The sequence below is a fragment of the Kitasatospora sp. NBC_01300 genome (genome assembly GCF_041435235.1).
Classification (GTDB): Bacteria; Actinomycetota; Actinomycetes; order Streptomycetales; family Streptomycetaceae; genus Kitasatospora.
In genome coordinates this window covers 2378581-2436251 of the sequence record NZ_CP108408.1, presented here as the reverse complement: position 1 = coordinate 2436251, position 57671 = coordinate 2378581, and the positions used below count along the sequence as shown (strand labels likewise).

Here is a 57671-nt window from a genome sequence, read left to right as displayed (position 1 = left end):
TGGTCGTCGGGCTGGTGCTGTGCTCGGTGGTGATAGGGATAGGGAGCCGGCGCTTCCGCACCCTCGTGCCGTTCCTGTACATCGGCGTGATCCTGATGCTGCTCGCCACGCTCAGCCCGCTGGGCTCGACCATCAACGGCGCGCACTCCTGGATCCAGCTGGGCGGCGGCTTCTCCATCCAGCCCGCCGAGTTCGCGAAGCTGGGGATCGTGCTGGCGATGGCGGTCGTGCTGTCCGACCAGGTGGACGCGGGGGAGCGGGAGTACCCCTCGCACCGGGCGGTGTTCCGCGGCCTGGTCTGGGCCTTCCTGCCGATGTGCGTCGTGCTGCTGATGCCGGACGCTGGCTCGGTGATGGTGATGGCCGCGATCGTGCTGGGCATCCTGCTCGGCTCGGGGGCGGCCAACCGCTGGGTGCTCGGGCTGCTGGTGGCGGGCACCGTCGGGTGCGTGGCGATCTGGAAGCTCGGGGTGCTGAGCAAGTACCAGATCGACCGCTTCGCGGCCTTCGCCAACCCGCAGCTGGACCCCTCCGGCGTCGGCTACAACACCGCGCAGGCCCGGATCGCGATCGGCTCGGGCGGGCTGACCGGCAAGGGTCTGTTCCACGGGACGCAGACCACCGGGCAGTTCGTGCCGGAGCAGCAGACCGACTTCGTGTTCACGGTGGCCGGTGAGGAGCTGGGCTTCGTCGGGGCGCTGGCGATCATCCTGCTGGTCGGCGTGGTGCTGTGGCGGGCCTGCCGGATCGCCCGGCAGGCGACCGACCTGTACGGGACGATCGTGGCCGCGGGGATCATCGCCTGGTTCTCCTTCCAGGCCTTCGAGAACATCGGGATGTGCCTGGGCATCATGCCGGTGGCGGGCATCCCGCTGCCGTTCGTCTCCTACGGGGGGTCGTCGATGTTCGCGGTCTGGATCGCGATCGGGCTGCTCCAGGCGGTCCGCAGCCAGCGGCCGATAGCGGCCTGAGCGGACCGTTCGCGCGTCCGTGCGTCCGTCGAGGGCCGGCCCGAGGATCTCTCGGGTCGGCCCTCGGTGGTTCTCAACTAGGTTCTGGGGTGGGTAGTTGTTGCCCGGTTGCGCCTGGCCTGGATCTCGGTCAGAGCAGGCAGTCGACGGCGGTGAGTGCCGCGCGGACCTGGTGGGCCAGCTGCTCCTGGACCGGCACCCAGCGGGCGCCGAAGCGGTGGTGCAGCCGGCCCAGGCTCTCGGTGACGATGTCGCGGGCCCGGCCCCGGGCCGCCTCCACGGTCGGACCGCCGGTGTCCGCCAGCAGCCGCAGCACCGTCGACGCCACCCGCAGCGGGATCCGGGCCGCGACGATCTCGGCGGTGGTCACCCGGGACACCGTGAGCGGCTCGGCGCACCAGCGGGCCAGCCACTCCTCCGCCACCGACGGACAGAACTCCAGGGTGAACCCGGCCGCGCGCACCAGTGCGCCGTGCGCCGCCCGGGTGTGCGCGGGCACGTGGGCCAGCAGCCCGGAGAGCTCCTCGGCGCGCTCGCGCAGCGTCCGGGCCGCGGCGCCGACCGCCCGGTCCGCCGCCGGGTGCGGACGGCCGTCGCCGACCGCGTCCACGGCCCACATCGGCACCTCCAGCACGGCCGTCACCCCGCCGTGCCGGCCGGCGTACGACCAGGTGGACAGCTCCGGCTCGTCCGGCAGCGCCCGTGACCGGCCCGCGCCGTCCGCCGAGGGCATCAGGTAGGTGCCGGGGAAGGGGCTGGCCCAGCCGACCGCGTCGAAGGGGTCGACGTCCAGCGGGATGCCGGCCCGGCGCACCGAGGAGGCGAAGAGCTCGGGCAGCCCGGGCACCGGAGCGGTCAGCTGGATGAAGGCGCCGCCGAAGTCCACCCCGTGCATCGAGCACTGCAGGAACGGGCGCAGCTCGTCGATCAGGCCGGTCAGCGCCAGGCTCTCGGGCATCGGGGGCCGGCCCGCGTCGGCGGCCGGCAGCAGTTCGGGCTGCTCCTCGAACGAGGGGCGGAAGAAGTGCTCGTAGTGCCGGCGGGCGGTGAGCGGCCCGTCCAGCCAGCCTGCGTTGAGCGCGGCGCCGTCCGGGTCCAGGCAGAGCAGCAGGTGCCAGGACAGGCCGGGCCGGGTGGGGCGTGCCAGCAGCACCTCGGCCAGCCGCAGGGCGCCGGCCGTGCCGATCGGCTCGTTGGGGTGCGGGCCGCCGACGACCAGCACCGTGCGCGGGCCCCGGTCGACGGACAGCAGCAGCAGCGGGCGCCCGGCCCGCGAGCGGCCCACCTCGCGCAGCCGGCACCGCTCCGGGTGGCGCAGCGCGAGCCGCCGGGCCGCGGCCTCGGCCTGGGCCGGCGCGGGGTAGCGGGCGGCCCGGCTGCCGAGGGGTCGGGGCGGGCGGACCCGCCGGTCGGTGTCGGTCATGGCTCTCCTAGGGCGTGACCGCGTGGCCGCGCGGCCGCCTGGCTCGTCGGGCCGCCGGGGCGCGCTGGGGCGTCGACGGACGCTGCCTGCGGGGCCGGGGGCGGGGCCCTGCGCGCCGGGGACGGGTCGCCGGGGGGGGAGTCGGCGAGGGTTGAGCGTACGGCTCAACTCCCTTGTCCGGAAGGGGTGCAGAGGTCTCTGGCGGGGCCCTGTCAGTACCGCATGGGTGGTCCGGGCATGTCAACGGCGGACGGCGCCGGGCGGCGGGCGCGCACTGCGCGTGCCGGGGCGGGCCCTACCGGGGCGGCCGCGCCGGAGCGCGGGCGGGTGCCCGGGCCGGGCGTCGGTGAGCCCGGGGGTGAGCCAGCGGGCCTTTCCCCGGATTGGGCTACCCTTGAGGGTCACCCCTCCCCGCCGTCGCCTGCCGATGCGCGCGGCACCGAATCACGTCGTAAGGGTTCCTAGTACATGACTGTCGAATCGGTCTTCCCACGCCTGGAGGCCCTCCTCCCGCACGTCCAGAAGCCGATCCAGTACGTCGGCGGCGAGCTCAACTCGACCGTCAAGGACTGGGACGCCTGCGACGTCCGCTGGGCGCTGATGTACCCCGACGCCTACGAGGTCGGCCTGCCCAACCAGGGCGTCATGATCCTCTACGAGGTGCTCAACGAGCGCGAGGGCGTGCTCGCCGAGCGCACCTACAGCGTCTGGCCGGACCTCGAAGCGCTGATGCGCGAGCACGACGTCCCGCAGTTCACCGTGGACGCGCACCGCCCGGTGAAGGCCTTCGACGTGTTCGGGCTGTCGTTCTCCACCGAGCTCGGCTACACCAACATGCTGACCGCGCTCGACCTGGCCGGCATCCCGCTGGAGGCCAAGGACCGCACCGACGAGGACCCGATCGTCCTGGCCGGCGGCCACGCCGCGTTCAACCCCGAGCCGATCGCGGACTTCATCGACTGCGCGGTGGTCGGCGACGGCGAGCAGGCCGTGCTCGACATCACCGAGCTCGTCCGCGGCTGGAAGGCCGAGGGCCGCCCGGGCGGACGCGACGAGCTGCTGCTGCGCCTCGCCCGTACCGGCGGGGTGTACGTGCCGAAGTTCTACGACGTGGAGTACCTGGCCGACGGCCGGATCGGCCGCGTCGTGCCGAACGCCCCGGGCGTGCCGTGGCGGGTGTCCAAGCACACCGTGATGGACCTCGACGAGTGGCCCTACCCGAAGCAGCCGCTCGTCCCGCTCGCGGAGACCGTGCACGAGCGGATGTCCGTGGAGATCTTCCGCGGCTGCACCCGCGGCTGCCGCTTCTGCCAGGCCGGCATGATCACGCGCCCCGTGCGGGAGCGAAGCATCACCGGCATCGGCGAGATGGTGGAGCGCGGGCTGAAGGCGACCGGTTTCGAGGAGGTGGGCCTGCTCTCGCTGTCCAGCGCCGACCACACCGAGATCGGGGACATCGCCAAGGGCCTGGCCGACCGCTACAGCGACGACAAGATCGGCCTGTCGCTGCCGTCCACCCGCGTCGACGCCTTCAACATCGACCTCGCCAACGAGCTGTCCCGCAACGGCCGCCGCTCGGGCCTCACCTTCGCCCCCGAGGGCGGCAGCGAGCGCATGCGCAAGGTGATCAACAAGATGGTGTCGGAGGAGGACCTGATCCGCACCGTCGCCACCGCCTACGGCAACGGCTGGCGCCAGGTGAAGCTGTACTTCATGTGCGGCCTGCCCACCGAGACCGACGAGGACGTGCTCCAGATCGGCGCGATGGCGAAGAACGTCATCCAGAAGGGCCGCGAGGTCACCGGCCAGAACGACATCCGTTGCACCGTCTCCATCGGCGGGTTCGTGCCCAAGCCGCACACCCCGTTCCAGTGGGCCCCGCAGCTGTCCGCCGAGGCCACCGACGCCCGGCTGGCCAAGCTGCGCGACTCGATCCGCGGCGACCGCAAGTACGGCAAGAACATCGGCTACCGCTACCACGACGGCAAGCCCGGCATCGTCGAGGGCCTGCTGTCCCGCGGCGACCGCCGCATCGGCGCCGTCATCCGCGCCGTCTACGAGGACGGCGGCCGCTTCGACGGCTGGCGCGAGCACTTCTCCTACGACCGCTGGATGGCCTCCGCCGAGAAGGGCCTGGCCGGCACCGGCGTCGACGTCGACTGGTACACCACCCGCGAGCGCACCTACGAGGAGGTGCTGCCCTGGGACCACCTGGACAGCGGCCTCGACAAGGACTGGCTCTGGGAGGACTGGCAGGACGCCCTGGAGGAGGTCGAGGTCGACGACTGCCGTTGGACCCCGTGCTTCGACTGCGGCGTGTGCCCGCAGATGGACCTCAAGATCCAGATCGGTCCCACCGGGAAGAAGCTGCTGCCGCTGGCCGTGGTCAACGGGGCTGCCCCGCAGGGCTAGTTGACGGCGTGGGTGGCGCGGACCGGGCGGGTCCGGGACGCGTGACGTGCTCGAAGTGACGGATGGAGCCCTCCCCGGGAACCGGGGAGGGCTCCGTGCGTCGGGGGGCGGCTGACCAGGGGCGGGACGAGGGGGGTGGCGGGGCGCGTACCCTTTGAGGTGACAGAGTCCGGACAGCGGCGGCAGTCGTCGCGCCGGACGGGGACAACTGACTAAGGACTGAGCGACCCTGGCACGCCGTACGCCCGACGGTCCTCCGCCCGCGCCGACGGTGCAGCGGATCCGTCTCCGCTACACCAAGCGCGGCCGGCTCCGCTTCACCAGCCACCGCGACTTCCAGCGCGCTTTCGAGCGCGCCCTGCGCCGGTCCGCCGTGCCGATGGCCTATTCGGCCGGCTTCACCCCGCACCCGAAGGTGTCCTACGCCAACGCGGCCCCGACCGGGGTGGCGAGCGAGGCGGAGTACCTGGAGATCGGCCTGGCCGCCCTCCGTGACCCGGAGGAACTGCGGGCACAGCTGGACGAGTCGCTGCCGACCGGACTGGACGTGATCGACGCGGTCGAGGTCCGGACGCCGAACTTCGTGGAGCGCCTGGAGGCCTCCGAGTGGCTGCTCCGGCTGGACGGCGTCGAGCCGCAGGAGGCCGCCCGCGCGGTCGCGGTGTTCCTCGCCGCGGAGCGGGTCGAGGTCGAACGCGTGACCAAGAACGGCGTGCGGGTCTTCGACGCGCGCGGTCCGGTGGCGGCGCTCGAGATCGCCGCGCCGCAGGTCGTCGACGGTGCGGACACGGCGGCCGAAGCGGACCGCAATGTTCGGACCGGCCGTCCCTGTGCGATACTGCGCCTGGTAGTACGACACGCCACACCCGCCGTACGACCCGACGACGTATTGTCCGGTCTCCGTGTGACGGCCGACCTGGCGCCGCCGGTCCCCGCAGAGGTGACCAGGCTGGCGCAGGGGCCGCTCGACGAGGAGTCCGGCACGGTGACCGACCCGCTGGCGCTCGACCGCGCCGCGGCTCCGGCCGGCTGACAGCCGCCGGGGTTCGCGGGGCCGCGTCCGCCTGACGGGCGGAGGCCGGGTCCAGTGCCTCACTGGGCCCGACGGTCCTCCAGGTTCCCGCGGCTCCCCAGGGGAGCGAGCGTCGTCGCAGCACAGGCCGTCCACCTGAGGCCCGCCGACCACGAAGGTCGGTGGGCCCGGGAACCCCGTCCGGGAGCCACCCGGGGTTGGGGAACGGCGCAGCTTGGGAAAACCTCAGAAGACTGGTCAGACCAGAAGACTTTCGACACCCCGCCGAGCGGCGGGGCGCCGAGCGAGACTACGAGCCCCTGTGCGGCCTCGCGTCCGCACGGCGGCACCGTGAAAGGGTCCGGCCCGAGCATCGTCGCGATGCCGGCCGGCCACGGGTGCCGTGCCGTGCCCGGATGTGGAGCCCGGGGGCCTGACGGGAGATCCACCCGCATGCTCGATAACACCGATCCGCAGCAGAACGCGGCGACGGAACAGAACGAGACCGCCGCGACCGGCGGCGAAGGCACCTCCGCGGCGCCGCCGCGCCGCCGTCGCCGTGCGGTGTCCCGCCCGGCGGGCACCCCGCAGGGCGCGGCCGCCGAGACGGCCGAGACGGTCGTCCCTGCCGAGGCGCCCGCCGCCGAGGCGCAGGCCGCACCGGCCGCCGAGCCGGTGGCCGAGAAGCCGGTCCGGGCCCGCCGGACCCGCAAGCGCGCCGAGGCTCCGGCCGGGACGCCGGAGACGACCCCGGTCGTGGTCACCGAGCCGGCCGCCGCCGAGGCGCCCGCCGTCGCGAAGACGAAGGCGAGTGCGAAGGCGACCGCGAAGCCGGTCGAGAAGGCCGCTGAGCCGGTGGCCGAGTCGGCCGCTGAGCCGGCCGCCGAGCCGGTGGCCGAGAAGCCGGTCCGGGCCCGCCGCACCCGCAAGCGCGCCGAGGCGCCCGCCGGTGCGCCGGCCGCCGCCGAGACCCCGGCCGAGGAGCCCGCTGCCGCCGCCCCGGTGGCCGAGGCCCCCGCCGCCGAGCCGGTTGCCGAGGAGGCCCCCGCCGCTCCGGCCCGCCGGCCCCGTCGCCGCCGCGTGGTCGAGGCCGCGCCGGTCGTCGAGGCCCCCGTCGAGGAGCCCGCCGCCGCGGAGGAGCCCGTCGAGGAGGAGCCGGTCGAGGAGCCCGTGGCCGTCCAGCCCGCTCCGGCCGCCGAGCCGACCCACCGGGTGCGCCGCCGTGCGGTCCGCCCGTCCACCGCGATCTTCCAGGCTCCGGTGTTCCAGGAGCCCGCCGCCGCCCCGGCCCCCGCCGCGCAGCCGCAGACGCCGCAGCAGCCCGCCGCCGCCGCTCCGGCGCCGGTGGAGGCTCCGGCCGCCGCCGCGCAGCGCGAGGAGGACGAGTTCGAGTACAGCGGCGTCGGCCGCCGCCGCCGGGTGCGCACCTCGGTGCGGGTGCAGCCGCCGAGCCGTTCGAAGGCCGCCGAGCGGAAGGCCGCCGAGAAGGCGGAGCGGGCCGAGCGGGCCGAGAAGGCCAAGGTCATCGAGCGGGCGAAGGCCGCCGAGAAGGCGAAGCCGGTCGAGCGGGCCGTCGAGGTGCCGGTCGAGGCGCCCGTCGTCGAGGCCCCCGTCGCCGGTCCGGAGACCGAGGGCGAGTGGGAGGACGACCGTCCGTCGCGCCGTCGCCGTCGGGGCGGCCGCCGTCGTCGCCGTGGCGAGGCCGAGGAGTTCGAGGCCGAGGCCGTCGAGACCGGGCAGTCCGTCGTCGAGGAGCCGGCCGCGGACGTCGAGGAGGACGTCGAGGACGACGACGACCTGGCCGCCGGCCTGTCCTCGTCCCGTCGCCGTCGCCGTCGCCGCCGCCGCAGCGGTGAGGCCGGTGCCGTCGAGACCGCCGAGACCACCGAGGACGGGGTCCGCACGGTGGTGAAGGTGCGCGAGCCGCGCCGCCGTTCCACCGAGCCGTCCTTCGACCCGGACGAGGTGCAGTCCATCAAGGGCTCGACCCGTCTGGAGGCGAAGAAGCAGCGCCGCCGCGAGGGCCGCGAGCTGGGCCGCCGCCGGGTGCCGATCATCACCGAGGCCGAGTTCCTGGCCCGCCGCGAGTCGGTCGAGCGCGTCATGGTGGTGCGCCAGAACGGCCAGCGGACCCAGATCGGCGTCCTCGAGGACGGCGTGCTGGTCGAGCACTACGTCAACAAGGAGCAGGCCACCTCGTACGTCGGCAACGTCTACCTGGGCAAGGTCCAGAACGTGCTGCCGTCGATGGAGGCCGCCTTCGTCGACATCGGCAAGGGCCGCAACGCCGTGCTGTACGCCGGCGAGGTCAACTTCGGTGCGCTGGGCCACGGCGGCCCGCGCCGGATCGAGTCGGTGCTGAAGTCCGGCCAGTCCGTGCTGGTGCAGGTCTCCAAGGACCCGATCGGCCACAAGGGCGCCCGCCTGACCAGCCAGATCTCGCTGCCCGGCCGCTACCTGGTCTACGTGCCCGAGGGCTCGATGACCGGCATCTCGCGCAAGCTCCCCGAGAACGAGCGCGCCCGCCTGAAGCAGATCCTCAAGAAGATCGTCCCGGACGACGCGGGCGTCATCGTGCGCACCGCCGCCGAGGGCGCCTCCGAGGAGGAGCTGACCCGCGACGTCCAGCGGCTGCAGCAGCAGTGGGAGGACATCCAGAAGAAGGCCGCGACCGGCAACGCCCCCGCGCTGCTGTACGGCGAGCCGGACATGACCGTCCGGGTCGTCCGCGACATCTTCAACGAGGACTTCACCAAGGTCATCGTCTCCGGCGACGAGGCGTGGAGCACCATCCACGACTACGTCTCCAACGTGGCCCCGGACCTCGCCGAGCGGCTCCAGCGGTGGACCTCCGAGGTGGACGTGTTCGCCACCTACCGGATCGACGAGCAGCTGATGAAGGCGCTGGACCGCAAGGTCTGGCTGCCCAGCGGCGGTTCGCTGGTGATCGACCGCACCGAGGCGATGGTCGTCATCGACGTCAACACCGGGAAGTTCGTCGGCCAGGGCGGCAACCTGGAGGAGACGGTCACCCGCAACAACATCGAGGCGGCCGAGGAGATCGTGCGCCAGCTGCGGCTGCGCGACCTCGGCGGCATCATCGTGATCGACTTCATCGACATGGTGCTGGAGTCCAACCGGGACCTGGTGCTGCGCCGCCTGCTGGAGTGCCTGGGCCGGGACCGGACCAAGCACCAGGTGGCCGAGGTCACCTCGCTGGGCTTGGTCCAGATGACCCGCAAGCGGGTCGGCCAGGGCCTGCTGGAGTCCTTCTCCGAGCCGTGCGTGCACTGCAACGGCCGCGGCGTGATCGTTCACATGGAGCAGCCGAGCGCCCACGTCCACACCCCGGCCGTGTCGGCCGAGGCGGCCGCGGGCAGCAGCAAGCGCCGTCGCCGGGGCAAGGGCGGGGCTGCCGCCGAGGAGCCGCAGGCCGTCGAGGCCGCGGTGGCCGAGGTGCTCGTCGAGGGCGAGCCGGTGCGCGAGGAGATCGAGGGCCAGCTGGCCCTGGAGGTCCCGGGCGTCGAGGCGGAGGCCGTCGAGGAGGCCCCGGCCGCCCAGCCGGACCTGGTCGAGATCCCCGCCGCCCCGGCGGCTCCGGCCGGCCGCACCCGCCGCCGCGCGGTCCGCAAGGCGACGGCTCCGGCCGGTGCGCCGGGCGAGGCCGAGATCGTGGTGCTCCAGGCGCGGGCCGACGCGGCGCTGGAGGCGGCCCTGGAGGCCGCCAACACGGCCGCCCCGGCCGTGGTGACGCCCGAGGCCGTCGAGGCCGTGGAGGCCGTCGTCGAGGCGCCCGCGGAGGAGGCCCCGGCCGTCGAGACCGCGGAAGCCGTCGTCGAGGCTGCGGCGGAGGTGGCCCCGGCCGCCGAGGCCGAGGCCGAGGAGCCGGCCGCGGAGGAGGCTCCGGCGCCCAAGAAGCGGGCCGCCCGCAAGACCGCCGCGAAGAAGACCGCCGCCAAGAAGACGACCACGGCGGCCAAGAAGACCACCGCCCGCAAGACCGCGACCAAGCGGACGAGCGCGGCGGCCAAGAAGGCGGCGGCCGCCGAAGGTGATACGGCGGCCGAGTAGTGCCCACGCGCCCGGGGCGGGACCCTTCCCGCCCCGGGCCGTACGGGCCGGTTTGCCCCCCGGGCGGCCGGTCCGTATTCTTGACCCTCGGCGTGTCTACGCCACACGCTCCCGAGCACATCACCTTCCCGAAGCGCCGCGTTCGCGCGGCAGCGGGCGGGGAGAGGCCCCTGTGTCCGTACCCAGGCGGCTGGCGTCGGGAGTTCCGACCGAGTAAGGAAAGCAGGTACCGCATGTACGCGATCGTTCGCGCAGGCGGCCGCCAGCACAAGGTCGCCGTCGGCGACGTGCTGGAGATCGACCGTATCGAGGCCAAGCCGGGTGACTCGGTCGAGCTCTCGACCATCCTGATCGTCGACGGCGAAGCCGTCACGTCCGACCCGTGGGTCCTGGCCGGTGTGAAGACCCACGCCGAGGTCGTCGACCAGACCAAGGGCGACAAGATCGTCATCCTGCGCTACAAGAACAAGACCGGCTACCGCCGTCGCCAGGGTCACCGTCAGAAGCACACCGCGGTGCGCATCACCAGCATCGACTCGGTCAGCAAGTAAGGGGATAGCGAGATATGGCACACAAGAAGGGCGCAAGCTCTACCCGCAACGGCCGTGACTCGAACGCCCAGCGCCTCGGCGTGAAGCGCTTCGGCGGCCAGGTCGTCTCCGCCGGCGAGATCCTCGTGCGCCAGCGCGGCACCCACTTCCACCCGGGTGCGGGCGTCGGTCGCGGTGGCGACGACACCCTGTTCGCGCTGACCGCCGGTGCCGTGCAGTTCGGCACCCGCCGCGGCCGCAAGGTCGTCAACATCGTGGCCTCCGAGGCCTGAGTCACACCAGACTCACAGTGAAGGGTGGGCCGGAATGTTCCGGTCCACCCTTCATGCTTTACGCAGGTAGCAGCAGACTTTCGCACACTGGAGGCACACCATGACCACCTTCGTGGACCGCGTCGAACTTCACGTCGCCGCGGGTAACGGGGGCCACGGCTGCGCCTCCGTGCACCGGGAGAAGTTCAAGCCGCTCGGCGGCCCCGACGGCGGCAACGGCGGCGAGGGCGGCAGCGTCATCCTCACCGTCGACGCGCAGATCACCACCCTGCTCGAGTACCACCACTCGCCCAAGCGCAAGGCCACCAACGGCAAGCCCGGCGCGGGCGGCCACCGCACCGGCGCGGACGGCGGCGACCTCGTCCTGCTGGTGCCGGACGGCACCGTGGTGCTGGACCGCAACGGCGAGGTGCTGGCCGACCTGGTCGGGCACGGCACCAGCTTCGTTGCCGCCCAGGGCGGCCGCGGCGGCCTCGGCAACGCCGCGCTGTCCTCGGCCCGCCGCAAGGCGCCCGGCTTCGCGCTGCTCGGCGAGCCCGGCGAGGCCCGCGACATCGTGATGGAGCTCAAGTCCGTCGCCGACGTGGCCCTGGTCGGCTACCCGAGCGCCGGCAAGTCCTCGCTGATCTCGGTGCTCTCGGCGGCCAAGCCGAAGATCGCGGACTACCCGTTCACCACCCTGATCCCCAACCTCGGCGTGGTCACCGCCGGCGACACCGTCTACACCATCGCCGACGTGCCCGGCCTGATCCCCGGCGCGAGCCAGGGCCGCGGCCTGGGCCTGGAGTTCCTGCGGCACGTCGAGCGCTGCTCGGTGCTGGTGCACGTGCTGGACTGCGCCACCCTGGAGCCCGGCCGCGACCCGCTGACCGACCTGGAGACCATCGAGGCCGAGCTGTCCGAGTACGGCGGCCTGGAGGAGCGCCCGCGCCTGGTCGCGCTCAACAAGGTCGACGTGCCGGACGGCCAGGACATCGCCGACCTCACCCGGGAGTCCCTGGAGGAGCGCGGCTACAAGGTGTTCGAGGTCTCCGCCGCCTCCCGCAAGGGCCTGCGCGAGCTGAACTTCGCGCTCGCGCAGATCGTCGCCGAGGCGCGCGCCGCCAAGCCGGTCGAGGAGTCGACCCGGATCGTGCTGCGGCCCAAGGCCGTTGACGACGAGGGCTTCACCATCACCGAGGAGGACGGCGCCTACCGCATCCGCGGCACCAAGCCGGAGCGCTGGGTCCGCCAGACCGACTTCTCCAACGACGAGGCCGTCGGCTACCTCGCCGACCGGCTGGCCCGCCTCGGCGTCGAGGACAAGCTGTGGAAGGTCGGGGCGCACGAGGGCGACACCGTCATCATCGGCCCGGACGAGAACGCCGTCGTCTTCGACTGGGAGCCGACCATGGCCGCCGGCGCCGAGATGCTCGGCCGCCGCGGTGAGGACCACCGCCTGGAGAGCCCGCGCCCGGCGGTCGACCGCCGCCGCGAGAAGCAGAAGGGCCGGGACGCGGCCGAGGCCGAGTTCCTCGCCTTCGAGGCGCTCTCCAGCACCCGCCCGGCCGCCATCGACGAGGGCGACGACGAGGAGTGACCCGGCCGGTCGGGACGCGTCCCGACCGGCCCGGGCGAACGGCCCCCACCACCCTCCGGGGCGGTGGGGGCCGTTCGCGTGTCCGGCTCCGCCGGAACTGACGGGGCGTCAGGTCCGCCGGATCCGGGTCCGGGCCGGGGTCGGGACCGGCGATCCGGCCGTGGCGGCGCCGTGGCCGGGGCGGGTCCAGCCGGTGAAACCCCCTGCGGGCGACCTGCGCGGATCGCGTAGATTTCGGGGGTGACGGCCGGGCCCGGCCCGCCGCACCCGCACCACACCGGAAGGGCGTACAGCGAGATGAGCGAGGACTCACTGCGCGAGGAGGTGCTGACCGCCCGGCGGATCGTCGTCAAGGTCGGCTCCTCCTCCCTCACCACGGCGGCCGGCGGCCTGGACGCCGACCGGGTCGACGCCCTGGTCGACGCGCTCGCCAAGGTGCGCAGCCGCCCGGACGCGCCCGAGGTCGTCCTCGTCTCCTCCGGCGCCATCGCCGCCGGCCTGGCCCCGCTCGGCCTGGACAAGCGGCCCAAGGACCTGGCCCGCCAGCAGGCCGCCGCCAGCGTCGGCCAGGGCCTGCTGGTCGCCCGCTACACCGCCTCCTTCGCCCGGTACGGCATCCGGGTCGGCCAGGTGCTGCTCACCGCCGAGGACGCCAGCCGGCGCGCCCACTACCGCAACGCCTACCGCACCCTCGACCAGCTGCTGGCGATGGGCGCGATGCCGATCGTCAACGAGAACGACACCGTCGCCACCGCCGAAATCAAGTTCGGGGACAACGACCGGCTGGCCGCGCTGGTCGCCCACCTGGTCCGGGCCGACCTGCTCGTGCTGCTCTCCGACGTGGACGGCCTCTACGACGGCGACCCGGCCCGGCCCGGCACCAGCCGGATCGACCAGGTGAGCGGCCCGCACGACCTCGACGGCGTCCAGATCGGCAGCGCGGGCAAGGCCGGCGTCGGCACCGGCGGCATGGTCACCAAGGTCGAGGCGGCCCGGATCGCCACCGGCGCGGGCATCCCGGTGGTGCTCACCGCCGCCAGCCAGGCCGCCGACGCGCTGGCCGGACGGCGCACCGGCACCCTGTTCCTGCGCACCGGCAGCCGCACCTCCGACCGGATGCTCTGGCTGGCCCACGCGAGCAGCCCGCGCGGCGCCCTGCACCTCGACCCGGGCGCCGTCACGGCCGTCGTCTCCGGCGGCGCCTCGCTGCTGCCCGCCGGGGTCACCAAGGTGGACGGGGAGTTCACGGCGGGTGATCCGGTGGACCTTCTTGCCGAAAACGGCCACATCGTGGCTCGCGGACTGGTCAACTTTGATGCGAGGGAGTTGCCCCGCCTGCTCGGCCGGTCCACCCGCGACCTGGCCCAGGAGTTCGGCGCCGCGTACGAGCGTGAGGTCGTCCACCGCGACGACCTGGTCGTTCTGCGCGGCTGACCGGCCGGTGTGCCGGTACCGGCCGACCGGCAGAGCGCGGTGGGCGGGCCGCTCCGCACGGGGAGTGGCCCGGCCGCGGGCGAGGAGCGGTGCAGCCGTACCGGTCGGCCGCGGGCCGGCGGGTCCGGTGCGGGGGACGACACGACATCGCCGAACAGGAGGCCGCCGGTGGAACGCAGAAGCGAGGCGACGCTGACCGCAGGGACGGCGGGCCGGCGGCTGACCAGCATCGACGGCGGACGCGGGGACGGACCCGCCGAGCCGGCCGGTCCGCCGCCGCAGGGGCCCGGCGGGATGCGCAGGCCGCGGTCGCGGCACGCGGACCCGGGGGAGCCGCCCACCGTGCCCGAGCAGGCCCGGCTCTGGCACGTGGTGCTGAGCGTGTCCGGGCAGGTCACCCCGCTGTCCTCGCTGCGGACCTCGCTGGAGCGGCTGGCGCACGACCACTCGTTCTTCCTCACCGCCCGCTACGCCGCCGACCACGCCGAGATCCGGTACTGGGAGCAGGCCCGGGACCTGCACGACGCGGCGGCGATAGCACTGCGGCTGTGGGGCGAGCACAAGGTCACCGCGAACCTGCCGCCGTGGGAGATCGTCGGCCTGGAGGTGGTCGACCGGGCGACGTACCACAAGCGGGTGGCGGAGGGCTTCGGCGATCCGCCGCCGCACCTGGGCGGGGTGCACCCGTACTGAGGGGGACGCACCCCGGGCGCGGCCCCGGGACGAGGCCCGAAGGCGGGTGGGCCGCGGGGGAGGACCGTCCCGTCGGGCCGTCTCACCGGGCGAAATGGCCGCTCGGCGGGCCCCGCGCAGTCGTTACCCTTGGCGCATGACCAGCGACCTCGCCACCGCCGACAGCCCCGTCCTCGCCGTAGCGCGCCGAGCCCGGGAGGCCGCCGCCGCGCTCGCCCCGCTGCCGCGCAGGGCGAAGGACGCCGCGCTGCTGGCGATCGCGGACGCCCTGGTGGCCCGCAGCGCCGAGATCACCGCCGCCAACGCCGAGGACGTGGCCCGGGCCCGCGCGGCCGGCACCGCCGAGTCGGTGATCGACCGGCTGAGCCTCGACCACGAGCGGATCGCCGCGATCGCCTCCGACGTGCGCGACGTCGTCGGCCTGCCCGACCCGGTCGGCGAGGTGCTGCGCGGCTACACCCTGCCCAACGGCCTGGACGTGCGCCAGGTGCGGGTGCCGCTCGGCGTGGTCGGCATCATCTACGAGGCCCGGCCGAACGTCACGGTGGACGCCGCCGCGCTCTGCCTCAAGTCCGGCAACGCCGTGCTGCTGCGCGGCTCGGCCTCCGCCTACCGCTCCAACACCGCGCTGGTCGCCGTCCTGCGGGACGCGGTCGCCGCGGCCGGGCTGCCCGCCGACGCCGTCCAGCTCGTCCCGGGCGAGAGCCGGGACTCCGTCCAGGAGCTGATGCGCGCCCGCGGCCTGGTCGACGTGCTGATCCCGCGCGGCGGGGCCTCGCTGATCCGCACGGTGGTCGAGGGCTCGACCGTGCCCGTGATCGAGACCGGCACTGGCAACTGCCACGTGTACGTGGACGCGCAGACCGACCTGGCGATGGCCGTCGGCATCCTGCTGAACTCCAAGGCGCAGCGGGTCAGCGTCTGCAACGCGGCCGAGACGCTGCTCGTCCACCAGGACGTCGCGGACGTCTTCCTGCCGCTCGCGCTGGCCGCCCTCGCCGAGGCCGGGGTGACCGTGCACGGCGACGACGCGGTGCTCAAGGCCGCCGAGGGCGGCGCCGCCACCGTGGTGCCCGCCACCGACGAGGACTGGGGCGCCGAGTACCTGTCCTACGACCTGGCCGCGGCCGTGGTGCCCTCGCTGGACGCCGCCGTCGAGCACATCCGCCGCTGGTCCTCCGGCCACACCGAGGCGATCGTCACCACCTCGCAGGCCGCCGCCCGGCGCTTCACCCGACTGGTCGACTCGACCACGGTGGCCGTCAACGCCTCCACCCGCTTCACCGACGGCGCCGAGTTCGGCTTCGGCGCGGAGATCGGCATCTCGACCCAGAAGCTGCACGCCCGCGGCCCGATGGGCCTGCCCGAGCTGACCAGCACCAAGTACATCGTCACTGGTGACGGGCACGTGCGCGGCGAGGCGACGCAGACCGTGGGCGGGGACGCGGACGCGCGCTGAGCGCGGCCCGCGCGGCGGGCCGGCCGGGCCCCGGGGCGGTCCGCGGCGGCCCGCGTCACACGTGTGACGGACCAACTGCGATGAGCCACAGACAAATCGGCCGCCCGGTAATACGCTGAAGCCGTGGCTGACGATGTGGGGGGCTCGCCGTACCCCGACGGCGCCGATCACGGTGGTGCGGACGACGAGTTCGCCACCGTGGTCTTCGATGAGGCCTTCGTCCGGTCCGCCGCCGTGCACGAGCCGACGGCCAAGGAGCGGCAGCTCGCCGCCGCCGAGGCCCGGTTCGAGCCGGACACCGCGGGACCGGTCTGGGGCTATGACGTCACCGCCGGGGACGGGCTGCCGCTGGAGCTGCGCCCGCACCCGAGCGGACTCGACGACGACCACCTGTACCCCGATCCCTGGTCGGGCCCCGGCCGGGCGACCGGCCGCCTGGGCCGCCGCCGACGCGGCTACGACCCGGCGCGCGGGCGCGGGCGGTACGTGGCCCAGCAGCGCTGGCACCGGCCGGTGGCCTGGGTGCTCGCCGTGATCATGGGCGTGAGCCTGGTGGCCGTCGCGGTCGCGGCGATCTACCAGGGCGTGGGCGGCTCCTCCGGCGCGCCCCGGCGCCCGGAGTCCGGCAGCAGCAGCCCCGGGACCGATCCGAGGCCCGCGCCGGCCGAGCCGTCGCTCGTGGTCACGGCACCTGCGGGGTGACGTCGTAGGGCGTGGCGCGGGGGTGGTGCGCGCCGGGGCGGGCGGTTGCGGGGCGTTCCCGGGATTCTGCGGGCGCACCCTCGTGGAGGGGCGAGGGCGCGCCTTACCCTGGTGTCATGGGTGACCCGCGAGAGCCTCCTGAGGGTGCGCCCGACGGTGGTTCCGGCAATGAGGACGAGTACCGGTCCGTCGTCTTCGACGAGTCCTTCGTGCGGGCTGCCCGGATCCAGGAGCTGTCGGCCCGGGAGCGGCTGGCCGGGTCCTTCGGCCGGGCCACCCGCCCGCGGGTGCGGTTCGGCCCGCTGGGCAGCGTGCCGCGGCAGGCGCTCGCGCTGCTGCTGCTCGTGCTGCTGGCCTTCGGGGCCGCGGTGTACTTCGGGGTCAGCTCGCCGAACCGGATCTCGGCCCGGCCCGAGGGCAGCCAACTGACCGTCAGCCTGGTCGCGTTGAGCCCGGCCTCGGTGGTCCGGCCGGTCGCCGACCCGGCCAACCCGTTCGCCGCGCTGCCGGTCGGCTACAGCGACGGGGCGATCGGACTGGGCACCCCGACGGGGGCCGCCACCGAGCACTTCAGCCGGGTCGAGGTGACCAAGGCGCTCGACACCGTCCAGCGCTACCTGGTGGCCTCCTCGCTGGCCCCGGCCACCCTCGTCCAGGGCGCGACCGCCGACGTGCGGTCCTTCGTCACCCCCGGGGAGCAGGCCCAGTTCGACGCCAGCGTGACCCAGCCGGTCGACGACCGGCACCACGCGCTGACCGGCTGGCTGGTGCGCTTCGACCCGGCGCAGGTCGCGCTGGCCGCCGACACCGTGAAGGTGACCGGCGCGATGCGGATCGACGAGGCCGACGGCGGCACGCTGCAGATCACCACCGACCACACCTTCGTCTACGCGCTGAAGCCGGCCGGATCCGCGGCCGGTGCGCCGGTCACCCTGGAGACCGTCCGGCGGCAGCTGACCTTCCAGTTCGACCGGGTCGACCTGGCCTCGGCCCAGCTGCGGCTGGTGGACTCGGTGATCCAGGCCGGGCCGGAGCCCTGCACCACCTCGATGGCCGGCTTCCTCCAGCCGGTGCTGGCCACCCCGCAGGGCACCCAGGTCCCGCCGCCGGCGCCGATCGATCCGGGCAACCACGCGCAGCCGGCCTGGCAGGTGTGCGGGGTGCTGGCGCCCTAGCTCCTGTCCGGGGCGCCGGCGGCGAGCGGGAGGCGGACCACCGCGCGGGCGCCCGGGCCGGGCGGGGGCGGGTCGGTGAAGGCGGCGGTGCCGCCGACGCCGCGGGCGATCGAGCGGACCAGGGCGAGGCCCAGCCCGGCGCCGCCGGCGTCGCGGGAACGGGCGTCGTCCAGCCGGACGAACCGGTCGAAGACCCGCTCCCGGTCCCCCGGCGGGATGCCCGGGCCGTCGTCCGTGACGGTCAGCACGGCGTGCCCGTCCTCGACGGTCACCGAGACCGCGACGGCGGTGCGGGCGTGCCGGGCGGCGTTGTCGAGCAGGTTGCGCACCAGCCGGCCCAGCCGCAGCTCGCTGCCCGGGACGGGCGCGGGCTCCAGGGAGACGGCCAGGAAGGCCGGCCCGCCGGCGGACGGGTGGGCGCGTTCGGCGACCTGCTCGCCGACCAGGTCGGCGAGGTCCACCGGCTCGCCGCCGAGCGGCCCGGCGGGCTCCTCGACGGCGGCGAGCAGCAGCAGGTCGTCGGTGAGCAGTTGCAGCCGCTCGGTGTCGGTGAGCGCGTCGCGGACCACCTGCGGCCACTCCACGCCCGCCGGGTGGGCCAGCGGGACCTCCAGCGAGTTGCGCAGCGCGGCCAGCGGGCTGCGCAGCTCGTGCGAGGCGTCCGAGACCAGTCGGCGCTGCTCGTCGATCGCGTGTTCCAGGCGGCCGAGCGTGGTGTTGGTGGTCTCGGCCAGCCGGGCGATGGCGTCCCGCGAGGGCGGCACCGGGACGCGCTCGTGGAAGGCGCCGGCGCCGATCCGGGCCATGCCCCGGCGGATCGACTCCACCGGGCGCAGCGCCAGGCCGGTGACCAGCCAGGCGATCAGGGCGGTGAACAGGGTGGCGCCGGGCAGCACGTAGCGCAGCAGGATGCCGGTCGTCCGGTCCTCGGCCTGGTCGGCGGCGGTGGGGTTGACCAGCAGGTAGACGGTGACGCGCTGCGCCGGCAGGCCCGCGATGCCGGTGTACTTCTCCAGTGCCTCCGAGGACGCCTGGTCGGTGACCCGCTTGAACAGGGTGACGTCCCGGTCGGTGAGGTCGGGGCCGTCCTGCGGCGCGTGCCACAGCCGGGTGTGGACGGGCAGGTGGATCCGGATCCGGTCGGTGCGGCCCGGGGTGGCGTTCTGGGGGTAGGGCGGCATCTTGGCGAAGGGTTCGACCGGCAGGCCGGCGTACTCCTTCAGCAGGGTGCTGGCCTGGACCCAGGAGACGTCCGTGCGGGCGTCGTTCCAGACGCGGCCGGCGTCCCAGGGGCGGACCGGGAACGCCAGCTGTCCGTCCGCCAGGACCAGGACGAAGGACTCCTGCAGGGACTCGACCCAGGTCTGTGAACCGCCGGGTATGTCGTGGGTGACGAGCTGGATGCTGCGCTCGGCCTGCTTCTCGGTGACGGCCGTCCACTGGTCGTGGACCGCGCCGCCGACCCAGAGGGCGGCCACCGAGAAGGCCAGCACCGAGGCGACGGCCGCGCCGAGGGCGGCGCGGATGCGGAGCGAGGAGCGGTGCCAGGGACGCAGCAGCGGGCGGAGGCGGTCAGTGCGCATCGGGCACCAGCCGGTATCCGGCGCCGCGCACCGTCTCGATCCGGCAGCCGATGCCGGGCACGTCCAGTTTCCGCCGCAGGGCGGCGACGTAGACCTCGACGATGTTCACGTCGCCCCGGAAGGCGGAGTCCCAGACGGTGTCCAGGATGCCGCCCTTGGGGACCACTTCGCCGGGTCGGTGGGCCAGGCATTCCAGCACGGCGAACTCCTTGGTGGTGAGCCGGACCTGTCGGTCGGCGGCGGTGCAGCGGCGGGCCGCGGGGTCGATCCGCAGCGCGCCGACCGCGAGCACCGGGGGGCGGGCGGCGGCGCCGCGGCGCAGCAGGGCGCGCAGCCGGGCGGTGAGGACGACGTAGGAGAACGGCTTGCTGAGGAAGTCGTCCGCGCCGCAGTCCAGCGACTCGGCCTCGTCGTACTCGCCGGTCTTCGCGGTGAGCATCAGAATCGGTACGGAATTCCCGGCGGCGCGCAGTTCGCGGCAGACCTTGAAGCCGTTGAGGCCGGGCAGCATCAGATCGAGCACGATCGCCGAATAGGGCTCGGTGAGGGCGAGTTCGAGCCCGTGGACGCCGTCGTGGGCCAGGTCGACCGCGTATCCCTCGGCTGCCAGCCCCTGCCTCAGGGACTGCGCGAGCCGCTCCTCGTCCTCGATGATCAGTAGCCGCATGACGGACATCCTTGGGGGAATTACGTTTTCCCGCAACGGCCTTGACCGGCTTGCCCGGGATATCCGAGCTGAAGTTTTCCTCAGCTTTCCTCAGTTTCCCTTCAGTGGGGAATTCCTAGCGTCCGGCCCATGGATTTCCGACGTGTGCTGCCGTGGTCGGTGGCCGCCCTGCTCGCCCCGCTGTACGCCGCCGTCTCGCTCACCAGGTACGGCCGGTTGGAGAGTGCGGGTTTCGACCTGGGCATCTTCGAGGAGGCGGTGCGCGCCTACGCCCGGTTCGAAGCGCCGGTGGTCGCGCTGAAGGGCACGGGCTTCAACCTCCTGGGCGACCACTTCAGCCCGGTGCTGGCGGTGCTGGCGCCGTTCTACCGGCTCTGGCCGGGGGCGGGCACGCTGCTGGTGGCGCAGGCGGTGCTGGTGGCGTTGTCCGCGGTGCCGGTGACGGCGTACGCGGTGCGGGTGCTGGGGACGGCGGGCGGGGCGGTCGCCGGGGTCGCGTACGGGCTGTCGGCGGGGTTGCAGAGCGCGGTGGCGTTCGACTTCCACGAGGTGGCCTTCGCGGTGCCGCTCGCGGCGGCCGCGGTGGTGGCGCTGGCCCGGGGGCGGTACGGCCCGGCGGTGGCCTGGGCGCTGCCGCTGCTGCTGGTCAAGGAGGACCAGGCGCTGCTGGTCGCGGCGGTCGGCGGCTACGTGTGGTGGCGCGGGCGGCGCCGGCTGGGGGCGGCCACCGTGCTGGCGGCGGTGGCGGCCGGGCTGCTGGTCACCCTGGTGGTGATCCCGGCGCTCAACCCGGGCGGCGAGTACACGTACGCGCACATGGGGGAGTTCGACGGCGGGAACCCGCTGGCCCGGCTGCTGTTCCCGGCGGTCAAGGCGCTGACCGTCCTGCTGCTGCTGGCTCCGACGCTGCTGCTGGCGCTGCGCTCGCCGCTGGTGCTGCTGGCGGGCGTGCTGCTGGCGGCCCGGTTCTGGGTGGACAACCCGGTGTTCTGGCGCACCGGGCAGCACTACGACGCGGTGCTGGTGCCGCTGCTGTTCACGGCGGGGCTGCACGGGGTGGGCCTGCTGCTGCCCCGGCTGCCCCGGCTGTCCCGGCTGCCCCGGCTGGGCCGGGGGCTGCCGGTGGCGGCGGGGATGCTCGCCGTGACGGTGGCGCTGACCGCGACCGGCCCGGTGGCGGGCGTGCTGTCGGGGGACGCCCGGCGGGGCGACGGGCGGGCGGCGCAGGTGCGCCGGGTGCTGGCGGTCGTCCCGGACGGCGCGCGGGTGGCCGCCGCCAACCGCCTGGCGCCGCAGCTGACCGGGCGCTGCACGGTGTCGCTGTTCCCGTACCTGACGCCGCCGGGCGGGGCGGGCGGGGCGGGCGGAGCGGGCGGGCCGGGCGGCTGGGGGCGGCCGGTGGCGGAGTGGGTGGCGGTGCTGGAGGAGCCGGACGTCTTCCCGGTGCCGGTGGCGGAGCAGCGGCGGTTCCTGGCCGGCCTGGTCGACGGCGGCGGGTACCGGCGGGTGGCGGACGGGGCCGGGGTGGCGGTGTACCACTGGCAGCCTGGGCAGGCCGACGGCCGGTGACCCCGGGCGGGGCGCACCGGCCGTCGGCGCGGGTGCGGGGGGTCAGCCGTCGGTGCGCTCGCCCCGGTCGGTGCGGCCGTCCTCGCGGGGGGCGGAACCGCCGCGGGAGCCGCCGGTGAACGTGTCGGCGAAGGTGTCGCGGAGCTTGCCGCCGACGGTCGCGGCGCCGCCGGCCACGTCGCGGATCAGGCCCATCAGCGGGTCCTTGCTCTCCTTCACCGAGGTCGTGTAGTGGTCGGCGGCGGCCTTCCACTGCTCGCCGACCGAGGTGTCCGGGTCGTCCGTGCGGCGCGGGTAGGCGCCGGCCAGGATCGAGCGGTACTCGTCGCTCTCCGCCCACTTCTTCAGCTGGGCGACCCGTACCACCGCGAACGGGTGGCTCTGCGGCAGCAGCTGGAGCAGCTTGAGCACGCCGTCGCGCAGGTCGCCGGCCTTGTCGTACTCCTCGGCCTGCTCCAGGAAGGCGTCGACGTTCAGTTCGGCCAGGTTGTGCCCGCCGGCCAGTTTCATCAGGGCGCGCATGGACGCCTGGACGTCCTGCCCGGCGAGCAGGCCGGCCCGGTCGCTGGACAGCTCCGCCTTGCGGAACCACTCCTTGAGCGCGGTGACGATCGCCATGATCGCCAGGTTGCCGAGCGGCACCCAGGCGACCCGGGTGGCGATGTTGGTGAGGATCATCAGCATCGTCCGGTAGACCGCGTGGCCGGACATCGCGTGGCCGACCTCGTGGCCGATGACCGAGCGCAGCTCCTCCTCGTCGAGCAGCTCGATCAGGCCGCTGGTGATCACGATGATCGGGGTGTCGATGCCGATGCAGTACGCGTTGACCGTCGGGTCCTGGGTGACGTACAGGTCCGGGACCTGCTCCAGGTCGAGCACGTAGGCGGCGTCGCGCACCATGTCGTACAGCTCGGGGAACTGGCGCTCGGAGGTCTTCACGGCGGTGGCCAGGAACATCAGCCGGATCGAGCGCTCGGAGACGAGCCCGGCGAGCTTCCTCAGGACGTCGTCGAAACCGGTGAGCTTGCGCAGGGCGACCAGGGCGGAACGGTCCGCGGGGTGCTCCCAGGCGCGGGTGGAGATGTCGGGGAAGCGCTGGCGGCGCCGGCTCGGGGTCTTCGCGGTCGGGTCGGTCATGGTCTGAGTACCTCCTGGTCGACGGCGGCCCCGGCCCGGCGGCCGGCCCCCGCTGGTCTACGCCTGCAACGACTGTCCTTGCAACGTCCGCGGTTGCGTACTCGTCCCCACGGGCAGCGTACGCGCGGGCCGGGCCACGCCGCAGGGGCCGGTGGGCGCCGCCGGTGTGAGGCCGGTCTACCCTGAATGCCCTGGAGAACCGAGACCGGCCCCGGCCCCGGTACCGAGCAGTTCGAGGAGCCCCGCAGATGTCCACCGACGCGCTTGTCAGCCTGGCCGCACCCATCTCCAACGAGGCCGGCCCGGGCCTGTTCCTGCGGATCATCGTGGTGGCGTCGTTCGTCGGCGTCGGCCTGCTGGTCTGGATCATGGCGCGGGCCTTCCGCGGCAACTGAGCACCGCCGCCCCGGTTCGGGCTCACGCCCGGTCAGCGGCGGTGGGCCGCCGAGCGGTTGCCGGGTAAGCCCCCGTACGATGACAGGTGGGCCTTCACCGGCCCGGAAGAACCCCTGGTCCGTCCACCCGAGCCGAGAAGGTCCCGCCGACCATGAACACTGCCGCCGCACTCCCCGTCCTGAACCTGCTCGCCGAGAGCGAGGGGGGCAACCACGAGAGCCTGAACCCGTACCTCACGGGTGGCGCCGCACTGTTCATCCTGGCGCTCCTGCTCTTCGTGACCACCCGCTTCAACCGGGACCGCTGAGCCTCCTCCCGGGGCCGCTCGGGGAGCGTCCGGCGTACCGGCCGGCCGCTCCCTCACGCGTCTTCGGACAACCCCCACCCGGGCGTTCCCGCACCGTAACGGGCGTCGCGTAAGGTGTGGCGGCATGGGAGAGCAGGCCGGGAATCCCGGCGGACCGGAACCGGTGAAGAAGCGCCTCGGGGTGATGGGCGGCACCTTCGACCCGATCCACCACGGCCACCTGGTCGCCGCCAGCGAGGTGGCGAGCGCGTTCCACCTGGACGAGGTGATCTTCGTGCCGACCGGGCAGCCGTGGCAGAAGAGCGACCGCCACGTCACCCCGGCCGAGGACCGCTACCTGATGACGGTCATCGCCACCGCCGAGAACCCGCAGTTCTCGGTCAGCCGGATCGACATCGACCGCGAGGGCCCGACGTACACCGTCGACACCCTGCGCGACCTGCACGCCCAGCACCCGGACGCCGACCTCTTCTTCATCACCGGCGCCGACGCGCTCGCCCAGATCCTCTCCTGGCGCGACTCCGACGAGCTCTTCTCGCTCGCGCACTTCATCGGGTGCACCCGCCCGGGACACACCCTGTCGGACGCCGGGCTCCCGGTGGGCGGGGTCTCCCTGGTCGAGGTCCCCGCGCTGGCCATCTCCTCCACGGACTGCCGCAACCGGGTCGCCAAGGGCGAACCGGTCTGGTACCTCGTCCCGGACGGCGTGGTCCGCTACATCGACAAGCGGGCGCTCTACGCGCCGCACCGGACCTGACCAGGAGCGGGCGTGACCGAGCGAAGCGGCGGAGGCCAGCGGCACCAGCAGCAGCCGGAGGACTGGTCGACCGGGCAGTACCAGCAGTACCAGGGCTACCAGCAGCAGTCCGAACAGCCTCCGCAGCAGCAGTACGACCAGCAGCAGTACGACCAGTACGGGCAGCCGGTGTACACGGCGGACCCGTACGGCGGCTACCAGGAGCAGCAGCCGTACCAGGCGTACCAGCAGCCCCAACAGCAGCAGTACGACCAGCAGTACGACCAGTACGGGCAGCCCGTGCAGGCGTACCAGCAGCAGGGGGGCTACGGCTACCAGGACCCGGCGTACGGCGGATGGGGGTCGCCCGGGCCGGAGGCCGGGGGCGGCTACCAGCAGCAGGCCTACCCGGCCGCGCCGGCGGAGGGTGCGCCGGCGGCGGTCGAGCCCGAGGCCGCCGTCGCGCCCGCGCCCGTCGCCCCCGCCGCTGCTGCGCCGCCGCGCCCGCGCGTGCCCCGGCCCGCCGCCGAGGCGGCGGGCGCCAAGCCCGAGCCGCCGTCCGAACTGGTCGGCGGGGCCCGGGCCGGCAAGGGCGGCGGCAAGGGCGGCGGCAAGGGCGCCAAGGACGACTACCCCACGGACGAGTTCACCTTCGTCGACGAGGAGGAGGAGTCCGAGGACGTCATCGACTGGCTGAAGTTCGCCGAGTCCCGCAGCGAGGTGCGCGCCGAGCGCCGCCGCCGGCTGCGCAACCGGCTGATCGGCCTCGGCGCGGTGGTGGCGCTCGCGGCGGCCGGCACCGGCGGCTACCTCTGGTTCACCGGCGACAAGCAGACCGCGGCGAGCGCGGCCGGTCCGCGCCAGGTCAACGTGGTCCACCTGCGCGACCTCCAGGGCAAGGTCTCCAGTGCGCTGCTGGTCAACGACTCCACCGGGAAGAAGGGCACCGTGCTCCTGCTGCCCGACACCCTGCGGCTGCCCGGCCCCGGCGACCCGCCGGTCACCACCGTCGGCCAGGCCATGGACAGCATCGGCGCCTCCGCGACCCGCGACGGCCTGTCCACCGTGCTCGGCGCCCCGGTCGCGGGCACCTGGCGGCTGGACACCCCCTACCTGGAGATGCTGGTCTCCCAGCTCGGCGGCGTCCGGGTGGACACCAACGCGGAGACCCACGAGGGCGGGAAGCCGGACGGCAAGCTGCTGTCCGCGGCCGGCAAGAACACCCTGCTGAACGGGAAGGCCGCGGTCGCCTACGCCACCCTCCAGGCGTCCGGCGAGAACCGGGACGCCCAACTGGCCCGGTTCGGACAGGTGATGGACGCCGTGGTGCGCACCATGCCCACCGAGTTCAAGGACGCCAAGGACGACGTGCACCGGATGAACGCGGTGCTCGACCCCTCGCTGCCCGAGGACGCCCTCGCCGGGGTGCTCGCCCAGCTCGCCCAGCAGGCGAAGGACGGCCACCTCGGCACCACCGCGCTGACCGTCAAACCGGACGGCGGCCTGGACGACGCCACCGCCGGCAAGCAGGTCAAGGACGTGCTCGGCGGCACCGTGAAGTCCGCGGCCTCCGCCGACGCCCCCGCCCGGGTCTCGCTCCAGGACGCCACCGGCAACGACCAGGCGGCCGCCGCCGCACAGGTCCAGATCGTGAACTCCGGCCTGACCTTCCTGCCCGGCGGCTCCAAGACCGCCGCGCAGGCCGCCAGTGAGATCCGCTACACCGACGACGCCCGGCAGGCCGCGGCGAAGTCGCTGGCGATCAGCCTCGGACTGCCGGACACGGCGGTGAAGAAGGTCGGCGACGCCCAGAACGCGGACCTGGTGGTCGTGCTCGGCAAGGACTACCAGCCGCCGAAGAGCCAGTAGGCCGCGGCCTGCGGCCCGGGCGGCCCCGGAAAAGCGTTCCGGGGCCGCCCGGGCGGCGTGAGATCCTGGAAGGCGACCCCCGGCCAGGAGCCAGGGGTCGCCCCCCAAGCCGCCGAGCCGGAAGAACACCGTGACCGTCACCGACCACAGCCAGCAGCTCATCACCGTCGCCGCGCAGGCGGCGGCAGACAAGCTCGCGCACAACATCATCGCCTTCGACGTCAGCGAGGTGCTGTCGATCACCGACGCCTTCCTGATCGCCTCCGCCAACAACGACCGCCAGGTCCGGTCGATCGCCGAGGAGATCGAGGACCAGCTGCGCGAGCAGCTGGACATCAAGCCGGTGCGCCGCGAGGGCGAGCGCGACGGCCGCTGGATCCTGCTCGACTACCTGGACATCGTGGTGCACGTCCAGCACTCCGAGGAGCGCTCCTTCTACTCGCTGGACCGCCTCTGGAAGGACTGCCCCGAGCTGCCGCTGCCCGAGGACGCCCTGGCCACCCGCAACCGGCCCGACGCCCACACCGACGAGGCCGGCAACGTCGTCGCCCCGGCCGACGACTTCGGCAAGCCCGAGGACCTGCACTGAGCCGGGACGGGCGGGGGCCGCGCGTCGTCTTCTGGCGCCACGGCCAGACCTCGTGGAACCTGGAGTCCCGCTTCCAGGGCACCACGGACATCGAACTGACCGACCAGGGCGTCCTCCAGGCCCAGCGGGCGGCCCGGCTGCTCTCCGGCCTGCGCCCCGACCTGCTGATCTCCTCCGACCTCACCCGGGCCAAGCGCACGGCCGAGGAACTGGCCGAGGTCACCGGCCTCGACGTGCAGCACCACGAGGGCCTGCGGGAGACCTACGCGGGCTCCTGGCAGGGCCTGACCAACGCCGAGATCCGCGACCGCTTCCCGGAGGAGTACGCGGCCTGGGCGGCCGGTGAGCCGGTGCGGCGCGGCGGCGGCGAACTGGCCACCGAGGTCGCCGACCGCTCGGTGCCGGTCGTGCTGGAGGCCGTCGACAAGCTGCCGGAGGACGGGACGCTGGTCGTGGTCAGCCACGGCGGCACCATCCGCACCATGCTCGGGCGGCTGCTGGACCTGGACCCGGTCCAGTGGGAGTGCTTCGGCGGGCTGTCCAACTGCTGCTGGTCGGTGCTCGGGCAGGGGGCGCGCGGCTGGCGCCTGCTGGAGCACAACGCGGGCACGCTCCCGCAGCCGGTCATCGGCGACGACACCTGAGCGACGACGCCTGAGCGACGGGCGCGTCGCGGGGTGGGGTGGGGCGGGGCCGGGTTGCGGGCATGCAGGGCGGGCCGGGGGCTCGCCAGGGGCGTGCAGGAGCTTCGCAGGGGGCTTGCAGGGGCTCCGCGGGGGCGGATTTCGCAGTTCCGGGCCTGACCAGCTAGAGTTTTCCTCGTTCGCAGGGAAGGAACGCGGCCCGGAAGGGAAGCGGGAGATCCGACGACTGCGGGGCTATAGCTCAGTTGGTAGAGCGCTTGCATGGCATGCAAGAGGTCTGGGGTTCAATTCCCCATAGCTCCACTCCGCACCAGCGGTCCTGTTCGATCAGGAGCGCCCGTGTCGCGGGGCTGTAGCTCAGTTGGTAGAGCGCTTGCATGGCATGCAAGAGGTCCGGGGTTCAATTCCCCGTAGCTCCACAGTAGTTGAGAGGCCGCCACCCATCGGGTGGCGGCCTCTCGCGTTGTCGGGCCGCGTCCGGGGTGGGGTGGGGGCCCCGGAGGCGGCAGTGCGGGCCCCGGGGAGGGTGAGCGCGGGCTCCGGGGAGGGCGAGCGCGGGCCTGGGGGAGCGGGAACGCGGGCCCCGGGGAACGGATTCGTGGAGCACCCCCGGGACCGTGTAAAGTAGTCGATGTCGCCGAGGGAAACCGGACGGAAACGGCCGAAAGCCCCCGGTGACATCGCAGGTCAAGGGGCTGTAGCTCAGTTGGTAGAGCGCTTGCATGGCATGCAAGAGGTCCGGGGTTCAATTCCCCGTAGCTCCACAGCAGTCGAGGGCCGCCTCCCGAAATGGGAGGCGGCCCTTCGGCGTTCTGCGCATGCCACCGGCGGAACGGCGGGAAAGACCGCTACCGTCGTTCCATGGCCGATCTGGAGAGAAGGCGGAACGAGGAACTGGCCCGGATACTGCACCAGCTCGGCTGGAGTCCGGAACGGCTCGCCCGCGAGGTGAGCCTCGCCCTGCCGCCAGGCCTGGCCATCAGTTCCACCGCCCCCTACAAGTGGCGCGACCGCGGCATGGTGCCGCGCAGCCCGCACGACCAGACCGTCTGCGAAGTGCTCAGCCGCACCCTCGGCATCGCCGTCACCTACGAACAGCTCTGGGGCCGGATGGGCGGCCACCGCGGCGCCAAGATCCTCTCGCCCCGGCTGCTCACCGACCCGTGGACCGCCGACACCGCCCAGACCGCGCTGCGCGAGGCCGCCACCGACGCCGGACCCGTCCGCCTCACCGACCTCTTCCGCGGCGCCGACCTCGACCAGGCCGCCGAACGGCTCGCCTCGCCGCCCCCGCCCGTCGGGGGCGGCGAAGGGGCGCTGCGCATCGACCCCGGCCTCGTCGGCGACCTCGGCCTGTCCTACCGCAGCAAGCAGCGGCTCGAACGCTCCTGCGGCGGCGGACTCGTCCTCGGCCCCACCCGGGCCGAACTCGCCATGCTGGCCAAGCTGCTGGAACTCGGCGCCTACGACGAACGGGTCGGCCGCGAGCTCTACGGCACGGCCAGCAGGCTCGCCCGGCTGGCCGGCTGGGCCGCGTACGACCTCGGCCACGACGCGGCCGCCCAGCGCGCCTTCGTCGCCGCCCTGCGGGCCGCCCACGTCAGCGGCGACGCCCGGCTCGGCGTCGCCGTGCTCGGCGGCCTGGTGGTGCTCGCCACCCAGGGCACCGGCGGGCGCGGCCTGGACGCCGTCGCCGCGCTCAACACCGCCCTGGCCCGGCACGGCTCCGTGCTGAGCCCCGCCGGCCGGGCCCGGCAACTCGGCCGGATCGCCCGCGCGCACGGCCGCCGGGGCGAGGCCGAGCAGGCCGAGGCCGCCGCCGCCCGGGCCTTCGCCGAACTCGACGGCGTGCCCGGCACGGAGTCGGCCCGCGCCGAACTCGCCGGGATGGTGGGGGAGGGGCGGCTGGCACTCGGCCAGCACCGGATGGCCAAGGCGCTGCTCGCCGAGGCCGTCGCCGGGCTGGGGGCCGGCCGCGGGCGGTCCAAGGCGCTGCTGATGGTCCGCCTCGCCGAGACCCACCGGCGCCTCGGCGACCAGCGGGAGGCCGCCCGCACCGCGTCGCTCGCCCGGGCGCTCGCGGCGGGCATGCAGTCCGAGCGGCTGGCGCGGGCGCTGCGCGACTTCGACGCGGCGACGCGGGCGGCGTCGGCCTCGGCGGGGCGGTGAGGCCCGTACGGGGGCGGGGCCGCGTGTGGTGGGGGCTTCTCGCGTCGAAGGTGAGGCCCGTACGGGGGCGGGCCCGGGGCCGTCGGGCCCCGGTGGATACCCGGGAGCGCGCTGATCTGCTTGCGGTACCCTGAGCCCATGCGAACCGTGCGCCTGCTCCTTAGCCGGCCGCGCTGACCAGGACCGGTTACGCCCTCGGGCGGTGCCGGAGTCGGCGTGGCGTCCCCTCCTGCGAGGGGATTTTTTGTTTTCCGCCCCCGTTCACGGGCCGGCCGTGTGCGCGGTTCGCCAACTGACATCGATGGAGCTTGAAGGACCATGAGCGAGACGACCCCTGCGTCCGGCACGGCCGAGACCGCGACCGAGCCGTTCCGGTACAGCGCCGCGCTGGCGGCGGAGATCGAGTCCCGCTGGCAGGACCTCTGGGAGAAGGAGGGCACCTTCAACGCCCCCAACCCCGCCGGTGCGCTGGCCGACCCGGCGGCCGGTGACGTCGCCGCGAAGCCGCACAGCTTCATCATGGACATGTTCCCGTACCCCTCGGGCGCGGGCCTGCACGTCGGCCACCCGCTGGGCTACATCGCCACCGACGTCTACGCCCGCTACCAGCGGATGACCGGCCACAACGTGCTGCACACGCTGGGCTACGACGCGTTCGGCCTGCCCGCCGAGCAGTACGCCGTGCAGACCGGCACCCACCCGCGGGTCTCCACCGAGGCCAACATCGCCAACATGCGCCAGCAGCTGCGCCGGCTGGGCCTGGGCCACGACCCGCGCCGCTCGATCTCCACGATCGACCCGGAGTACTACCGCTGGACCCAGTGGATCTTCCTGCAGATCTTCAACTCCTGGTACGACGAGCAGGCCGGCCGGGCCCGGCCGATCGCCGAGCTGATCGCCCGGTTCGAGTCCGGCGCGAAGCCGACCCCGGACGGGCGCCCGTGGGCCGACCTGTCCGCCGCCGAGCGCGACGAACTGCTGGGCGAGTACCGGCTGGCGTACTCCAAGGAGGTGCCGGTCAACTGGTGCCCCGGCCTGGGCACCGTCCTGGCCAACGAGGAGGTCACCGCGGACGGCCGCTCCGAGCGCGGCAACTTCCCGGTGTTCAAGTCCAACCTGCGCCAGTGGATGATGCGCATCACCGCGTACTCCGACCGTCTGATCTCCGACCTGGACCTGCTGGACTGGCCCGAGGCCATCAAGCTGCAGCAGCGCAACTGGATCGGGCGCTCCGAGGGCGCCCGGGTCGACTTCGCCGTCGGCTCCGACGAGAAGATCACCGTCTTCACCACCCGGCCCGACACCCTGTTCGGCGCCACCTACATGGTGCTGGCCCCCGAGCACGGCCTGGTCGACTCGATCGTCCCGGCCGCCTGGCCCGCCGACGTGCCCGCCGAGTGGACCGGCGGCGCCGCCACCCCCGCCGAGGCCGTCGCCGCCTACCGCGCCACCGCCGCCGCCAAGTCGGACGTCGAGCGGCAGGTCGAGGCCAAGGTCAAGACCGGCGTCTTCACCGGCGCCTACGCCGTGAACCCGGTCAGCGGCGCGTCCGTCCCGGTGTTCATTGCCGACTACGTGCTGATGGGCTACGGCACCGGCGCCATCATGGCCGTCCCCGCCCACGACCACCGCGACTTCGCCTTCGCCCGCGCCTTCGCGCTGCCGATGCGCTGCGTCGTCCAGCCCACCGACGGGCGCGGCGAGGACCCGGCCGCCTGGGACGACGCCTTCGACACCTACGACTCCGCCATCGTCAACTCCTCCCGGGACGGGCTGACGCTGGACGGGCTGAGCGTCGTCGACGCCAAGGCCGCCGTCACCGCCTGGCTGGCCGAGCGCGGCATCGGCGAGGGCACCGTCAACTACCGCCTGCGGGACTGGCTGTTCAGCCGCCAGCGGTACTGGGGCGAGCCCTTCCCGATCGTCTACGACGAGGACGGCGTCATGCACGCGCTGCCCGAGTCGATGCTGCCGGTCGAGGTCCCCGAGGTCGAGGACTACTCGCCGCACACCTACGACCCGTACGACGCCACCTCCTCGCCGAAGACCCCGCTGTCGCGCAACGAGGCCTGGGTCAACGTCGAACTGGACCTGGGCGACGGCGTCCGCAGCTACCGGCGCGAGACCAACACCATGCCCAACTGGGCGGGTTCGTGCTGGTACGAGCTGCGCTACGTCGACCCGTCGAACTCCTCGGCGGTCGTCGACCCGGCCAACGAGAAGTACTGGCTGGGCCCCACGGCCACCAAGCCGGCCGGCGGCGCAGACCTGTACGTCGGCGGTGCCGAGCACGCCGTGCTGCACCTGCTGTACGCGCGCTTCTGGCACAAGGTGCTGCACGACCTGGGCCACGTCTCGTCCGTCGAGCCGTTCCACAAGCTGTTCAACCAGGGCATGATCACCGCAGACGTCTACCGCGACGAGCGCGGCTTCCCGGTGCCCGCCGCCGAGGTCGAGGAGCGCGACGGCCAGTACTTCTGGCAGGGCGAGGCCGTCAAGCGCGAGGCCGGCAAGATGGGCAAGTCCCTGAAGAATGCCGTCGCGCCCGACGACATCGCCGACGAGTACGGCGCCGACACGCTGCGCCTGTACGAGATGTCCATGGGCCCGCTGGACGTCTCCCGCCCCTGGGACACCCGCGCCGTCGTCGGCTCGTACCGCTTCCTGCAGCGGCTGTGGCGCAACGTCGTCTCGGAGGCCACCGGCGACCTGGTCGTCACCGAGGAGGAGCCGGACGAGGCGACGCTGCGTGCCCTGCACAAGGCGATCGACGGCATCCGCGGCGACATGGCCGGGCTGCGGTTCAACACGGCCGTCGCCAAGGCGATCGAGCTGAACAACTACCTGGTCAAGCGCGGCTCCACGCCGCGCGCCGTGGCCGAGCAGCTGGTCCTGATCGTCGCGCCGCTGGCCCCGCACATCGCCGAGGAGCTGTGGCGCCGGCTGGGCCACGGCGAGTCGCTGGCGCACACCGACTACCCGGTCGCCGACCCGGCGTACGTGGTGGACGAGACGGTGACCTGCGTGGTGCAGCTCAAGGGCAAGGTGAAGGCCCGGCTGGAGGTCGCGCCGACGATCTCGGACGCCGAGCTGGAGGCGCTGGCGCTGGCCGACCCGGCCGTCGTCGCGGCGATCGGCGAGGCGACGGTGCGCAAGGTGATCGCGCGGGCGCCGAAGCTGGTGAACATCGTTACCGGCTGAGGCTGAGCGGCTGAGGCTGAGGCTCAGGTCGAGGTCGCGTGGCTGGTAGGCGGCCGGCCGAGGCTGCTGGGGCGGGTGTCCTTCGGGACGCCCGCCCTTGCTCGTACCCCGGGGAGGACCCGCGGACCCTCGGGGAGATCCCCGATCTGTCCCTGATCTCCGCCGCCCGAGCCCGTTCCGTCCGCTCCGGGCCCGATCCGGCGGCTACCGTGGAACCCTCGGCAGTACGGCCCGCGTTGGGTCCGGTGGGGGCCGAAACGGTGGCGGAAGGTGGCTCGCGATGAACGCGTTCGGCGTGATGATCGGCCTGGTCCTGCTCTTCGGGATCGCGGCGTTCGTCCTGGCCGTGGTCGGCACGGTCAAGGCGGCGAAGGCCGTGGCCACGAAGATCGGGCGGCACGAGGCCAACGCCCGGCGCGCCGTGGAGAACGCCACCCTCAAGGCGAAGACCTTCACCAAGGTCGGACCGCCTGGCCAGATCGCCGCCGTCCGGCTCGGCCTGCGCACCTCGCTCGACGGCACCCGGCAGGTGCTGGAGAGCGGCCTCCCCGAGGACGGCCAGCTCGGCGAGTCCCTCGCCCTGCTCGGCAGGCTCGACACGCACGCCGCCGAACTCGACGGCGAACTGCGGATGCTGGAGCGGGAGCCGGACACCGCGCGGGTCGCGGCCAAGCTGCCGGAGCTGCGCGAGCGCGCCGAACGGATCACCCACTCCGCGGAGACCATGCGCTGGGCCGCGCAGGACCGGATGCACCGGTTCGCGGACGACGAGCTGAGCCGGCTCAGCAAGGAGTGCGAGAGCGAGGCGGGGGCGCTGCGGCACTGGGACACCTCGGGGGAGTCGTCGTCCGGGTCCTCCTCCTCCGGTGGCTCCGCTGCGGGCGCTGGTTCCGCGGGCTCTGCTGGCTCCTCTGCCGCTGCGGGTTCCGCTGCCTCCGCTGGTTCCTCTGGCTCCGCTGGCTCGACGTCTGCGGGTAAGCGTTCAGGGGCGGCCTCCGGCGGTGCTGCGCGGGCCGGGCTGACGGACGGGAAGGGGCGCCCGAGCGCGGAGGAACTGCTCGGGCTCGCCGACCCGCTGGCCAAGCTGGCCCAGCGGCTGCGGAAGCCGTCGGCGGGGCCCACGGCGGGCTGAGCACCCCGCGTCGGGCGCTGCGGCCGCGTTCCGGCGGGTGCCGCGTGCTTGTTCCGGCGGCGCCCTCGGGGCCCTTCGGGGCTCGCACCCGGGCGCTGTCCTCCCGGACGAACGGGGAGTAATCTCCGCCTCATGCCCTCTGACCTCGCACTTGTCACCGACTCCACGGCCTACCTGCCGCAGGAGACCCTCGACCGGTACGGGATCACGGTGGTACCGCTGAGCGTCGCGGTCGGTGACGCGGTCCTGTGCGAAGGCGTCGAGATCTCCCCCAAGGACGTCGCCGAGGCGCTGCGCGACAAGCAGCGGGTGACGACCTCCCGACCGAACCCCGAGGCCTTCGCCGCCGCCTATCGGGCCGCCGCCGAGGCCGGGGCGAAGGGCATCGTCTCGGTGCACATCTCCGGCGAGCTGTCCGGCACGGTGGAGGCCGCCCGGCTGGCGGCCGCCGAGGCGCCGGTACCCGTGCGGGTGGTGGACAGCCGACTGGTCGGCATGGCCCTCGGGTACGCGGTGCTGGCGGCGGCCGAGGCGATCGCGGCCGGGCGGGACCTGGCGGAGGCGGCCGAGGCCGCCACCCGGCGGGCGGCCGTGACCAGCGGGTTCTTCTACGTCGACACCCTGGAGCACCTGCGCAGGGGCGGCCGGATCGGGGCGGCGCGGGCGCTGCTCGGGTCGGCGCTGGCGGTCAAGCCGCTGCTGCACCTGGACGGGGGGCGGATCGAACCGCTGGAGAAGGTGCGCACCGCGTCGCGGGCGATCGCGCGCCTGGAGGAGATCGCGGTCGAGCGGTCGGGGGGCGGGGAGGTCGACATCACCGTGCACCACCTGGCGGCCGAGGAACGGGCCGAGCCGCTCGCGGAGCGGCTGCGGGCCCGGGTGCCGGGGCTGCGGGAGCTGTACGTGGGCGAGGTGGGGGCGGTGATCGGCGCGCACGTCGGGCCGGGGCTGCTCGCGGTGGTCGTCGCGCCGCGCTGAGCGGGTCGGTCGCGTCGGGTTGCGGGCTCTGGTCAACTTTTCGCGGCACCGATCACTCGTGTGAGTGCGCTGTTTTGTCCACAACCCCCGAGTTATCCACAGGGGTTCGGTAATTTCTGCGCACTCTGCCGAGGACTCCTACCGTCCTCGGCATGACGACCATGGGCCTGGGCGCGGCGAAGCGCCATGAGATCAACGAGACCGTCCGGCTGCGGATGGCGGCGCTGCTGCCGACCGGTGGCGGCGGCGCCGTGGGCGATGGGGCCGGGGTCGGGGGCGAGGCCGGGGCCGGCGGGCTGGTGGGTTCCGGTGCCGCGGTGGGCGCGCTCGCGTCGACCGGGCCGCCTTCGGGCGCGGTTCCGTCCGGGGCGGGGGAGCGGCCTCCGTCGGCGGGGCCTGCGCCGCCTGTGCCACCTGTGCCGTCGGAGCCGGTCAGGGCGGGCGGTGACGTGGATCCGCCGGAGCCGGGGGCCGGGTCGGGCCTTCGATTCGGCTCGGCGATGGCACTCGACCGGCGGGCGGTGGCCGGATTGGCCGTCCTGCTGCTGTTCGCGGTCGGCTACGCCGTGCAGCACTTCTGGCTGGCCAGACCGCAGGCGGTGGCCGTGCCGGCGTTGGCCTCCGCCCCGGTCTCACCGGCCTCACCGGATTCACCGGATTCACCGGGGGCGGAGGGGGCGGCGGGGGCGACATCCGCGTCCGTGCCGACTCCGGCCTCGGGCCCGGGCCTGGCTTCGGTCCCGGCGGCCGATCCCGTAGGCCCCGGGGGCGGGGCGGTCGTCGTGGTCGACATCGGCGGGCGGGTGCACCTCGCAGGGCTGCACACCCTGCCCGGCGGCTCGCGGGTGGCCGACGCCCTGCGGGCGGCGGGCGGTCCGCTGCCGGAGACGGACACCCGAAGCCTCAACCTGGCCCGGCTCCTGACGGACGGTGAACAGATCCTGGTCGGCGAGCCGGCTCAGGCCTCCGCCCCGGGCGCCGGAGCCGGCAACGGACCGCCGACGGCCGGCACGCCCAGACCGCCCGTCAGCCTCAACCGCGCCGGCCTCGAACAGCTCGACGCCCTCCCCGGCGTCGGCCCGACCCTCGCCCAGCGCATCCTCGCCTACCGCGCGTCGCACGGCTCGTTCCGCACGCTCGACCAGCTCCGGCAGGTCAGCGGCATCGGGGCGCGCACGTTCGCGGAACTCCGTCCGCTGCTGACCCTCTGACCTCCCCCCGTCCGTCCCCTTGCCCGCCTGTTCTGCCGTCCGTCCGTCCGTCGTCCGTCGTCGCCACCCGCCGAAGGGAGGTACCGCCGTGCCCGCCACCACCGAACCGAACCTGCCGAACCGCTCCACCGGTGCCGACTTCCGGCTGCTGCTTCCCGCCGTCTCGGCCTGGGTGGTGACGGCCGCGCTCCTCGGCCTGGAGCCGGGGTACGACGTCCTCGCCTTCGGCCTGGCGGGTGCCGCCGCGCTGGCGGCCGTCCTGCTGCTCGTCAGGCCCGCGCTCCTGCGCCGACGCGCGGCGGCGGTGACCTTGGCCGCCGTCCTGCTCAGCGGAGCCGCCGCCGCGGTGGCCACCCCGCTGCACACCGCCGATCTGCACCGGGGGCCGCTGCCGGAGCTCGTCCGAGCGGCCGAGCACGCCCCGCCGCGCTCCCCGGGCGAGCCCGCTCGGGTGGTGGAGGCCGAGCTGACCGTCACCGGGGACCCGAAGACCCACGCGGCCCGGGGCGGGACCACCGGCGGGCAGACCCTCCTCACCGTCGACGCGGTGGCCGACCGGGTCACGCTCCTGCCGGACGGGCGGAGCACCCGGACGCGGACCCCGGTGACCGTCATGGTCCGGGGCGCGGAATCCGGGCCCTGGCAGGGGCTGCTCCCGTCGGAGCGGCTGGCGGTTGAGGCCGAGGTGCGGCCCGCGGGAGACGGCTACGACACCTCGTGTGCGGCGCTGCTGGTCGTCCACGGCCCGCCCCGGCACCTCTCGCCGCCGAGTCTGCCGCAGCGGATCGCCGGGCGGCTGCGTGCCGGTCTGCGCACGGCCAGCGACGGGCTCCCGCCGGACGCGCGCGGACTGCTCCCGGGCCTGGTCGTGGGGGACACCTCGCGACTGCCCGACGACCTTGAGGACGCCTTCCGGGCCACCGACCTGGTGCACCTGGTGGCGGTGAGCGGGGCCAACCTGGCGATCGTCCTCGGCGCGCTGCTGGGCGCCCCGGGGCAGGCCGGCACCCCGGAACGGCGCGGGCTGGCCGCGCTGCTGGGGCTCTCGCTGCGCACCAGCGCGCTGCTCGGGACGGCGCTGACGCTGGCCTTCGTCGCCGTCTGCCGGCCGGAGCCCAGCGTGCTGCGCGCGGCCGGGACGGGGCTGATCGGCATGCTCGCGCTGGCCACCGGCCGGCCCCGGCAGGCGGTGCCCGCGCTCGCCGGGACGGTCCTGGTGCTCGTCCTGCTCGACCCGTTCCTGGCGCGTTCCTTCGGATTCCTGCTCTCGGTGCTCGCCACGGCCGGGCTGCTCGTCCTCGGGCCGCACTGGGCCGAGGCGCTGCGGTCCCGGCGCTGGCCGCACCACCTGGCGGGTGCCCTGGCGGCGACGGCCGCCGCCCAGGCCCTGTGCGCGCCGGTGACGGTGGTGCTGTCCGGGCACGTCAGCCTGGTCGCGATCCCGTGCAACCTGCTGGCCGAACTGGCGGTGGCCCCGGCGACCCTGCTCGGCTTCGGGGTGCTCGTGCTGCAGCCGCCCCTCCCGGACCTGGCCCGCCTGCTCGCGGAGCCGGCCGGCGTGCCGGTCGGCTGGCTCGCCCTGGTGGCGCGGCGCGGTGCCGAACTTCCGGGCAGCCAACTCTCCTGGCCGGGCGGGTGGTTCGGGACGGCGACGGTCGCGCTGGCCACCCTGGCGGCCTGCTGGGTGATGCCGCTCCTGCTGCCACAGCGAGCGTCGTCCGGCAAGCCCGTCCGCCCCCGGCGGCGGTGGGTGCGGGCGCTGGTGACGGGGGTCCTGCTCGTGGTCCTGCTGGCCGTGCTGCTGCGGCCACCGCAGCTCACCCGGATCGCGACCGGCTGGCCGCCGCCGGGGTGGCGGATGGTGATGTGCGACGTGGGCCAAGGGGACATGCTGGTGCTCGCGGCCGGTGCACCCGACAGTGCGGTGGTGGTCGATGCGGGGCCGGATCCGAACGCCGCCGACAGGTGCCTGCGGGATCTGGGCGTCACGGAAGTGCCGTTGTTGGTGGTGACGCACTTCCACGCCGATCACGTCGAGGGTGTGCCGGGGGTGGTCCGGGGCCGCCGGGTCGGAGCGATCGAGGGCACGACCCTGGACGATCCACCGGGTGAGGCGGCCAGGGTGGCGGGCTGGGCGGCCGGTGCCGGAGTCCCGCTGCTGCGCGCGGGGCGCGGTGAACGGCGCTCGGTGGGGCCGGGGTTGTCCTGGGAGGTGGTCTGGCCCGACGCCGGGGCGGCTGCCGAGGCTCCGGGGGCGAACAACGCGAGCGTCGCGCTGCTGGTGTCGGTGGCGGGCGGACTGCGGATGGCGTTGCTCGGGGACCTCGAACCGCCTGCCCAGGCGGCGCTGCTGGGCCGGCTGGGGCGGGTGGACGTCCTGAAGGTGGCGCACCACGGATCGGCGCATCAGGACTGGGCTTTGACCGGTGTGCTGCATCCCCGGCTGGCACTGATCTCGTGCGGCGAGGGAAACGCGTACGGGCACCCGTCCGCGCGGACGGTGGACCGGCTGCGCGCGCTGGGCGCGAGCGTGCTGCGCACCGATCGGGTGGGCGACATCGCGGTGACGGGCGGCTCGCCGGCCGTCCTCGGGGTGTCCGTGCACCCGCAGGCGGCGCACGAGGCGCGCAAGCCCCGCTCGCACGCTGCGGACGGAGCGCCCGCCTCCCGTACCGGGCGGGGCTCGCGCACCCCGCGAGCCCCGCCCGGCTGACCCCGCCCTCCTCTCTCCTCCCAGCCGTCAGGTGGGGAAGGGAAAGGGGTGGGGGTGGGGAGGAGGAGGGAGGGGAGGGGGGCGGGGCGGGGCCCGGAGAACGATTGCGGCGCGCTCCGGGCCTGCCCGGAGCGCGCCGAAGTACGGGTACCTGCGATGGCGCGTCGCACTCGACCATCAAGCGCGAGCTGTCGGCAGGGCCGGCCGGGTCAGCAGGAGATGTTGCCGCCGCCGACGTCGGTGCCGAGGATGCCGACGAAGTTCTGGAAGAGGTTGATGCGGTCGTTGCGCTCGTCCGGGTTCTTGCCGTCGCATTCGAGGGCGCCGTTGATGCTGCGGATGGTCTCGCCGAAGCCCCTGCCGTTGACGATGGCGTCGTGCGCGGTCATCGTCCCGGCGCCGCTCTGGGTGTCCCAGAACCAGAGGCCGGTCTTCCACGAGACGGCGGGGTCCCGTTCCACCTGGTACGGGTCGTCCAGCAGGTCGATGTGCAGGGCGTCGCCCGCCGCCTTGTAGTTGAAGTTCCAGCTGATCTGGAGCGGGCCGCGCCCGTAGTAGGCGCTCTGGCCGGCCGGACAGCCGTAGGACTGCGAGGCGTCGCAGTAGTGGCTGTAGTTGGCGGTGTTCTGCTCGACGACGTACCGCAGGCCGCCGGTCTCGTGGCTGACGTTGGCGAGGAAGGCGGCCGCCTCCCGCTTGCGCGTCGCGTCGTCGCCGGTGGTGGCGAACCCGGGGTAGGCGCTCAGCGCATTGACCAGGCCGTCGTACGTGTAGAAGGAGTTCCGGTTCGGGAACATCTGGTTGAACTGGGCCTCACTGACCACGAACCCGTCGGCGGAGGCGGGCGTCGCCGGAACGGCGACCGCCAGCCCGCTCGCGACTGCGGCGGCGCTCAGCACGGCCAGAACGCGGGACCGGGTCCGGGAGAGGGCGCGGGATACCGACATCTGCACTCCTTGGGTGGCGTGGACCGAGTCGCTGGGCCCCTTCGGGCAGCCGGCTCGGATGCCCGAAGATTCGTGGCCGAAGCAACGTTCGCAGAATGGCACGCACTTGGAGTGAGCAGGCGCGGAACTGACGGTGATTCACTCGACGGGGGTGTGGCTCATCGAGGGTTGACGCCGCGGTGGCCGGACCCGGTGGCCTCGCGCTCCTCGGCCCGGAACGGGCGCAGCGCCGCGTCCGGGGCCCGTCCCCCCTCGCCCGTCCCTCTCGAAGGTTCCGAACCGGGCCGGGCCCGGCCGTCGGGGTCAGCCTTCCTCGCGCCAGCCCTCGTGCTCGACGGCGATGGCGTCCAGGGCGCGCAGCAGGGCCGGGGTCCAGCCGCCCTCCGGGGGCTCGACGACGACCAGCCACTGGGCGTCCTCGGCGTCGTCCTCGCCGGCCAGGGCGTCCCGGACGAGGTCGAGCTCGCCGAGGTCGGGGTGGGCGGCGCTGAGCTCCTCGGAGGCGTCCTCGGCGGCGTCGCGGTCGGGCAGGACGAGCAGTTGCCGGGCGTGCGGGTCGTTGACGTCCGGCAGGTCGGTGGTGTGGTTCTCGGTCACCGGACCATTGTCCAGGTCGGGTGACCGGCACGGTCGGGCAGGTCGGGTCAGGCGGGCCGGGCCGGAGAAGCGGCGCCGGAGAGGCGGGGCCGGCGGCCAGGGGGGGCGGGGCCGCCCCGGGCGGGAGTGTCCGTGCCCCGTGGGATGCTGGTAGGCGATGGCCAGGAAGAGTGCACCCGACGACCTGCTCGCCCCGCTGACCCTCGCGGTCGGCCAGGAGGAGCTGCTGCTGGACCGCGCGGTCGCCCAGGTGGTGGCGGCGGCGAAGGCGGCGGACCCGGACACCGACGTGCGGGATCTGCCGCCCGGGGGCCTGCAGCCGGGCAGCCTGGCCGAGCTGACCACGCCGTCGCTGTTCGCCGAGCGCAAGGTGATCGTGGTGCGGGCCGCGCAGGACCTCTCCGCCGACTCGGTGAAGGAGGTCAAGGCGTACATCGAGGCGCCGGCCGAAGAAGTGATCATGGTGTTGGCGCACGCGGGCGGGGCCAAGGGCAAGGGCCTGCTGGACGCCGGGCGCAAGGCGGGCGGCCGCGAGGTGGCGTGCGCGAAGCTGACCAAGGCGAGCGAGCGGCTGGCCTTCGTCCGGGGCGAGTTCCGTACGCTGGGCCGCTCGGCGACGCCGGAGGCCTGCCAGGCCCTGCTGGACTCGCTCGGCAGCGACCTGCGCGAGCTGGCGGCCGCGTGCAGCCAGCTGACCTCGGACGTCGAGGGCACGATCGACGAGACGGTGGTGGCCCGCTACTACAGCGGCCGGGCCGAGGCGACGGGCTTCGAGGTGGCCGACTTGGCGGTCACCGGCCGGGCCGCGGAGGCGCTGGAGCGGCTGCGCTGGGCGCTGGCCGTGGGCCAGCCGCCGACCGGCATCACCTACGCGCTGGCCTCCGGCGTGCGCAGCATCGGGCGGCTGGCGACCACCGGGCGGAACATGCGTCCGGCCGACCTGGCCCGCGAGTTGGGCATGCCGCCGTGGAAGGTCGACCGGGTGCGCCAGCAGATGCGCGGCTGGACGGGCGACGGGGTGGCCACCGCGCTGACCGCGATCGCCCAGGCCGACGCCGCGGTCAAGGGCGGCTCGGACGATCCGGCCTTCGCGCTGGAGCGCGCGGTGGTGGCCGTCGCCCGGGCGGCCCGGGCCGGGTCCCGCCCGGCGTACTGACGGCGCGGCCACCGGACCGGACCCAGGACGAGCCGGACCCGGCTACCGGCTGCCCGGCTACCCGCCCGGCCGGCCCCCGCCGACCCGCCTGCCACCGCCTACGCGCCCAGCGAGCGGACGGCCTCCCAGGCGTCGGCCCGCAGCGCCGCCCGACCCTCCGGAGCCCCGTTCGCGCGTGACCGGCAGACGACAGCGCTCGGGCCACGGAACGCGACAGGCGCCGTAGCGGGCCTCTGGGGAGAGGCCGACTACGGCGCCTGTCGTACTGCTTCGTACACCGCACCCGCGTGGCGAACGCAGGCCGCGTGCGGTGCGAGTCTCGCGCGCCTCAGGGGTCCGGGTAGAGGGCCGGGTCCGTCCCGAGGCGGTGGGGGCCGAGGCCCCCGAGGCGTCAGGCCTGGGCGGCCGCGTTGACGCGCTTGGTGATGGCCGACTTCTTGTTGGCGGCCTGGTTGGCGTGGATGACGCCCTTGCTCACGGCCTTGTCCAGCGCCTTGGAGGCGGCGCGGGCCAGCACGGTGGCCTTCTCGGTCTCGCCGGCGGCAGCGGCCTCACGGGCCTTGCGCAGGGCGGTCTTCAGCGAGGACTTGACGGCCTTGTTGCGCAGGCGCGCCTTCTCGTTGGTCTTGTTGCGCTTGATCTGGGACTTGATGTTCGCCACGAAGGAGCCTCAGTCTTGTCTAAAAGGATTGAACGGGCTGCACCGCGCGGCCGCCGGGCAGCTGAGAGGGCATGCCGGGGCCAGGTGCAGCAGCCCACGCTACCAGGGGCCCGCCACCCGCCCCAAACCGGGCGCCCGGCCCCGCGGCCGGGCCGCCTGCGCGGTAGTGGGTCGCCTACGCACGGAGCACCGGCTCCCCGTAGTGCTCGACCTCCGGGAACGGCCGGTAGAAGCGGTGCAGCAGCTCCCGCCACCGCAGGTACTCGGCTGAGCCGCGGAAGCCCTCGGTGTGGTCCGCGAGCGTCTCCCATTCCACCTGGAGGAGGAATGGGAGACGCGTCCTTCGTCGAGGCAGCGGCGTAGCTGCAGGGAGCGGAAGCCCCGCTGGACGGCGATCAGGGGCCGGGCCTCGGCGAAGGCGGCGAGGAATTCGTCCTCCTGGCGGGGCAGGACGTCGAGCAGGGCGCTTTCGAGGATCACGGGGTGCCATCCTGCCGCCTGGCGCGGGCCCGGAGGAGGTCCGGGCGTACCGAACGGCGGCCCGCGCCGTGGTCGTGGGAGGATGGGAGGAACTATTTCGATCGGACGAGACTGTCCGGTCCCCGGGAAAACCGGTCAGCGATGACCAGGACACCCCCGGCCCCGGACCAACGGAGAATCGGACCAAGGTGCCCGCGACCCCCAGCAATGTGCCAGAGCCCAGCCGTACCGACCCGGCGCTGATCCGCAACTTCTGCATCATCGCCCACATCGACCACGGCAAGTCGACGCTCGCAGACCGGATGCTGCAGATCACGGGCGTCGTCGACCCGCGGCAGATGCGCGCCCAGTACCTCGACCGCATGGACATCGAGCGCGAGCGCGGCATCACCATCAAGTCGCAGGCGGTCCGCCTCCCGTGGGCGCCGAAGACCGGTCCGAGTGCCGGGACGACGCACATCCTCAACATGATCGACACCCCCGGCCACGTGGACTTCACGTACGAGGTGTCCCGCTCCCTCGCGGCCTGCGAGGGCACCATCCTGGTGGTCGACGCGGCCCAGGGCATCGAGGCGCAGACCCTCGCCAACCTGTACCTGGCGCTGGAGAACGACCTCACGATCGTCCCGGTGCTGAACAAGATCGACCTGCCGGCCGCCCAGCCGGAGAAGTACGCGGCGGAGATCGCGCACATCATCGGCTGCGACCCCTCGGACGTGCTGCAGGTCAGCGCCAAGACCGGCCTCGGCGTCGAGGACCTGCTGGACCACATCGTCAACACCGTCCCGGCCCCGGTCGGCGTCAAGGACGCCCCGGCCCGCGCGATGATCTTCGACTCGGTGTACGACTCCTACCGCGGCGTGGTCACCTACGTGCGTGTCGTGGACGGGCAGCTCACCAAGCGCGAGCGGATCGCGATGATGTCCACCGGCGCCACCCACGAGCTGCTGGAGATCGGCGTCATCTCGCCCGAGCCGAAGGTCGCCGACGGCCTGGGCGTCGGCGAGGTGGGCTACATCATCACCGGCGTGAAGGACGTCCGGCAGTCCAAGGTCGGTGACACCATCACCTCGATGCACAAGGGTGCGACCGAGGCGCTGGGCGGCTACAAGGACCCGCGCCCGATGGTGTTCTCCGGCCTGTACCCGCTGGACGGCTCGGACTACCCGCTGCTGCGCGACGCCCTGGACAAGCTGCGGCTGAACGACGCCGCGCTGGTGTACGAGCCGGAGACCTCGGTCGCGCTCGGCTTCGGCTACCGCTGCGGCTTCCTCGGCCTGCTGCACCTGGAGATCATCCGGGAGCGCCTGGAGCGCGAGTTCAACCTCGACCTGATCTCCACCGCCCCGAATGTGGTCTACCGGGTGATCATGGAGGACGGTACCGAGCACATCGTCACCAACCCGAGCGAGTTCCCGACCGGCAAGATCGCCGAGGTGTACGAGCCGGTCGTGCGCGGCACCATCCTGGCGCCCAACGAGTTCGTCGGCGCGATCATGGAGCTCTGCCAGTCCCGCCGCGGCAACCTCCAGGGCATGGACTACCTGTCCGAGGACCGGGTCGAGCTGCGCTACACCCTGCCGCTCGCCGAGATCGTCTTCGACTTCTTCGACCAGCTGAAGTCCAAGACCCGCGGCTACGCCTCGCTCGACTACGAGCCCATCGGCGAGCAGTCCGCCCAGCTGGTGAAGGTCGACATCCTGCTGCACGGCGACGCGGTGGACGCCTTCTCCGCGATCGTGCACAAGGACAAGGCCTACGGCTACGGCGTGATGATGGCGGGCAAGCTGCAGAAGCTGATCCCGCGCCAGCAGTTCGAGGTGCCGATCCAGGCGGCCATCGGCTCCCGGGTGATCGCCCGTGAGACGGTCCGCGCGATCCGCAAGGACGTCCTCGCCAAGTGCTACGGCGGTGACATCTCGCGCAAGCGCAAGCTGCTGGAGAAGCAGAAGGAAGGCAAGAAGCGGATGAAGATGGTCGGCCGCGTGGAGGTCCCGCAGGAGGCCTTCATCGCCGCGCTGTCCACCGACGCCGAGGCGCCGAAGGAAAAGAAGTAACCACAGGCGCGTGAGAGGGGCCCGGGCGGACGACCGCCCGGGCCCCTCCTCGTTCTCCCGCCCTCGTTTTCCCCGCCGCAGCGCACCACGGACGAGGAGCCGGGGCGGTTCGGGCCCGCCCCGGCTCGGCGCCGGCGGTGTGCGACGGTCAGTCCACCTCGGCCACGGCCTCCGCGAACTGCGCCTGGTACAGCCGCGCGTAGGCGCCGTGCGCGGCGATCAGCTCGTCGTGCGAGCCCTGTTCGACGATCGAGCCGTTCTCCATCACCAGGATCACGTCGGCGTCCCGGATGGTGGAGAGCCGGTGCGCGATCACGAAGCTGGTGCGGCCGGTGCGCAGCCGGGCCATGGCTCGCTGGATCAGCACCTCGGTGCGGGTGTCGACGGAGCTGGTCGCCTCGTCCAGGACGAGGATCGACGGCTGGGCGAGGAACGCCCGGGCGATGGTGATCAGCTGCTTCTCGCCCGCGCTGACCCCGGCGCCGTCGTCGTCGATGACGGTGTCGTAGCCGTCCGGCAGGGTGCGCACGAAGCGGTCGACGTGGGCGGCCTTGGCGGCCTCGATGACCTGCTCGCGGGTGGCTCCCTGGGCGCCGTAGGCGATGTTGTCGGCGATGGTGCCGCCGAACAGCCAGGTGTCCTGGAGCACCATGCCGATGCCGGAGCGCAGTTCCTCGCGGGACATCGCGGAGACGTCGACCCCGTCGAGGGTGATCCGCCCGGAGCTGACCTCGTAGAACCGCATCAGGAGGTTGACCAGGGTGGTCTTGCCGGCGCCGGTGGGGCCGACGATGGCGACGGTCTGGCCGGGTTCGACCTTGAGCGAGAGGTCCTCGATGAGCGGCTTCTCGGGGTCGTAGCGGAAGGACACGTCCTGGAAGGCGACCCGGCCGTGGATGGTGTCGGGCCGCTCGGACACGGCCGGTTCGGGGGTCTGCTCGGGGGCGTCCAGCAGCTCGAAGACGCGCTCGGCGGAGGCGACCCCGGACTGCACCAGGTTGGCCATGCTGGCGACCTGGGTGAGCGGCTGGCTGAACTGCCGCGAGTACTGGATGAACGCCTGCACGTCGCCGATGGACAGCGCGCCGCTGGCCACCCGCAGGCCGCCGACGACCGCGACCAGCACGTACTGCAGGTTGCCGATCAGCATCATCGCGGGCTGGATGATCCCGGAGATGAACTGCGCCCGGAAGCTGGAGGTGTACAGCGCCTCGTTGTGCTCGCGGAAGGTCTCGGCGGACTCGCGCTGGCGGCCGAACACCTTGACCAGGGTGTGGCCGGTGTACATCTCCTCGATGTGCGCGTTGAGTTGGCCGGTGGACTTCCACTGCTGGACGAACTGGGGCTGCGCCCGCTTGCCGACCTTGGCGGCGACGGCCACCGACAGCGGCACCGAGATCAGGGCGATCGTCGCCAGCAGCGGGGAGATCCAGAACATCATCGCCAGCACGCCGATCACGGTGAGCAGAGAGTTGACGACCTGTCCCATGGTCTGCTGCATGGACTGGCTGATGTTGTCGATGTCGTTGGTGACCCGGCTGAGCACCTCGCCGCGCGGCTGCTTGTCGAAGTAACTGAGCGGCAGCCGGGCGAGTTTGGCCTCGACGTCCTGGCGCAGCCGGTAGCCGGCCCGCTGGATCGCCGCGGTGGCCAGCCGGCCCTGGACGATGCCGAACAGGGCGGAGGCGAGGTAGATGACCAGCACCCAGAGCAGGACGGTGCCGATGGCGCCGAAGTCCATGCCCTGGCCGGGGGTGAAGTCCACCGAGGAGAGCAGGCCGGCGACGCCGCCCTCGCCGTGGGCGCGCAGCCCTTCGACGATCTGCGTCTTGGAGGTGCCGGGTTCGAAGCGGGCGCCGACGACGCCGGCGAAGATCAGGTCGGTGGCGTTGCCGAGGACCTTGGGGCCGGTGACGGCGCAGCCGATGCTGAGCACGCCGAGGGCCAGCACGCCGGAGATCAGGTTGCGTTCGGGGCGCAGCAGGGCGAGCAGTCGCTTGCCGGAGCCCTTGAAGTCCATGGACTTCTCGGTGCCCTGGCCGCCCATGAAGCGGCCCGGTCCGGCGGGGCCGCGGCGGGCGGCGGCGGCCTGCGAGTCGCTGGGCAGTTCGTCGGCGGTGTCCGCGGCCTTGGTGTCCGGGTCGGGCTTCGCGGGGTCGGGGGCCCCGGGGTCCACGGTTCTGGTGTCCGCGGTGCCGGGGTCCGCTGTCGCGGTGTCCGCGGTCCTGGTGTCCGCGTCGGGCTTGCCGGGGGTGGTCACGCCGCCTCCTGCTCGGTGAGCTGGGAGAGCACGATCTCCCGGTACGTCGGGTTGTCGGCCATCAGTTCGTGGTGGGTGCCGGTGCCGACGACCGCGCCTTCGTCGAGGACGATGATCCGGTCGGCGTCGCGGATGGTGGAGACGCGCTGGGCGACGATCAGCACGGTGGCGTCGGAGGTCTCGCGGGCGAGGGCCTTGCGCAGCCTGGCGTCGGTGGCGTAGTCGAGCGCCGAGAAGGAGTCGTCGAACAGGTAGACGTCGGGCTGGCGGACCAGGGCCCGGGCGATGGCCAGGCGCTGGCGCTGGCCGCCGGAGACGTTGCCGCCGCCCTGGGCGATCGGGGCGTCCAGGCCTTCGGCCAGGTCCTCGACGAAGTCCTTGGCCTGGGCGATCTCCAGGGCGTGCCAGAGTTCCTCGTCGGTGGCGTCTGGCCGGCCGTAGCGGAGGTTGCTGGCGACGGTGCCGGAGAACAGGTAGGGCTTCTGCGGGACGAGGCCGACGCTCTCGGCGATCGCCTCGGGGGCGAGTTCGCGCACGTCGACGCCGTCGAGCAGGACCTGGCCGGAGGTGGCGTCGAACAGCCGGGGCACGAGCCCGAGCAGGGTGGACTTGCCGCTGCCGGTGGAGCCGATGACGGCGGTGGTCTCGCCGGGGCGGGCGGTGATGGCGATGCCGCGCAGCACCGAGGCCTCGGCGCCGGGGTAGCGGAAGTCGACGTCGCGCAGTTCCAGGTTGCCGCGGCGCAGCACCTCGGTGATCGGCGCGGCGGGCGGGACGACGCTGGAGGAGGTGCCGAGGACCTCCTCGATGCGCTCGGCGCAGACCTCGGCGCGCGGCACCATCATGAACATGAAGGTGGCCATCATGACGCTCATGAGGATCTGCATCAGGTAGGAGAGGAAGGCGGTGAGCGCGCCGATCTGCATGCCGCCGTTGTCGATCCGGTGGGCGCCGAACCAGAGCACGGCGACGCTGGAGACGTTCACGACCAGCATCACGGCGGGGAACATGAACGACATCAGCCGGCCGACCTGGAGGGCGGTGTCGGTGAGGTCCCCGTTGGCCTTGGCGAAGCGGGCCTGCTCGTGGTCGTCCTTGACGAAGGCGCGGATGACCCGGATGCCGGTGATCTGCTCGCGCAGGACCCGGTTCACGGTGTCGATCCGGGTCTGCATGCTGCGGAACTTGGGGCGCAGCGAGCGGACGAGGAGGACGACGACGGCGCCGAGCAGCGGGATGACCGCGAGCAGCAGGCCGGACAGCGGCACGTCCTGGTTGAGGGCCATGATGATGCCGCCGACGCACATGATCGGGGCGGCCACCATGAGCGTGAAGCTCATCAGGGCCAGCATCTGGACCTGTTGGACGTCGTTGGTGGTGCGGGTGATGAGCGAGGGGGCGCCGAACTGGCCGACCTCGCGGGCGGAGAAGCTCTGGACCCGGTCGAAGACGGCGGCGCGGACGTCCCGGCCGAAGGCCATGGCGGTCTTGGAGCCGTAGTAGACGGCGCCGATCGAGCAGAGCGCCTGGACCAGGGTGATGCCGATCATCACCCCGCCCACCTGCAGGATGTAGCCGGTGTCGCCCTTGACCACGCCGTCGTCGATGATGTCGGCGTTGAGCGTCGGCAGGTAGAGCGCCGCCAGGGTGGACACCAGTTGGAGCCCCACGAGCAGCGCGATCGGTCGGGAGTACGGGCGCAGGTACGCCCTGAGGAGTCTGATCAGCACTGGCACACTCTTGTCGTCGACGGGTGGATTCGCATCCCGATTCTCGTTCTTTGGTGGACTCGTACAGGAGATTCACGAGTTGTGGACCGCAGGTTTGCCCAGTCCTTTGCCGAACCGTACGGCGGGCCCGATGGCCCGGGTTCACCGGGGCGCGGGCGGAGTCGTCGTCGGGCACCGGCGGCGCGGCGGTGTGCCGTCCGGGTCCCGCCCTCTTACGGAATGACCGGTTTCCCCCTAGGCTGCTGATTGCCCCCTTGTTACTCGCCGGTATCGCCCGGGTTGACCGGGGGCCCGGCGACCGCCCCCCACGGGCGCCGAAACCATCCCTCAGACGGCCACCCGCCCCCGGAGGTCCTCGTTGAGTTCCGCGCAGTCCCTGATCGACTCCGGCAGTGCCGACTTGGTCGCCGGGCGTCCCGCCTCCGTCGCCCACCTCTTCCTGGAGCGGGTCGCCGCCACCCCGAACGCCGAGGCCTACCGCTACCCGGCCCCGGTGGACGAGCACGCCGCGGACAGCGCCCCGGGCGCCGAGCAGTGGCGCTCGCTCACCTGGGCGCAGACCGCGGCCCGGGTCAAGGCGGTGGCCGCCGGCCTGATGGCGCTCGGCATCCAGCCGGAGGACCGGGTGGCGCTCGCCTCCTCCACCCGGCTCGAATGGATCATCGCCGACCTCGGGAACATGTGCGCGGGTGCCGCCACGACGACCGTCTATCCCAGCACCAACGCCGATGAGACCGCGTTCATCCTCTCCAACTCCGGTTCCAGAGCACTGTTCGCGGAGAACTCCGCCCAACTCGCCAAGGCCGTCGGCCAGCTCGGACAGCTGCCCGAGCTGCGGACCGTCATCCTGTTCGACGCCCCCGAGGCCGGCGCCACGGAGGCCGGCGCCGCCGGGGCCCCCGAGACTGGTACCCCCGGGGCCGACGGCCTGAACGCCCTCACCGTGCTCACCCTCGCCGAGCTGGAGCAGCGCGGCGCCGAGTACCTGGAGCAGCACCCGGACGCGGTCGAGAAGGCCGTCGCCGCGCTCGACAAGGAGCAGCTGGCCACCCTCATCTACACCTCCGGCACCACCGGCCGCCCCAAGGGCGTGCGCCTGGTGCACGACTGCTGGGCGTACGAGGCCCGGGCCCAGGAGGCCAGCGGGCTGCTGCGCTCCGACGACGTCCAGTTCATGTGGCTGCCGCTGTCGCACGTGTTCGGCAAGACGCTGATCTCCGGCCAGATCGCCACCGGCCACGTGATGGCCGTGGACGGCCGGGTCGACCGGATCATCCACAACCTGCCGGTCATCCGGCCGACCGTGATGGCCTCGGCGCCGCGCATCTTCGAGAAGGTCTACAACGGCATCGCCGGCCGGGCCCGGGCCGAGGGCGGCGCCAAGTACAAGATCTTCCGGTGGGCCGCCAAGGTCGCCCGCGAGCACGCCCGCGCCGTCCAGGAGAGCCGGATCGCCACCGGCGCCGGCACCGCCCCGCTGGGCCTCAGGCTCCAGCACGGCCTGGCCGACAAGCTGGTCTACGCCAAGATCCGCGCGGCCTTCGGCGGCCGGCTGCGCGGCGCCGTCTCCGGCAGCGCCGCGCTCGCGCCCGAGATCGGCTACTTCTTCCTCGGCGCCGGCGTGCCGATCCTGGAGGGCTACGGCCTCAGCGAGACCAGCGCCGGCTCCTGCGTCAACCGCGAGGAGGACATCCGGATCGGCACGGTGGGCCGCCCGCTGCCCGGCACCGAGGTCCGGATCGCCGAGGACGGCGAGATCCTGCTGCGCGGCCCCGGCGTCATGCGCGGCTACCACGACCTGCCCGAGAAGACCGCCGAGGTGCTGGAGGCCGACGGCTGGTTCCACACCGAGGACATCGGCGAGCTGGGCCCGGACGGCTTCCTGCGGATCACCGACCGCAAGAAGGACCTGTTCAAGACCTCCGGCGGCAAGTACGTCGCGCCCAGCGAGGTCGAGGGCAGGTTCAAGGCGGTCTGCCCGTTCGTCAGCAACATCCTCGTGATCGGCAACGGCCGCAACTTCTGCACCGCGCTGATCGGCCTGGACGAGGCGGTCATCATGCCGTGGGCCGCCGAGCACGGGCTGAAGGACAAGTCCTACGCCGAGGTGGTCGCCGACCCGCAGGTGCACCAGCTGATCGAGGGCTTCGTCAAGCGGCTCAACGCCGACCTCCAGCGCTGGCAGACGATCAAGAAGTTCCACCTGCTGCCGCGCGACCTCGACATCGAGCACGGCGAGCTCACCCCGAGCCTGAAGATCAAGCGCCCGGTGGTCGAGCGGACCTACGCGGACGCCGTCACCGCGATGTACGCGGGCGCCAACGAGGCCTGATCGGCCCCGACCCCGTACGGCTCACCGGTTCGGGTGAGCCGTACGGGACAATGGGGTCATGCCCTCCGCACTCCCCGACGGCGAACCGGTGCCGTCCGACGGTTCCCTGCCCGCATCCGCCCGCACCGGACTCGGTCAGCGGCCGTTCGGCTTCTACCTGCACGTTCCCTACTGCGCCAGCCGCTGCGGCTACTGTGACTTCAACACCTACACCGCGACCGAGCTGCGCTCCTCCGGGGCCGTCGCCTCCCAGGAGACCTACGCGGACAACGTGGTCGCCGAGATCCGGCTGGCCCGCCAGGTCCTCGGCCCGGTCGACCTGCCGGTGCAGACCGTCTTCCTCGGCGGCGGCACCCCCACCCTGCTGCCCGCCCGCGACCTGGTGAAGATGCTCGCCGCGCTGCGCGAGGAGTTCGGGCTCGCCGACGGCGCCGAGGTCACCACCGAGGCCAACCCGGAGTCCGTCGACCCGGCCTACCTGGCCGAACTGCGTGAGGGCGGCTACAACCGGATCTCCTTCGGCATGCAGAGCGCCCGCCCGCACGTCCTGAAGCTGCTCGACCGCCACCACACCCCGGGCCGCCCCGAGGCCTGCGTCGCCGAGGCCCGCGCCGCCGGCTTCGACCACGTCAACCTGGACCTCATCTACGGCACCCCCGGCGAGTCCGACGACGACTGGCGCGCCTCCCTGGACGCCGCCATCGGCGCCGGGCCCGACCACGTCTCGGCGTACTCCCTGATCGTCGAGGACGGCACCAAGCTCGCCGCCCGGGTCAAGCGCGGCGAACTGCCGATGATCGACGACGACGTGCACGCCGACCGCTACCTCATCGCCGAACAGGCCCTCAGCGCCGCCGGCTACACCTGGTACGAGGTCTCCAACTGGGCCACCACCCCCGAGGGCCGCTGCCGCCACAACGAGCTGTACTGGACCGGCGCCGACTGGTGGGGCGCCGGCCCGGGCGCGCACAGCCACGTCGGCGGCGTCCGCTGGTGGAACGCCAAGCACCCCGCCGCCTACGCCCAGGCCCTCGCCGAGGGCCGCACCCCCGCCCTGGGCCGCGAGGTGCTCGCCGAGGAGGACCGCCGGGTCGAGCGCATCCTGCTCGAACTGCGCCTCGCCGAGGGCATCCCGCTCACCCTCCTCACCGACACCGGCCGCCACGCCGCCGCCCGCCACCTCGCCGACGGCCTCCTCGCCGCCGAGCCGTACGCCGGGGGCCGCGCCGTCCTCACCCTCCAGGGCCGACTGCTCGCCGACGCGGTCGTGCGTGACCTGGTGGACTGACATTCGTTAGCGTGGACGTCAGCCGTCGGAGGGAGCGTGCGATGACCGCCATCGATGACCGGATGACCGGGATCTTCGAGAACCTGGAGGTGCCGGAGGGCGTCAAGGCCGAACTCATCAGGGGGGAAATCGTGATGATGGCGGGGCCTGACATGGTCCACAACCTCATCGTCCTGGCCATTCAGCACCAGCTTCCGTACGACCGGTGGCGTCCACTCACGACCCAGGACCTGAGGATCCCCGGCCAGGCGAGCGAACCCCAGCCCGACCTGGTCGTCTTCGAGCGCGGGGCGGTCGAGGAGCACGGACGGCTGCTGCCGTCGCCCGCCGTCACCCTGGTGGTCGAGGTGGTGTCGAAGACCAGCGTCGATCGTGACTACCGGACCAAGCGGGAGCTCTACGCCGAGGGCACCGTCCCCGCGTACCTGATCGTGGACCCGATCAAGGGTGTCTGTGTGCTGCTGACCGAGTTGGGCAAGGATCCCGGGTCCGGGCTCCCGAGGTACATGTCCGAGCGGACCAGCAAGTTCGGCGAGCCCGTCCCCATCGGTCTGCTCGACATCGGTCTGGACACCACGGACTTTCAGCAGTACGTCTGACCGACCTCACTCCGGAATCGCCACGAAGTCGATCAACTCCTCGACCTTGCCCAGCAGTTCCGGCTCCAGGTCCTTGTAGCTGTCCACCGCGGAGAGGATCCGCTTCCAGGCCGCGGGGGTGTTCACCGGCCAGCCGAGGCGGCGGCAGACGCCCTCCTTCCACTCCTCGCCGCGCGGGACGGCGGGCCAGCCGGGGATGCCGACGGAGGCGGGCTTCACGGCCTGCCAGATGTCGATGTAGGGGTGGCCGACGACCAGGACGGCGTCGCCGGTGACCTGGGCGGCGATGCGGTGCTCCTTGGTGCCGGGGAGCAGGTGGTCGACCAGGACGCCGAGGCGCCGGCCCGGGCCGGGGGCGAAGTCGGCGACGATCGCGGGCAGGTCGTCCACGCCCTCCAGGTACTCGACGACCACGCCCTCGATCCGCAGGTCGTCGCCCCAGACCCGCTCGACCAGTTCGGCGTCGTGCCGGCCCTCGACGTAGATCCGCGACTCGCGGGCGACCCGGGCCCGGGCGCCGGGGACGGCGACCGAGCCGGAGGCGGTGCGGCCCGGCGTACGGGAGGGGGCGGGGCCAGCCGGGCGCACCAGGGTGACCGTCCGGCCCTCCAGCAGGAAGCCGCGCGGCACCAGCGGGAACACCCGGAGCTTGCCGAAGCGGTCCTCCAGGGTGACGGTGAAGCCCTCGGCGGTCTTCTCGCAGCGCACCACCGCGCCGCAGAAGCCGGTGGCGGCCTCCTCCACCACCAGGTCCCGTTCGGCGGTCACCTCCGGGGCGGGCTGCTGCTTCTTCCACGGCGGGGTCAGGTCGGGTCCGTACTGGCGGCTGCGCATGAAAGCGACTATACGGACGGACCGTCAGAGGCCCGGCGCGCCCCAGACCGGGAACCAGCGGCTGAGGTCCTTCTCCAGCCGCAGGTCGTTCCCGAGCATCGCGTTGACCTGGAGCTCCAGCGGGTTGTTGCGCCGCTCCCCGCCGCCGGGCATCGGGGCGAAGGGGTAGAAGGTGCCGCGCTTGTAGAGGTAGACCAGGGCCAGCGACTGCCCGGCAGGGTTGCGGAAGCCGACCAGCGAGCAGAGCAGCTGCGGCCCGAAGCCGTTCGCCTCCAGCTCGCTGTTGACCGCGTGCAGGTCGTTGACCAGGTCCGGCAGTTCCTCGGGGGTGTGCCGGGCGAGCAGCCAGGAGTAGCCGTAGCCGTCCTTGGAGGCCTCCACCGGGACGCCGCCGCGCTCGGTGTCGGCGTCGAGCAGCGCCCGCACCTGCTGTTCGACCTGGCCGAAGGCCGCGCCCTCGACGGCGGCGAAGCAGACCGAGCCGAGCCCGGTGGGGGTGAACCCGGCCGCGGCCTCCAGGGTCAGGGCGGCGGACGGGACGCCGAACAGCTGGTCGAGGTCGGGCTTGACGGGCTTGGTGCGCCCGAACAGGGTGTCCAGGATTCCCACGGCGGTCCTTTCGGAGGAGGGAGTCGGGAGGAGTCGGGAGGGGGTCGGGAGGGCCGTAGGGGGGCGGGGCCTCAGCGGCCGAGCTGCTCGGAGATCTTCGCCAGCTCCGCGAGCCGCTTCTCCAACGTCGGGTGGGTGGAGAACAGCTGCGAGGCGGTCTCCCGGGCGCTCAGCGCGGGGGCGAAGTAGAAGGCGTTGTAGGGCTGCGCCTGGCGCAGGTCCTTGCTGGGGATGGCGGCGATCTGGCCGGTGACCTTGGTGAGCGCGGAGGCGAGGGCACTGGGCCGGCCGGTGAGCTGGGCGGCGGCGCGGTCGGCGGCGAGTTCCCGGTAGCGGGACAGGAGCCGGGTGAGCAGGAAGCTGATGGCGTAGACGACCATCGACACCAGCGGGATGATCAGGGCGACGATGGCCGCGTTCTGGTCGTTGTTGTTGCGGTTGCCGCCCATGAACCCGCCGTACATGGCGATCCGGGTCATGGCCCCGGCGAGGACGCCGAGGAAGCCGGCGATGGTCATCACCGCGACGTCCCGGTGGGCGACGTGGGACAGCTCGTGGGCGAGGACGCCCTCCAGTTCCTCGGGCTCCAGCCGGCGCAGCAGGCCGGTGGTGACGCACACCACGGCGTTCTGCGGGTTGCGGCCGGTGGCGAAGGCGTTCGGCATGTCGTTGTCGGCGACCGCCACCCGGGGTTTGGGCATGTCGGCCAGCGCGCAGAGCCGGTCGATGGTGCCGTGCAGTTGCGGGTACTGCTCAGGGGTCACCTGGTGGGCGCCCATCGCCCGTTCGGTGATCTTGTCGCTGAACCAGAACTGGGCCACGAACAGCCCGCCGGAGATCAGGACGATCAGTGGCCAGGCGCCGCGCAGCAGCACGATCAGCAGACCGGTGAAACCGACGTACAGCAGCCCGATCACGAACATCGTCACGACCATGCGGCCGGTCAGGCCGCGGTCGGGCGCGAAACGGGTGTGCTGGCCCGAGCTCGACATTGCTTGCTCCTCCATTCGCCGTCGTCTTCGATGCTGCCACCCGGACGGCCCTGCGGCACCACCCCCGCGCCGGGAACTGCGGGCAGGATCACTCCGGCCGGGCCGTTCCTGCCGTTGGGCCCGGGCCTTACACTGGCAGGTACGGTTTTGGCACTCGCAGGTTCAGAGTGCCAAAGCGGGTGCCGGAGCCGGGATCCTCCCGGAGCGGGCAGCAGCATGCGTGACACGAACGGACAACGTGCGAAGACGGAGGTGTGTGCCCCATGGCCGGTGAGGTTCGCCAGCTGGACGACCGCAAGCTCGCCGTGCTCCGCGCGATCGTCCAGGACTACGTGGGCACCGAGGAGCCGGTCGGCTCCAAGGCCCTGGTGGAGCGGCACAACCTCGGAGTCTCCCCGGCGACCGTGCGCAACGACATGGCGGCGCTGGAGGAGGAGGGCTACATCCACCAGCCGCACACCAGCGCCGGGCGCATCCCCACCGACAAGGGGTACCGCCTGTTCGTCGACAAGCTCGCCGAGGTCAAGCCGATGAGCGCTCCCGAGCGCCGGGCGATCCGGCACTTCCTGGACGGCGCCGTCGACCTGGACGACGTGGTCATGCGGACGGTGCGGCTGCTCGCCCAGCTCACCCGGCAGGTCGCGGTGGTGCAGTACCCCTCGCTGTCGCGCTCCACCGTGCGGCACATCGAGCTGGTGGCGCTGGCCCCGACCAAGGTGATGCTGGTCCTGATCACCAACACCGGCCGGGTCGAGCAGCGGATGGTCGACTGCCCGGGCCCGGTCGGCGAGACGGTCCTGGCGGACCTGCGGGCCCGGATCAACGCGCGGGCCGTCGGCCAGCGGCTGCCGGACGTGCCGGGGTTCCTGGAGGAGCTCCCGGCGGGTTTCGAGCCGCCGGACCGCCCGACCGTCAGCACGGTCCTGGCGACGCTGTTCGAAGCGCTCGCCGAGCAGAACGAGGAGCGGATCATGCTGGCCGGCACGGCCAACCTGACCCGCTTCGGGCACGACTTCCCCCTGACCATCCAGCCGGTGCTGGAAGCCCTGGAGGAGCAGGTCGTCCTGCTCCGCCTCCTGGGTGAGACGGCGGACGCCGCGATGACGGTCCGGATCGGGCGGGAGATCGCCTACGAGGGGCTGAATTCCACCTCGGTGGTGTCGGTCGGTTACGGTTCGGGCGACGAGAGCGTGGCCAAACTGGGTGTGATCGGTCCGACCCGGATGGACTATCCGGGCACAATGGGGGCGGTGCGTGCGGTGGCGCGGTACGTGGGCCAGATCCTGGCCGAGTCGTAGCACAGGCCGCCGTCGGAACCTCTGACGGCGGTGTCCAGTCGCAGCACTACTACAGGCGGAACAAGCGGAGCATTTGGTGGCCACGGACTACTACGCGGTACTCGGCGTCCGACGGGATGCGGGGCAGGACGAGATCAAGAAGGCCTTCCGGCGCCTGGCACGCGAACTGCACCCGGACGTCAACCCGGACCCGAAGACGCAGGAGCGGTTCAAGGAGATCAACGCCGCTTACGAGGTGCTCTCCGACCCGCAGAAGCGCCAGGTCTACGACCTCGGCGGTGACCCGCTCTCGCCGGGCGGCGGGGGCGCGGGCGGCTTCGGCGCGGGGGCGGCCGGATTCGGCTTCTCCGACATCATGGACGCCTTCTTCGGCGCCGCGGCCGGCCAGCGCGGCCCGCGCTCGCGCACCCGCCGCGGCCAGGACGCCATGATCCGGCTGGAGATCACCCTGGAGGAGGCCGCCTTCGGCACCACCAAGGAACTCCAGGTCGACACCGCCGTCACCTGCACCACGTGCAGCGGTGAGGGCGCGGCCCCCGGCACCTCCGCGCAGACCTGCGACATGTGTCGCGGCAGGGGCGAGGTCTCCCAGGTCACCCGGTCGTTCCTGGGCCAGGTCATGACCTCCCGGCCCTGCCCGCAGTGCCAGGGCTTCGGCACCGTCGTGCCGACGCCGTGCCCGGAGTGCGCCGGTGACGGCCGGGTCCGCGCCCGGCGCACCCTGACCGTCAAGATCCCGGCCGGTGTCGACAACGGCACCCGGATCCAACTGGCCGGCGAGGGCGAGGTCGGCCCCGGCGGCGGCCCGGCCGGCGACCTGTACGTCGAGATCGCCGAGACCACCCACACCGTCTTCCAGCGGCGCGGGGACGACCTGCACTGCACCGTCACCATCCCGATGACGGCCGCGTCCCTCGGCACCCAGGTGCCGCTGCAGACCCTGGACGGGCTGGAGGAGGTCGACATCCGGCCCGGCACCCAGTCCGGCCAGTCGATCCCGCTGCACGGCCGCGGCATCACGCACCTGCGCGGCGGCGGCCGGGGCGACCTGATAGTGCATGTCGAGGTGCAGACGCCCACCAAGCTCGACCCCGAGCAGGAGGAGCTGCTGCGCCGGCTCGCGGTGCTGCGCGGCGAGGAGCGGCCGTCCGGCCAGTTCGCGCCGGGCCAGCAGGG

The 57671-nt window shown here is 73.2% G+C and carries 45 protein-coding genes and 3 tRNA genes (2 of these 48 only partly in view); 35 read left to right on the top strand and 13 right to left on the bottom strand.

Annotation, left to right across the window (positions count from 1 at the left end; all coding sequences use genetic code 11):
* On the top strand, positions 1–971 hold the 3' portion of the coding sequence (gene rodA / locus OG556_RS10885) for a rod shape-determining protein RodA (protein ID WP_371516929.1). It extends 229 nt beyond the left edge of the window; the window shows 971 of its 1200 coding nt (coding positions 230–1200); the start codon falls outside the window, past its left edge; its stop codon occupies positions 969–971.
* Between the two features lie 130 nt (positions 972–1101).
* Here rodA and OG556_RS10880 read toward each other — a convergent pair whose 3' ends face one another.
* On the bottom strand, positions 1102–2394 hold the full coding sequence (locus OG556_RS10880) for a M14 family zinc carboxypeptidase (protein WP_371516928.1): 1293 nt from the start codon (positions 2392–2394) through the stop codon (positions 1102–1104).
* A 468-nt stretch (positions 2395–2862) separates the two neighbouring features.
* Between OG556_RS10880 and OG556_RS10875 the strand changes: the two genes are divergently transcribed.
* From OG556_RS10875 to OG556_RS10825, 11 genes are all read left to right on the top strand, one after another.
* Positions 2863–4806: a TIGR03960 family B12-binding radical SAM protein gene (locus tag OG556_RS10875; RefSeq protein ID WP_350878256.1), complete on the top strand. Its 1944-nt coding sequence runs from the start codon at positions 2863–2865 to the stop codon at positions 4804–4806.
* A 271-nt stretch (positions 4807–5077) separates the two neighbouring features.
* Positions 5078–5839 (top strand): TIGR03936 family radical SAM-associated protein, encoded by a 762-nt coding sequence (locus OG556_RS10870; protein ID WP_363620240.1) that lies wholly within the window; start codon positions 5078–5080, stop codon positions 5837–5839.
* A gap of 432 nt (positions 5840–6271) precedes the next feature.
* On the top strand, positions 6272–9889 hold the full coding sequence (locus OG556_RS10865; protein WP_371516927.1) for a ribonuclease E/G: 3618 nt from the start codon (positions 6272–6274) through the stop codon (positions 9887–9889).
* A gap of 233 nt (positions 9890–10122) precedes the next feature.
* Positions 10123–10440, top strand: a complete 318-nt coding sequence (gene rplU, locus OG556_RS10860; RefSeq protein ID WP_350878251.1) for a 50S ribosomal protein L21 — start codon at positions 10123–10125, stop codon at positions 10438–10440.
* Between the two features lie 14 nt (positions 10441–10454).
* Positions 10455–10712, top strand: coding sequence for a 50S ribosomal protein L27 (rpmA, locus tag OG556_RS10855; RefSeq protein ID WP_360211510.1), 258 nt, complete (start codon positions 10455–10457; stop codon positions 10710–10712).
* Positions 10713–10812: 100 nt separating this feature from the next.
* Entirely contained in the window at positions 10813–12291 is a 1479-nt protein-coding gene (gene obgE, locus OG556_RS10850) for a GTPase ObgE (RefSeq protein ID WP_371516926.1), read from the top strand.
* Positions 12292–12588: 297 nt separating this feature from the next.
* Positions 12589–13725, top strand: a complete 1137-nt coding sequence (gene proB, locus OG556_RS10845; protein WP_371516925.1) for a glutamate 5-kinase — start codon at positions 12589–12591, stop codon at positions 13723–13725.
* A 168-nt stretch (positions 13726–13893) separates the two neighbouring features.
* On the top strand, positions 13894–14418 hold the full coding sequence (locus OG556_RS10840; RefSeq protein ID WP_371516924.1) for a hypothetical protein: 525 nt from the start codon (positions 13894–13896) through the stop codon (positions 14416–14418).
* Between the two features lie 136 nt (positions 14419–14554).
* Positions 14555–15877 carry a glutamate-5-semialdehyde dehydrogenase gene (locus tag OG556_RS10835; protein WP_371516923.1) on the top strand — a complete coding sequence of 441 codons (1323 nt, stop codon included), beginning with the start codon at positions 14555–14557 and terminating at the stop codon, positions 15875–15877.
* A 123-nt stretch (positions 15878–16000) separates the two neighbouring features.
* The gene (locus OG556_RS10830; protein ID WP_371516922.1) at positions 16001–16579 is read left to right on the top strand and encodes a hypothetical protein; all 579 of its coding nucleotides are present in this window, start codon (positions 16001–16003) and stop codon (positions 16577–16579) included.
* 116 nt (positions 16580–16695) lie between these two features.
* Entirely contained in the window at positions 16696–17754 is a 1059-nt protein-coding gene (locus OG556_RS10825) for a hypothetical protein (protein WP_371516921.1), read from the top strand.
* Here OG556_RS10825 and OG556_RS10820 read toward each other — a convergent pair.
* Together OG556_RS10820 and OG556_RS10815 are read right to left on the bottom strand one after the other, a co-directional pair.
* Complete coding sequence (locus tag OG556_RS10820) at positions 17751–19337, bottom strand: sensor histidine kinase (protein ID WP_371516920.1); 1587 nt, start codon at positions 19335–19337, stop codon at positions 17751–17753. The two genes, OG556_RS10825 and OG556_RS10820, sit on opposite strands and share 4 nt — an antisense overlap.
* Positions 19327–20004, bottom strand: a complete 678-nt coding sequence (locus OG556_RS10815; RefSeq protein WP_371516919.1) for a response regulator transcription factor — start codon at positions 20002–20004, stop codon at positions 19327–19329. The genes OG556_RS10820 and OG556_RS10815 overlap by 11 nt, the downstream gene beginning before the upstream one ends.
* Positions 20005–20133: 129 nt before the next feature.
* On the opposite strand from OG556_RS10815, the gene OG556_RS10810 reads away from it, so the two are divergent.
* Positions 20134–21573 carry a DUF2079 domain-containing protein gene (locus OG556_RS10810; protein ID WP_371516918.1) on the top strand — a complete coding sequence of 480 codons (1440 nt, stop codon included), beginning with the start codon at positions 20134–20136 and terminating at the stop codon, positions 21571–21573.
* A gap of 42 nt (positions 21574–21615) precedes the next feature.
* Here the strand turns inward: OG556_RS10810 and OG556_RS10805 are convergent, their stop codons facing one another.
* Complete coding sequence (locus OG556_RS10805; RefSeq protein ID WP_371516917.1) at positions 21616–22710, bottom strand: M48 family metallopeptidase; 1095 nt, start codon at positions 22708–22710, stop codon at positions 21616–21618.
* A 248-nt stretch (positions 22711–22958) separates the two neighbouring features.
* Here OG556_RS10805 and OG556_RS10800 point away from each other — a divergent pair, with 248 nt between their 5' ends.
* The 15 genes from OG556_RS10800 to OG556_RS10730 all read left to right on the top strand — a co-directional run bounded on the left by OG556_RS10800 (position 22959) and on the right by OG556_RS10730 (position 38655).
* Positions 22959–23105 carry a hypothetical protein gene (locus OG556_RS10800; RefSeq protein WP_159398425.1) on the top strand — a complete coding sequence of 49 codons (147 nt, stop codon included), beginning with the start codon at positions 22959–22961 and terminating at the stop codon, positions 23103–23105.
* Between the two features lie 152 nt (positions 23106–23257).
* Positions 23258–23413, top strand: coding sequence for a hypothetical protein (locus OG556_RS10795; protein WP_167745857.1), 156 nt, complete (start codon positions 23258–23260; stop codon positions 23411–23413).
* A 124-nt stretch (positions 23414–23537) separates the two neighbouring features.
* Complete coding sequence (gene nadD, locus OG556_RS10790) at positions 23538–24170, top strand: nicotinate-nucleotide adenylyltransferase (RefSeq protein ID WP_371516916.1); 633 nt, start codon at positions 23538–23540, stop codon at positions 24168–24170.
* 12 nt (positions 24171–24182) lie between these two features.
* The gene (locus OG556_RS10785) at positions 24183–26018 is read left to right on the top strand and encodes an LCP family protein (RefSeq protein ID WP_371516915.1); all 1836 of its coding nucleotides are present in this window, start codon (positions 24183–24185) and stop codon (positions 26016–26018) included.
* A gap of 130 nt (positions 26019–26148) precedes the next feature.
* Positions 26149–26607: a ribosome silencing factor gene (gene rsfS / locus OG556_RS10780; RefSeq protein ID WP_063347541.1), complete on the top strand. Its 459-nt coding sequence runs from the start codon at positions 26149–26151 to the stop codon at positions 26605–26607.
* On the top strand, positions 26604–27251 hold the full coding sequence (locus OG556_RS10775; protein WP_063351096.1) for a histidine phosphatase family protein: 648 nt from the start codon (positions 26604–26606) through the stop codon (positions 27249–27251). The genes rsfS and OG556_RS10775 overlap by 4 nt, the downstream gene beginning before the upstream one ends.
* A 230-nt stretch (positions 27252–27481) precedes the next feature.
* A tRNA-Ala gene (locus OG556_RS10770) sits at positions 27482–27554 on the top strand.
* Between the two features lie 43 nt (positions 27555–27597).
* A tRNA-Ala gene (locus OG556_RS10765) sits at positions 27598–27670 on the top strand.
* Positions 27671–27942: 272 nt separating this feature from the next.
* A tRNA-Ala gene (locus tag OG556_RS10760) sits at positions 27943–28015 on the top strand.
* Positions 28016–28112: 97 nt separating this feature from the next.
* Positions 28113–29420, top strand: a complete 1308-nt coding sequence (locus tag OG556_RS10755) for a hypothetical protein (RefSeq protein ID WP_371516913.1) — start codon at positions 28113–28115, stop codon at positions 29418–29420.
* Between the two features lie 318 nt (positions 29421–29738).
* Positions 29739–32621, top strand: a complete 2883-nt coding sequence (gene leuS, locus OG556_RS10750; protein ID WP_371516912.1) for a leucine--tRNA ligase — start codon at positions 29739–29741, stop codon at positions 32619–32621.
* A 280-nt stretch (positions 32622–32901) separates the two neighbouring features.
* On the top strand, positions 32902–33753 hold the full coding sequence (locus OG556_RS10745; RefSeq protein ID WP_371516911.1) for a hypothetical protein: 852 nt from the start codon (positions 32902–32904) through the stop codon (positions 33751–33753).
* 132 nt (positions 33754–33885) lie between these two features.
* Positions 33886–34731: a DegV family protein gene (locus OG556_RS10740; protein ID WP_063347537.1), complete on the top strand. Its 846-nt coding sequence runs from the start codon at positions 33886–33888 to the stop codon at positions 34729–34731.
* Between the two features lie 152 nt (positions 34732–34883).
* Positions 34884–35942 carry a helix-hairpin-helix domain-containing protein gene (locus tag OG556_RS10735; protein WP_371516910.1) on the top strand — a complete coding sequence of 353 codons (1059 nt, stop codon included), beginning with the start codon at positions 34884–34886 and terminating at the stop codon, positions 35940–35942.
* An 88-nt stretch (positions 35943–36030) separates the two neighbouring features.
* On the top strand, positions 36031–38655 hold the full coding sequence (locus OG556_RS10730) for a ComEC/Rec2 family competence protein (protein ID WP_371516909.1): 2625 nt from the start codon (positions 36031–36033) through the stop codon (positions 38653–38655).
* Between the two features lie 209 nt (positions 38656–38864).
* Here OG556_RS10730 and OG556_RS10725 read toward each other — a convergent pair whose 3' ends face one another.
* Together OG556_RS10725 and OG556_RS10720 are read right to left on the bottom strand one after the other, a co-directional pair.
* The gene (locus OG556_RS10725) at positions 38865–39602 is read right to left on the bottom strand and encodes a chitinase (RefSeq protein ID WP_371516908.1); all 738 of its coding nucleotides are present in this window, start codon (positions 39600–39602) and stop codon (positions 38865–38867) included.
* Positions 39603–39905: 303 nt separating this feature from the next.
* Positions 39906–40199 (bottom strand): hypothetical protein, encoded by a 294-nt coding sequence (locus OG556_RS10720; RefSeq protein WP_371516907.1) that lies wholly within the window; start codon positions 40197–40199, stop codon positions 39906–39908.
* A 157-nt stretch (positions 40200–40356) separates the two neighbouring features.
* Here OG556_RS10720 and holA point away from each other — a divergent pair, with 157 nt between their 5' ends.
* On the top strand, positions 40357–41355 hold the full coding sequence (gene holA / locus OG556_RS10715; RefSeq protein WP_371516906.1) for a DNA polymerase III subunit delta: 999 nt from the start codon (positions 40357–40359) through the stop codon (positions 41353–41355).
* Between the two features lie 391 nt (positions 41356–41746).
* Here the strand turns inward: holA and rpsT are convergent, their stop codons facing one another.
* Both rpsT and OG556_RS10705 read right to left on the bottom strand, forming a co-directional pair.
* The gene (gene rpsT / locus OG556_RS10710; protein ID WP_270147017.1) at positions 41747–42016 is read right to left on the bottom strand and encodes a 30S ribosomal protein S20; all 270 of its coding nucleotides are present in this window, start codon (positions 42014–42016) and stop codon (positions 41747–41749) included.
* A gap of 175 nt (positions 42017–42191) precedes the next feature.
* The gene (locus tag OG556_RS10705) at positions 42192–42332 is read right to left on the bottom strand and encodes a hypothetical protein (RefSeq protein ID WP_371516905.1); all 141 of its coding nucleotides are present in this window, start codon (positions 42330–42332) and stop codon (positions 42192–42194) included.
* Positions 42333–42684: 352 nt separating this feature from the next.
* Between OG556_RS10705 and lepA the strand changes: the two genes are divergently transcribed.
* Positions 42685–44553: a translation elongation factor 4 gene (lepA, locus tag OG556_RS10700; protein WP_371516904.1), complete on the top strand. Its 1869-nt coding sequence runs from the start codon at positions 42685–42687 to the stop codon at positions 44551–44553.
* 148 nt (positions 44554–44701) lie between these two features.
* Here the strand turns inward: lepA and OG556_RS10695 are convergent, their stop codons facing one another.
* The gene (locus tag OG556_RS10695; protein WP_371522651.1) at positions 44702–46600 is read right to left on the bottom strand and encodes an ABC transporter ATP-binding protein; all 1899 of its coding nucleotides are present in this window, start codon (positions 46598–46600) and stop codon (positions 44702–44704) included.
* Between the two features lie 209 nt (positions 46601–46809).
* Entirely contained in the window at positions 46810–48543 is a 1734-nt protein-coding gene (locus OG556_RS10690) for an ABC transporter ATP-binding protein (RefSeq protein ID WP_371516903.1), read from the bottom strand.
* A gap of 358 nt (positions 48544–48901) precedes the next feature.
* Between OG556_RS10690 and OG556_RS10685 the strand changes: the two genes are divergently transcribed.
* Genes OG556_RS10685 through OG556_RS10675 form a run of 3 tightly spaced genes read left to right on the top strand, consistent with a single transcriptional unit; the run spans position 48902 to position 52762 of the window.
* Entirely contained in the window at positions 48902–50875 is a 1974-nt protein-coding gene (locus OG556_RS10685) for a long-chain fatty acid--CoA ligase (protein WP_371516902.1), read from the top strand.
* 58 nt (positions 50876–50933) lie between these two features.
* The gene (gene hemW / locus OG556_RS10680; protein ID WP_363369926.1) at positions 50934–52163 is read left to right on the top strand and encodes a radical SAM family heme chaperone HemW; all 1230 of its coding nucleotides are present in this window, start codon (positions 50934–50936) and stop codon (positions 52161–52163) included.
* Between the two features lie 41 nt (positions 52164–52204).
* Positions 52205–52762 carry a Uma2 family endonuclease gene (locus tag OG556_RS10675; protein ID WP_371516901.1) on the top strand — a complete coding sequence of 186 codons (558 nt, stop codon included), beginning with the start codon at positions 52205–52207 and terminating at the stop codon, positions 52760–52762.
* 6 nt (positions 52763–52768) lie between these two features.
* On the opposite strand, the gene OG556_RS10670 is transcribed toward OG556_RS10675, so the two are convergent.
* The 3 genes from OG556_RS10670 to htpX form a co-directional block, all read right to left on the bottom strand.
* Positions 52769–53596 (bottom strand): DUF3097 domain-containing protein, encoded by an 828-nt coding sequence (locus OG556_RS10670; RefSeq protein WP_371516900.1) that lies wholly within the window; start codon positions 53594–53596, stop codon positions 52769–52771.
* A gap of 24 nt (positions 53597–53620) precedes the next feature.
* Entirely contained in the window at positions 53621–54205 is a 585-nt protein-coding gene (locus tag OG556_RS10665; RefSeq protein ID WP_371516899.1) for a hypothetical protein, read from the bottom strand.
* A gap of 71 nt (positions 54206–54276) precedes the next feature.
* The gene (gene htpX, locus OG556_RS10660) at positions 54277–55197 is read right to left on the bottom strand and encodes a zinc metalloprotease HtpX (protein WP_063347524.1); all 921 of its coding nucleotides are present in this window, start codon (positions 55195–55197) and stop codon (positions 54277–54279) included.
* A gap of 263 nt (positions 55198–55460) precedes the next feature.
* Between htpX and hrcA the strand changes: the two genes are divergently transcribed.
* The gene (hrcA, locus tag OG556_RS10655; RefSeq protein ID WP_063347523.1) at positions 55461–56495 is read left to right on the top strand and encodes a heat-inducible transcriptional repressor HrcA; all 1035 of its coding nucleotides are present in this window, start codon (positions 55461–55463) and stop codon (positions 56493–56495) included.
* Positions 56496–56571: 76 nt separating this feature from the next.
* On the top strand, positions 56572–57671 hold the 5' portion of the coding sequence (gene dnaJ / locus OG556_RS10650) for a molecular chaperone DnaJ (RefSeq protein ID WP_350878218.1). Its footprint extends 40 nt past the window's final position; 1100 of the gene's 1140 nt are visible here — the first part of the coding sequence; its start codon is at positions 56572–56574; its stop codon lies beyond the right edge, outside the window.

Coding starts and splice junctions, on each gene's coding strand:
- OG556_RS10880 (WP_371516928.1), bottom strand. CDS start 2,394: ATGACCGACACCGACCGGCGGGTCCGCCCGCCCCGACCCCTCGGCAGC.
- OG556_RS10875 (WP_350878256.1), top strand. CDS start 2,863: ATGACTGTCGAATCGGTCTTCCCACGCCTGGAGGCCCTCCTCCCGCAC.
- OG556_RS10865 (WP_371516927.1), top strand. CDS start 6,272: ATGCTCGATAACACCGATCCGCAGCAGAACGCGGCGACGGAACAGAAC.
- rplU (WP_350878251.1), top strand. CDS start 10,123: ATGTACGCGATCGTTCGCGCAGGCGGCCGCCAGCACAAGGTCGCCGTC.
- rpmA (WP_360211510.1), top strand. CDS start 10,455: ATGGCACACAAGAAGGGCGCAAGCTCTACCCGCAACGGCCGTGACTCG.
- obgE (WP_371516926.1), top strand. CDS start 10,813: ATGACCACCTTCGTGGACCGCGTCGAACTTCACGTCGCCGCGGGTAAC.
- proB (WP_371516925.1), top strand. CDS start 12,589: ATGAGCGAGGACTCACTGCGCGAGGAGGTGCTGACCGCCCGGCGGATC.
- OG556_RS10835 (WP_371516923.1), top strand. CDS start 14,555: ATGACCAGCGACCTCGCCACCGCCGACAGCCCCGTCCTCGCCGTAGCG.
- OG556_RS10825 (WP_371516921.1), top strand. CDS start 16,696: ATGGGTGACCCGCGAGAGCCTCCTGAGGGTGCGCCCGACGGTGGTTCC.
- OG556_RS10820 (WP_371516920.1), bottom strand. CDS start 19,337: ATGCGCACTGACCGCCTCCGCCCGCTGCTGCGTCCCTGGCACCGCTCC.
- OG556_RS10815 (WP_371516919.1), bottom strand. CDS start 20,004: ATGCGGCTACTGATCATCGAGGACGAGGAGCGGCTCGCGCAGTCCCTG.
- OG556_RS10810 (WP_371516918.1), top strand. CDS start 20,134: ATGGATTTCCGACGTGTGCTGCCGTGGTCGGTGGCCGCCCTGCTCGCC.
- OG556_RS10805 (WP_371516917.1), bottom strand. CDS start 22,710: ATGACCGACCCGACCGCGAAGACCCCGAGCCGGCGCCGCCAGCGCTTC.
- OG556_RS10800 (WP_159398425.1), top strand. CDS start 22,959: ATGTCCACCGACGCGCTTGTCAGCCTGGCCGCACCCATCTCCAACGAG.
- OG556_RS10795 (WP_167745857.1), top strand. CDS start 23,258: ATGAACACTGCCGCCGCACTCCCCGTCCTGAACCTGCTCGCCGAGAGC.
- nadD (WP_371516916.1), top strand. CDS start 23,538: ATGGGAGAGCAGGCCGGGAATCCCGGCGGACCGGAACCGGTGAAGAAG.
- OG556_RS10755 (WP_371516913.1), top strand. CDS start 28,113: ATGGCCGATCTGGAGAGAAGGCGGAACGAGGAACTGGCCCGGATACTG.
- leuS (WP_371516912.1), top strand. CDS start 29,739: ATGAGCGAGACGACCCCTGCGTCCGGCACGGCCGAGACCGCGACCGAG.
- OG556_RS10745 (WP_371516911.1), top strand. CDS start 32,902: ATGAACGCGTTCGGCGTGATGATCGGCCTGGTCCTGCTCTTCGGGATC.
- OG556_RS10740 (WP_063347537.1), top strand. CDS start 33,886: ATGCCCTCTGACCTCGCACTTGTCACCGACTCCACGGCCTACCTGCCG.
- OG556_RS10735 (WP_371516910.1), top strand. CDS start 34,884: ATGACGACCATGGGCCTGGGCGCGGCGAAGCGCCATGAGATCAACGAG.
- OG556_RS10725 (WP_371516908.1), bottom strand. CDS start 39,602: ATGTCGGTATCCCGCGCCCTCTCCCGGACCCGGTCCCGCGTTCTGGCC.
- holA (WP_371516906.1), top strand. CDS start 40,357: ATGGCCAGGAAGAGTGCACCCGACGACCTGCTCGCCCCGCTGACCCTC.
- OG556_RS10695 (WP_371522651.1), bottom strand. CDS start 46,600: ATGGGCGGCCAGGGCACCGAGAAGTCCATGGACTTCAAGGGCTCCGGC.
- hemW (WP_363369926.1), top strand. CDS start 50,934: ATGCCCTCCGCACTCCCCGACGGCGAACCGGTGCCGTCCGACGGTTCC.
- OG556_RS10675 (WP_371516901.1), top strand. CDS start 52,205: ATGACCGCCATCGATGACCGGATGACCGGGATCTTCGAGAACCTGGAG.
- OG556_RS10670 (WP_371516900.1), bottom strand. CDS start 53,596: ATGCGCAGCCGCCAGTACGGACCCGACCTGACCCCGCCGTGGAAGAAG.
- htpX (WP_063347524.1), bottom strand. CDS start 55,197: ATGTCGAGCTCGGGCCAGCACACCCGTTTCGCGCCCGACCGCGGCCTG.
- hrcA (WP_063347523.1), top strand. CDS start 55,461: ATGGCCGGTGAGGTTCGCCAGCTGGACGACCGCAAGCTCGCCGTGCTC.